This window comes from Hyphomicrobium sp. MC8b, assembly GCF_905067615.1.
Classification (GTDB): domain Bacteria; phylum Pseudomonadota; class Alphaproteobacteria; order Rhizobiales; family Hyphomicrobiaceae; genus Hyphomicrobium_B.
Genome location: NZ_LR898465.1, coordinates 3,792,933 through 3,849,300, shown reverse-complemented (window position 1 = coordinate 3,849,300; position 56,368 = coordinate 3,792,933). Strand labels below are relative to the sequence as shown.

At 59.7% G+C, this 56,368-nt stretch carries 50 protein-coding genes and 1 pseudogene (2 of these 51 only partly in view); 22 read left to right on the top strand and 29 right to left on the bottom strand.

Going from position 1 to position 56,368, the window contains the following annotated elements; all coding sequences use genetic code 11:
* Together hpt and ACLB1Z_RS18450 are read left to right on the top strand one after the other, a co-directional pair.
* Positions 1–335: the 3' portion of a hypoxanthine phosphoribosyltransferase gene (gene hpt, locus ACLB1Z_RS18455; protein ID WP_029671142.1), read on the top strand. It extends 208 nt beyond the left edge of the window; 335 of the gene's 543 nt are visible here — the last part of the coding sequence; the start codon falls outside the window, past its left edge; the stop codon is at positions 333–335.
* Positions 336–373: 38 nt separating this feature from the next.
* A complete protein-coding gene (locus ACLB1Z_RS18450; RefSeq protein WP_409561151.1) occupies positions 374–736 on the top strand; it encodes a response regulator in 363 nt (120 codons plus the stop codon).
* On the opposite strand, the gene ACLB1Z_RS18445 is transcribed toward ACLB1Z_RS18450, so the two are convergent.
* From ACLB1Z_RS18445 to mobA, 6 genes and pseudogenes are all read right to left on the bottom strand, one after another.
* Positions 705–2,267, bottom strand: coding sequence for a permease (locus ACLB1Z_RS18445; RefSeq protein WP_409561150.1), 1,563 nt, complete (start codon positions 2,265–2,267; stop codon positions 705–707). The genes ACLB1Z_RS18450 and ACLB1Z_RS18445 overlap by 32 nt on opposite strands.
* Entirely contained in the window at positions 2,264–2,593 is a 330-nt protein-coding gene (locus ACLB1Z_RS18440; RefSeq protein ID WP_409563310.1) for a hypothetical protein, read from the bottom strand. The genes ACLB1Z_RS18445 and ACLB1Z_RS18440 overlap by 4 nt, the downstream gene beginning before the upstream one ends.
* Positions 2,582–2,956 (bottom strand): annotated as a pseudogene (locus ACLB1Z_RS18435) (ATP-binding cassette domain-containing protein); the annotation flags it as partial. The gene ACLB1Z_RS18440 and the pseudogene ACLB1Z_RS18435, both read right to left, overlap by 12 nt.
* A gap of 171 nt (positions 2,957–3,127) precedes the next feature.
* On the bottom strand, positions 3,128–4,153 hold the full coding sequence (gene moaA, locus ACLB1Z_RS18430) for a GTP 3',8-cyclase MoaA (RefSeq protein ID WP_409561149.1): 1,026 nt from the start codon (positions 4,151–4,153) through the stop codon (positions 3,128–3,130).
* Positions 4,154–4,396: 243 nt separating this feature from the next.
* The gene (gene mobB / locus ACLB1Z_RS18425) at positions 4,397–4,957 is read right to left on the bottom strand and encodes a molybdopterin-guanine dinucleotide biosynthesis protein B (protein WP_013949657.1); all 561 of its coding nucleotides are present in this window, start codon (positions 4,955–4,957) and stop codon (positions 4,397–4,399) included.
* Positions 4,954–5,586 carry a molybdenum cofactor guanylyltransferase MobA gene (mobA, locus tag ACLB1Z_RS18420; RefSeq protein WP_409561148.1) on the bottom strand — a complete coding sequence of 211 codons (633 nt, stop codon included), beginning with the start codon at positions 5,584–5,586 and terminating at the stop codon, positions 4,954–4,956. The genes mobB and mobA overlap by 4 nt, the downstream gene beginning before the upstream one ends.
* Before the next feature lie 155 nt (positions 5,587–5,741).
* On the opposite strand from mobA, the gene ACLB1Z_RS18415 reads away from it, so the two are divergent.
* Positions 5,742–7,292, top strand: coding sequence for a P-loop NTPase (locus ACLB1Z_RS18415; RefSeq protein ID WP_409561147.1), 1,551 nt, complete (start codon positions 5,742–5,744; stop codon positions 7,290–7,292).
* A 54-nt stretch (positions 7,293–7,346) separates the two neighbouring features.
* On the opposite strand, the gene ACLB1Z_RS18410 is transcribed toward ACLB1Z_RS18415, so the two are convergent.
* A complete protein-coding gene (locus ACLB1Z_RS18410; RefSeq protein WP_409561146.1) occupies positions 7,347–8,363 on the bottom strand; it encodes a S1C family serine protease in 1,017 nt (338 codons plus the stop codon).
* 231 nt (positions 8,364–8,594) lie between these two features.
* Positions 8,595–10,538 (bottom strand): acyl CoA:acetate/3-ketoacid CoA transferase, encoded by a 1,944-nt coding sequence (locus ACLB1Z_RS18405; RefSeq protein ID WP_409561145.1) that lies wholly within the window; start codon positions 10,536–10,538, stop codon positions 8,595–8,597.
* Positions 10,539–10,824: 286 nt separating this feature from the next.
* Between ACLB1Z_RS18405 and ACLB1Z_RS18400 the strand changes: the two genes are divergently transcribed.
* Positions 10,825–12,276: a DHA2 family efflux MFS transporter permease subunit gene (locus ACLB1Z_RS18400; RefSeq protein ID WP_409561144.1), complete on the top strand. Its 1,452-nt coding sequence runs from the start codon at positions 10,825–10,827 to the stop codon at positions 12,274–12,276.
* Between the two features lie 20 nt (positions 12,277–12,296).
* On the opposite strand, the gene ACLB1Z_RS18395 is transcribed toward ACLB1Z_RS18400, so the two are convergent.
* The 3 genes from ACLB1Z_RS18395 to ACLB1Z_RS18385 form a co-directional block, all read right to left on the bottom strand.
* Entirely contained in the window at positions 12,297–13,046 is a 750-nt protein-coding gene (locus tag ACLB1Z_RS18395; RefSeq protein ID WP_409561143.1) for a class I SAM-dependent methyltransferase, read from the bottom strand.
* A gap of 330 nt (positions 13,047–13,376) precedes the next feature.
* Positions 13,377–13,886 (bottom strand): S-adenosylmethionine decarboxylase family protein, encoded by a 510-nt coding sequence (locus ACLB1Z_RS18390; protein WP_409563309.1) that lies wholly within the window; start codon positions 13,884–13,886, stop codon positions 13,377–13,379.
* Positions 13,887–14,179: 293 nt separating this feature from the next.
* Positions 14,180–16,516 (bottom strand): AsmA family protein, encoded by a 2,337-nt coding sequence (locus ACLB1Z_RS18385; protein WP_409561142.1) that lies wholly within the window; start codon positions 16,514–16,516, stop codon positions 14,180–14,182.
* 301 nt (positions 16,517–16,817) lie between these two features.
* On the opposite strand from ACLB1Z_RS18385, the gene ACLB1Z_RS18380 reads away from it, so the two are divergent.
* Positions 16,818–17,537 (top strand): thermonuclease family protein, encoded by a 720-nt coding sequence (locus tag ACLB1Z_RS18380; protein WP_409561141.1) that lies wholly within the window; start codon positions 16,818–16,820, stop codon positions 17,535–17,537.
* A gap of 65 nt (positions 17,538–17,602) precedes the next feature.
* Here the strand turns inward: ACLB1Z_RS18380 and ACLB1Z_RS18375 are convergent, their stop codons facing one another.
* On the bottom strand, positions 17,603–19,408 hold the full coding sequence (locus ACLB1Z_RS18375; RefSeq protein WP_409561140.1) for an OmpA family protein: 1,806 nt from the start codon (positions 19,406–19,408) through the stop codon (positions 17,603–17,605).
* 625 nt (positions 19,409–20,033) lie between these two features.
* Between ACLB1Z_RS18375 and ACLB1Z_RS18370 the strand changes: the two genes are divergently transcribed.
* The 4 genes from ACLB1Z_RS18370 to ACLB1Z_RS18355 all read left to right on the top strand — a co-directional run bounded on the left by ACLB1Z_RS18370 (position 20,034) and on the right by ACLB1Z_RS18355 (position 22,303).
* Positions 20,034–20,621, top strand: a complete 588-nt coding sequence (locus ACLB1Z_RS18370; protein WP_409561139.1) for an HdeD family acid-resistance protein — start codon at positions 20,034–20,036, stop codon at positions 20,619–20,621.
* Between the two features lie 163 nt (positions 20,622–20,784).
* The gene (locus ACLB1Z_RS18365) at positions 20,785–21,024 is read left to right on the top strand and encodes a lipoyl domain-containing protein (protein WP_013949644.1); all 240 of its coding nucleotides are present in this window, start codon (positions 20,785–20,787) and stop codon (positions 21,022–21,024) included.
* 13 nt (positions 21,025–21,037) lie between these two features.
* The gene (gene fabI, locus ACLB1Z_RS18360; protein WP_409561138.1) at positions 21,038–21,799 is read left to right on the top strand and encodes an enoyl-ACP reductase FabI; all 762 of its coding nucleotides are present in this window, start codon (positions 21,038–21,040) and stop codon (positions 21,797–21,799) included.
* Between the two features lie 15 nt (positions 21,800–21,814).
* Positions 21,815–22,303: a MaoC/PaaZ C-terminal domain-containing protein gene (locus ACLB1Z_RS18355; RefSeq protein WP_409561137.1), complete on the top strand. Its 489-nt coding sequence runs from the start codon at positions 21,815–21,817 to the stop codon at positions 22,301–22,303.
* Between the two features lie 3 nt (positions 22,304–22,306).
* Here the strand turns inward: ACLB1Z_RS18355 and ACLB1Z_RS18350 are convergent, their stop codons facing one another.
* The 4 genes from ACLB1Z_RS18350 to ACLB1Z_RS18335 all read right to left on the bottom strand — a co-directional run bounded on the left by ACLB1Z_RS18350 (position 22,307) and on the right by ACLB1Z_RS18335 (position 26,526).
* Positions 22,307–23,290: a zinc-dependent alcohol dehydrogenase family protein gene (locus tag ACLB1Z_RS18350; RefSeq protein WP_409561136.1), complete on the bottom strand. Its 984-nt coding sequence runs from the start codon at positions 23,288–23,290 to the stop codon at positions 22,307–22,309.
* A 94-nt stretch (positions 23,291–23,384) separates the two neighbouring features.
* The gene (locus ACLB1Z_RS18345; protein WP_409561135.1) at positions 23,385–24,113 is read right to left on the bottom strand and encodes a CBS domain-containing protein; all 729 of its coding nucleotides are present in this window, start codon (positions 24,111–24,113) and stop codon (positions 23,385–23,387) included.
* Positions 24,114–24,123: 10 nt separating this feature from the next.
* Positions 24,124–24,537 (bottom strand): phasin family protein, encoded by a 414-nt coding sequence (locus ACLB1Z_RS18340; protein WP_409561134.1) that lies wholly within the window; start codon positions 24,535–24,537, stop codon positions 24,124–24,126.
* Positions 24,538–24,633: 96 nt separating this feature from the next.
* Positions 24,634–26,526, bottom strand: a complete 1,893-nt coding sequence (locus ACLB1Z_RS18335; RefSeq protein WP_409561133.1) for a PHA/PHB synthase family protein — start codon at positions 26,524–26,526, stop codon at positions 24,634–24,636.
* Between the two features lie 125 nt (positions 26,527–26,651).
* Here ACLB1Z_RS18335 and ACLB1Z_RS18330 point away from each other — a divergent pair, with 125 nt between their 5' ends.
* A complete protein-coding gene (locus tag ACLB1Z_RS18330) occupies positions 26,652–29,387 on the top strand; it encodes a bifunctional acetate--CoA ligase family protein/GNAT family N-acetyltransferase (RefSeq protein ID WP_409561132.1) in 2,736 nt (911 codons plus the stop codon).
* Here ACLB1Z_RS18330 and ACLB1Z_RS18325 read toward each other — a convergent pair.
* The gene (locus tag ACLB1Z_RS18325) at positions 29,384–29,773 is read right to left on the bottom strand and encodes a host attachment protein (protein ID WP_409561131.1); all 390 of its coding nucleotides are present in this window, start codon (positions 29,771–29,773) and stop codon (positions 29,384–29,386) included. The two genes, ACLB1Z_RS18330 and ACLB1Z_RS18325, sit on opposite strands and share 4 nt — an antisense overlap.
* Before the next feature lie 63 nt (positions 29,774–29,836).
* Positions 29,837–30,403 carry a hypothetical protein gene (locus tag ACLB1Z_RS18320; RefSeq protein WP_409561130.1) on the bottom strand — a complete coding sequence of 189 codons (567 nt, stop codon included), beginning with the start codon at positions 30,401–30,403 and terminating at the stop codon, positions 29,837–29,839.
* Positions 30,404–30,585: 182 nt separating this feature from the next.
* Here ACLB1Z_RS18320 and ACLB1Z_RS18315 point away from each other — a divergent pair, with 182 nt between their 5' ends.
* Positions 30,586–32,478, top strand: coding sequence for a PAS domain S-box protein (locus ACLB1Z_RS18315; RefSeq protein WP_409561129.1), 1,893 nt, complete (start codon positions 30,586–30,588; stop codon positions 32,476–32,478).
* Positions 32,479–32,487: 9 nt separating this feature from the next.
* Here ACLB1Z_RS18315 and ACLB1Z_RS18310 read toward each other — a convergent pair whose 3' ends face one another.
* Entirely contained in the window at positions 32,488–33,207 is a 720-nt protein-coding gene (locus ACLB1Z_RS18310; protein ID WP_409561128.1) for a response regulator, read from the bottom strand.
* A gap of 205 nt (positions 33,208–33,412) precedes the next feature.
* Positions 33,413–36,007 carry a magnesium-translocating P-type ATPase gene (gene mgtA, locus ACLB1Z_RS18305; protein WP_409561127.1) on the bottom strand — a complete coding sequence of 865 codons (2,595 nt, stop codon included), beginning with the start codon at positions 36,005–36,007 and terminating at the stop codon, positions 33,413–33,415.
* A 349-nt stretch (positions 36,008–36,356) separates the two neighbouring features.
* Between mgtA and ACLB1Z_RS18300 the strand changes: the two genes are divergently transcribed.
* Complete coding sequence (locus tag ACLB1Z_RS18300; RefSeq protein ID WP_409561126.1) at positions 36,357–36,605, top strand: hypothetical protein; 249 nt, start codon at positions 36,357–36,359, stop codon at positions 36,603–36,605.
* A 122-nt stretch (positions 36,606–36,727) separates the two neighbouring features.
* Positions 36,728–37,507 (top strand): outer membrane protein, encoded by a 780-nt coding sequence (locus ACLB1Z_RS18295; protein WP_409561125.1) that lies wholly within the window; start codon positions 36,728–36,730, stop codon positions 37,505–37,507.
* Between the two features lie 229 nt (positions 37,508–37,736).
* Here the strand turns inward: ACLB1Z_RS18295 and ACLB1Z_RS18290 are convergent, their stop codons facing one another.
* A complete protein-coding gene (locus ACLB1Z_RS18290) occupies positions 37,737–37,952 on the bottom strand; it encodes a hypothetical protein (RefSeq protein WP_013949628.1) in 216 nt (71 codons plus the stop codon).
* A gap of 216 nt (positions 37,953–38,168) precedes the next feature.
* The gene (locus tag ACLB1Z_RS18285; protein ID WP_409561124.1) at positions 38,169–38,639 is read right to left on the bottom strand and encodes an NUDIX domain-containing protein; all 471 of its coding nucleotides are present in this window, start codon (positions 38,637–38,639) and stop codon (positions 38,169–38,171) included.
* 30 nt (positions 38,640–38,669) lie between these two features.
* Between ACLB1Z_RS18285 and ACLB1Z_RS18280 the strand changes: the two genes are divergently transcribed.
* The 4 genes from ACLB1Z_RS18280 to ACLB1Z_RS18265 are packed head-to-tail and all read left to right on the top strand — an operon-like array spanning position 38,670 to position 41,347.
* Complete coding sequence (locus ACLB1Z_RS18280) at positions 38,670–39,077, top strand: NUDIX domain-containing protein (protein ID WP_409561123.1); 408 nt, start codon at positions 38,670–38,672, stop codon at positions 39,075–39,077.
* 11 nt (positions 39,078–39,088) lie between these two features.
* Positions 39,089–40,036 (top strand): DnaJ C-terminal domain-containing protein, encoded by a 948-nt coding sequence (locus ACLB1Z_RS18275; RefSeq protein ID WP_409561122.1) that lies wholly within the window; start codon positions 39,089–39,091, stop codon positions 40,034–40,036.
* Between the two features lie 3 nt (positions 40,037–40,039).
* Positions 40,040–40,396 (top strand): chaperone modulator CbpM, encoded by a 357-nt coding sequence (locus tag ACLB1Z_RS18270; protein ID WP_409561121.1) that lies wholly within the window; start codon positions 40,040–40,042, stop codon positions 40,394–40,396.
* Positions 40,397–40,426: 30 nt separating this feature from the next.
* A complete protein-coding gene (locus ACLB1Z_RS18265; protein ID WP_409561120.1) occupies positions 40,427–41,347 on the top strand; it encodes a PfkB family carbohydrate kinase in 921 nt (306 codons plus the stop codon).
* 1,021 nt (positions 41,348–42,368) lie between these two features.
* Here the strand turns inward: ACLB1Z_RS18265 and ACLB1Z_RS18260 are convergent.
* Positions 42,369–43,115, bottom strand: coding sequence for a hypothetical protein (locus ACLB1Z_RS18260; protein WP_409561119.1), 747 nt, complete (start codon positions 43,113–43,115; stop codon positions 42,369–42,371).
* Positions 43,116–43,860: 745 nt separating this feature from the next.
* Between ACLB1Z_RS18260 and ACLB1Z_RS18255 the strand changes: the two genes are divergently transcribed.
* Together ACLB1Z_RS18255 and ACLB1Z_RS18250 are read left to right on the top strand one after the other, a co-directional pair.
* Entirely contained in the window at positions 43,861–44,067 is a 207-nt protein-coding gene (locus tag ACLB1Z_RS18255; protein ID WP_409561118.1) for a hypothetical protein, read from the top strand.
* Between the two features lie 281 nt (positions 44,068–44,348).
* Complete coding sequence (locus ACLB1Z_RS18250; protein WP_409561117.1) at positions 44,349–45,722, top strand: FAD-dependent oxidoreductase; 1,374 nt, start codon at positions 44,349–44,351, stop codon at positions 45,720–45,722.
* Between the two features lie 31 nt (positions 45,723–45,753).
* Here the strand turns inward: ACLB1Z_RS18250 and ACLB1Z_RS18245 are convergent, their stop codons facing one another.
* The 5 genes from ACLB1Z_RS18245 to ACLB1Z_RS18225 all read right to left on the bottom strand — a co-directional run bounded on the left by ACLB1Z_RS18245 (position 45,754) and on the right by ACLB1Z_RS18225 (position 51,373).
* Positions 45,754–47,718 carry a hypothetical protein gene (locus ACLB1Z_RS18245; RefSeq protein ID WP_409561116.1) on the bottom strand — a complete coding sequence of 655 codons (1,965 nt, stop codon included), beginning with the start codon at positions 47,716–47,718 and terminating at the stop codon, positions 45,754–45,756.
* A 130-nt stretch (positions 47,719–47,848) separates the two neighbouring features.
* Complete coding sequence (locus ACLB1Z_RS18240; RefSeq protein WP_409561115.1) at positions 47,849–48,517, bottom strand: sulfite oxidase-like oxidoreductase; 669 nt, start codon at positions 48,515–48,517, stop codon at positions 47,849–47,851.
* Positions 48,518–48,523: 6 nt separating this feature from the next.
* Positions 48,524–49,537: an LLM class flavin-dependent oxidoreductase gene (locus ACLB1Z_RS18235; RefSeq protein WP_409561114.1), complete on the bottom strand. Its 1,014-nt coding sequence runs from the start codon at positions 49,535–49,537 to the stop codon at positions 48,524–48,526.
* A gap of 65 nt (positions 49,538–49,602) precedes the next feature.
* Positions 49,603–50,970 carry an NAD(P)/FAD-dependent oxidoreductase gene (locus ACLB1Z_RS18230; RefSeq protein ID WP_409561113.1) on the bottom strand — a complete coding sequence of 456 codons (1,368 nt, stop codon included), beginning with the start codon at positions 50,968–50,970 and terminating at the stop codon, positions 49,603–49,605.
* A gap of 118 nt (positions 50,971–51,088) precedes the next feature.
* A complete protein-coding gene (locus tag ACLB1Z_RS18225; RefSeq protein WP_409561112.1) occupies positions 51,089–51,373 on the bottom strand; it encodes a hypothetical protein in 285 nt (94 codons plus the stop codon).
* Positions 51,374–51,942: 569 nt separating this feature from the next.
* On the opposite strand from ACLB1Z_RS18225, the gene ACLB1Z_RS18220 reads away from it, so the two are divergent.
* The 3 genes from ACLB1Z_RS18220 to ACLB1Z_RS18210 all read left to right on the top strand — a co-directional run bounded on the left by ACLB1Z_RS18220 (position 51,943) and on the right by ACLB1Z_RS18210 (position 55,982).
* Positions 51,943–53,577, top strand: a complete 1,635-nt coding sequence (locus ACLB1Z_RS18220) for an MASE1 domain-containing protein (protein ID WP_409561111.1) — start codon at positions 51,943–51,945, stop codon at positions 53,575–53,577.
* On the top strand, positions 53,574–54,188 hold the full coding sequence (locus ACLB1Z_RS18215) for a response regulator transcription factor (protein WP_409561110.1): 615 nt from the start codon (positions 53,574–53,576) through the stop codon (positions 54,186–54,188). The genes ACLB1Z_RS18220 and ACLB1Z_RS18215 overlap by 4 nt, the downstream gene beginning before the upstream one ends.
* A gap of 306 nt (positions 54,189–54,494) precedes the next feature.
* Positions 54,495–55,982: an amino acid permease gene (locus tag ACLB1Z_RS18210; protein ID WP_409561109.1), complete on the top strand. Its 1,488-nt coding sequence runs from the start codon at positions 54,495–54,497 to the stop codon at positions 55,980–55,982.
* Between the two features lie 75 nt (positions 55,983–56,057).
* Here ACLB1Z_RS18210 and ACLB1Z_RS18205 read toward each other — a convergent pair whose 3' ends face one another.
* Positions 56,058–56,368 carry the end of an FGGY-family carbohydrate kinase gene (locus tag ACLB1Z_RS18205; protein WP_409561108.1) on the bottom strand. The gene runs 1,114 nt beyond the window's last position, so 311 of the gene's 1,425 nt are visible here — the last part of the coding sequence; its start codon lies off the right edge, out of view; it ends in the stop codon at positions 56,058–56,060.

Sequence of the window (56,368 nt, the reverse complement as noted above, 5' to 3'; positions counted from 1 at the left end):
TGACGCTGTCCAGTTATCGCAAAAGCCGGGTTTCCTCCGGCCAGGTCTCCATTCTGCGCGACCTCGACCTCGACGTTGAGAACCGCCACGTCATCCTGATCGACGATGTGCTCGATTCCGGCCGCACACTCGCTTTTGCCAAGGATCTGATCGCCGCTCGAGGCGCCAATCTCATTCAAACCTGCGTTTTGCTCGACAAGAAGGCCCCTCGCGCCGTATCGATCGAGCCGGACTATTGCGCTTTCGAGTGTCCCGACGTGTTCGTGGTCGGGTACGGCATGGACGTCGCGCATCGCTATCGTGAGTTGCCTTTCGTCGGCCGCATTGTCGACTAGGGCTACGCGCACCTGGTTCGGGAGAGGGAAGGGGCGGCATGGCAACGATCCTGCTTGCTGACGACGATGCGGCTGTGCGGGACCTCGTTCGCCGCGCGCTGACGTCCGACGGTCATAAGGTGCAAGTCACGCAAGACGGTCTGGAGGCGCTCGATATTCTCGGAACCTCGGCGTCGGGCATCGATATCCTGATCTCCGACGTCGATATGCCTCAGCTCGATGGCATATCGCTGGCCGAACAGGCATTGGCGCTGAAACCGAGCCTCGCCATCGTCCTGATGTCTGGCTTTTCCGATCAGCTGGAACGCGCCGCACGCCTGCGCGCACGCAAGCTGCTGTCGATCACGAAGCCGTTCACGCTCGATCAGATCAAGCAGATCGTCCGGACAGTCCTGAGCTGAGAAGTCTATCGCCCTGCGGCTTGACCAGTCGCGTCAGCCAAAGTGTCGCCAGCGCGAGCATAACAAACGCCAGGGCGAACCACGACGAAGCCGCAGCAAGGCCCGCGGCTGCCGCCCAGAACACCGACGAAAACGCTTCCGAAAACGTCGCGATCTTGGTTGCCGTCTGACGGCGGCGGAACTGGGCGCGCCGAGCTGTGCTCTTGAACCAGAGCTGGATGACGATTGCCGAAACGCTGGCTGCCGTGATGGCTGCCGCCGTCGCAACGGCGCCGGATAGCGACAGATACGCCATGCCGAGAACGAACGGCACTGCGACGCAGCCGATGACGAGGAGCACCGCTTCGATTTTGGCGCGGATCGCCGTGGTCGAAACAACCGGCGCTGTTGCGATGAGGTCAGGCGCGTCTTCGCCCGAGATGGTCAGCCACGCGAGGCCACCCGAAAGCTGGCCGAACGCCATGACCAGGACCGGCGCAAGAATGACCGCGCCGTGCGTGTCTGTGCCCATGTCGCGCCAAAGAAGAAGCGCCGGGGGAATGAGATAGAGGACCTGCATCAGCGTCTGCGATAACAGCCAAGGATCCCGCGCCAGCAGAATGAGTTCCTTGCGCCGAAGGGCGCTGACGCTCGAAGCGGCGCGGAATGACTTTCGGCTTGATCGGCGTTCGCTCTGATCCGTGCTGACGCCTGAAGCCGCAATCGCGTTCGCGCTGAATTGCGGCGAGAAAACAATGATGACGAGCGCCAGGAATGCGGCCCCCGCCGCGATGATGGCAACCGCAGCGTTGACGTCTCCGAGCGCGGCCCTGGCCGGCATCCAGATGAGATTGTCGAGCGCGGGAGCGGCGCGGCTCACGGCCTCGGAGTTCAGCACTGAGAAGCGCGATAACCGGCCGTAGGCGAAAACAGCCGCAGCTTGCAAGCCGATCAAAAGCGTCGCGCCGACGACCGCTGCAATGATCTGCGCGATGAAGCGCGTCTTTTGCGCTCCTGCAACTCGAAAAAGGCCGAGTGTGACGAGCACGGCGAGGCCTGTTGCGAAGGCGCTCAATCCGGCGATCACGGCATAAGCCGAAAGCCACCGCGGGCCGCCGATCCAGGCGGCAACGTTGATCGCGGGCGCAATCATCGCTGCCGTCATAATCGCGCCGGTGATCGCGATCGAACATATGCGCACAGCAAACAGGTTTCGCGACGATGCGGGCGACGACAAAATGAGATCGAGATCGGAGCGCGCATAAAATGCTCGCGTCACCTGCTCGACCGCCTGAGACAGCATCATCGAAAACGTCAATAGGATCGACGCCGTAAGCGTAATGAGCGTGCTCTTGCTGGCGAGATCGGCACCCGTGAGCACATGCGACAGAACGATATAAGCAAGCACGTGCAAGGCCGCGATGATAACGACCACGCCGGCAAGCAGCGTGCGTTCGCGCCGGGTCCGGCCTCCTGCGAGCATCTGCGCGATGTCCCGCCACGCCAACCTGAATTCGTGGCGTGCGAACCATGAGACGCTTGCGACGGTCATGCGGCTGCGCTCTCGTCGGCGACGAGCGTCAGGAAAATATCTTCTAAATTGCTGTCTTGGCGCCCGGCGCGCGCCCGCAGCTCATCGAGCGTTCCTTCCGCGACGAGACGGCCGCGCGCGATCACGCCGATCCGTTCGGCCATACGCTCGGCGACTTCGAGGATGTGCGTCGTCATCACGACGGTCGCGCCGTTGGCGACATGCTCTCTGAGCACGGTCTTGACCCTGCGCGCCGAACCCGCATCGAGCCCGGTCAACGGCTCGTCAAGAATGATCAGGCTCGGCTCGTGAATGAGTGCGCCTGCAAGCGCCACCTTTTGGCGCATGCCTTTCGAAAGCCCCTGGCAGCGCGTGCGTGCCTGCGTTTCAAGATCCAAGAGGTCGATCAGATGCTCGGCGCGCTCGGCTGCCTTGGCTTCGTCCATACCCCAGAGCCCGGCGATGAATTCGAGATATTCGATCGGGTCGAGCTTGTCGTAGACCAGCGGCTCGTCCGGCACCCAGGCGGTAACGGCTTTCGCCGCGACCGGATCGTTGAGTGCGTCGATGCCGAGGATCTCGATCGACCCGCCATCCGGCCGCAGCAGTCCCGCCACCATGCGCAGCGTCGTCGTCTTGCCGGCGCCATTGGGGCCGAGAAGGGCGTAGAATTCGCCGCGCCTGATGGAAAGCGAAAGGTCGTCGACCGCCTTATGCGTGAATGACTTGGTCAAACCGCGGATTTCGAGTGCAGCAGCTTCGCTCATCGTCGATACGCACAACTTTAACGATCGGTAAAACCGGACCTACCGCTTTGGACGCTAAAGCAATGTGATTGAGTAAGAGTGAAGGCAGACCGGGGCGCGGCGACGCAGCCGGACTTAGCCGCCCGTGACGCTCATGTGCCGGCTGACGGCGGGCTGTTTGGTGCGCCGGTCGATGATGAAGTCGTGGCCACGCGGTTTGCGCGAGATCGCTTCGACAATCGCCGCATCAAGCAGAGTATCGTCAGAAGAAGCTCGTAGCGGTGCTCGGAGATCGGCGTCGTCTTCCTGACCGAGACACATGTAGAGTTGGCCGGTGCACGTCAGGCGCACGCGATTGCAGCTTTCGCAGAAATTGTGCGTCAGCGGCGTAATGAAGCCCAGACGGCCGCCGGTTTCCTTCACCGTCACGTAACGCGCCGGGCCGCCGGTGCGATACGGATTGTCTTCCAGTGTCAGCCGGTCCATGAGCCGCGCACGGACGAGCGACAACGGCAGATACTGATGCGTGCGGTCTTCGCCGATGTCGCCGAGCGGCATCGTCTCGATCAGCGTCAGGTCGGCGCCGCGGCCATGCGCGAAGCGAATGAGGTCTTCGATCTCATCTTCATTGATGCCCTTCAGCGCCACGGCATTGAACTTCACCTGGATGCCTGCGGCCTCCGCCGCATCGACACCGCGCAGCACGGTCGAAAGATCGCCCCAACGCGTGACCGTCCTGAACTTCTCAGGATCGAGCGTGTCGAGTGAGACGTTGATCCGGCGGACGCCAGCGGAATAAAGATCGGTGGCATGCTTTTCGAGTTGGCTGCCATTCGTCGTTAACGTCAGCTCATCGAGCGCACCGCTCTCGAGATGGCGGCCGAGCGACCGGAACAGCCACAAGATGTTGCGCCGCACAAGAGGTTCGCCGCCGGTAATCCGGAGCTTGCGCACGCCGCGCCGGACGAAGGCCGCGCAAACCCGGTCGAGTTCTTCGAGCGACAGCAGATCCTTCTTTGGAAGGAATGTCATATGCTCGGTCATGCAATAGACGCAGCGAAAATCGCAGCGGTCTGTCACCGAGACGCGCAAATACTCGATCGACCGCCCAAAGGGGTCGACGAGGGGCGTTTCGGCGTTCTGGGCGGTTGCGCCCTGCATGAACATTCTCCCGTAAAGGCCTTGAGTTCGTATATCGTGCCTTAGCCCGTCAAGGACAAGCGAAGCTCTCGCGTCACATTTTCCCGTATTGTAGAAAAAAATCGGCTGAGGGGAGGAAAAATCGATGAAAAGTCCGGCGGGTTATTTCGTATTGGGGGCGGTTGTGGCCTCGGTATTTTGGCTCATCGCCTTGACGGTGCTGGGAGACCAGCTCCTCAACGTCTTTTCCCACTTCAGCGGCCACTAGGCCAGCTGGCGGACAGGGTTGAACGGCCCCACGGTCCTGACGATCAGGGCCGCGATATTATCGATATCGTTAAGATCGAACACCGGCTTGCCGTGCGCATCGACCTCGTGATCCGCCGCGATGGCGACGACCAGTGGATCGGTCGTCGATAACAGCTTTTCGGCCGCGACCGCCGCCCTCCGAACCTCGATTTTAGGGATGTGCGCCGACTTGTAGCCCTCGACCAGGATAATGTCCGCCGGACGCAGCCGCGCGGCAATTTCTTCGAGCGTCGGCTCGCCCGCCCGGTCGATTTCCTCGATGAAAGCCACGCGAGAGCCCGAGACGATCGCGGTTTCAGCAGCGCCTGCCGAACGATGTCGTTCGGTGTCGCTCCCCGGTGCGTCGATATCGAATTTGTGGTGTGTGTGCTTGATCGTTGCCACCCGCAGCCCTTCGCCGGAAAAATGCGTGGCGAGCTTTTCGATCAGTGTTGTCTTGCCGGAATTCGACCAGCCGGCAATCCCGAACAGCGGCAGAGTGGCGTGCGAGAGAAAGGCTTTGCCCAAAACGGTCATCCTTTTTTTTGCGCGAGCACACGGGCAGCATCGAGATCGTCACGAGTATTGACGTTGAAGAACGGATCGATCTCATCGCCATCACTGTCGCGCATCGGAAAGATCACTGCAACAGCATCGAGATCGGCCGCCAGCCGGTTGACGCTCAATGCCCGCCGGGCAAGGGCATTGGCTACGTCAGACCGTCTTTTCAGGGGCCATAGCCCGATGGTCGGATGACGCCGCCCCGCCGTTTCAGCAATTGCAACGCTCTGGTCCTCATGACGGGCCGCGTCGAGGCGGGTGATGAGGTCGTCGGGCAGGAACGGAACATCCGATGACACAGTCGCGATTAGGGTAATGCCCGGCGCATGCACCTTGGCCCAATTCATGGCCGCAAGGATGCCGCTCAACGGCCCAAGCTCCGGGCTTTCATCATCGGTGATCGTTTCGACCCCGAAGTCGGCGAATCGCTGCGCATCGCCGTTGATGCTTAAGACCAGCCGCCCGACCTGCGGCCGAAACCGCGAAATCACGCGCGCAAGGATGGATTTCCCGTCAATCTCGGCAAGCATCTTGTCGCCGCCGCCGAAGCGCCGCGACCGTCCGCCCGCCAGGATGACGCCAAGAATGTGATCACTCGCCACCATGCGACACGATTAGGCTGGCTTCGCAGGCACCGCAACCCGCCGAATTCCGGGCTTTGCTAGCAATCAGACGCGCGAGGCGCTTCCCACCGGCCGCGGCGCGACTTATATCGCCCAGATAAAATGCGCCGTCGCTTCGGCGCCTCCGGGAGACGCTCATGCCAGTCGATAAGACACAGGTGCTCAATGCCCTGCGTCGGGTCAAAGGCCCAGACCTTGAAAGCAACATCGTGGACCTCGGCCTCGTGTCCGAGATCTTCATCAAGGACGATCATCCGTATTTTTCGATCACGATTCCGGCGAGCCGCGCGGAAGAGCTGGAGCAGCTACGCCTTGCTGCCGAGAAGGTCGTTTCCGAGATCGGCGGCGTCTCGGGCGTCACAGCCGTTCTGACTGCTGACGCCGCCGCTGGCCAATCAAGAGACACGCGCGTTGCTGGCGGCCCGGTGAAAGCCGTATCGGGTCCGCGGCCCGAGCACCCGCGCGTCCAGGCGGCGCGTGCGAAAGGCGCAACAGGGGATGGCGCCGGACCGCGCCAGGCCGCAGCCGCGGCTCAGCCCGCTGCCAAAGCACAAGCCATTCCGGGCGTGAAGCACGTCGTCGCGGTCGCCTCCGGCAAGGGTGGCGTCGGCAAATCGACGGTCGCCGTCAATCTCGCGCTCGGGCTGCAGGCGATTGGTTTGAAAGTCGGCATCGTCGACGCCGACATCTACGGCCCATCGCAACCGCGCCTGCTTGGCATCACTGGCAAGCCCAAGGTCGCAAACGGCAAGACCATCACGCCGCTCGAAGGCTGGGGCCTGAAAGTCATGTCGATGGGCTTCCTCGTTGACGAAGGCACCCCTGTCGTCTGGCGAGGACCTATGGTCGTCTCGGCGCTGAGCCAGATGCTGCGCGAAACCGACTGGGCCGGCACGACGGGCGATCTTGATGTGCTCATCATCGACATGCCGCCTGGCACCGGCGACGTGCAATTGACGATCTCGCAAAGCGTGCCGCTGTCTGGCGCCGTTGTCGTTTCCACGCCGCAGGACCTGGCATTGATCGACGCCCGCAAGGGCATCGCCATGTTCAAGCGCGTTGAGGTCCCGATCCTCGGCATCGTCGAGAATATGAGCTACTTCCTCTGTCCGAAGTGCGGCGAGCGGTCCGACGTCTTCGGCCACGGCGGCGCGCACGACGAGGCAAAGAAGCTCGGCGTCCCGTTCCTCGGTGAAGTACCCCTGCACATGGAAATCCGCGAGACGTCCGACAGCGGCAAGCCCGTCACGGTCGCCGCGCCGGAAAGCCAATACGCAGCGATTTTCCGTGACATCGCCGCACGCACATGGAGCGAGGTCGAGCGCGCCAAAGGTACGCTGACGCCGCCGCCCGTGCTCGAAATTATCGATGGCGGTAAGGTGTTGAAAGCCGCCTTCCCGGACGGCCGCACGTTCGAATTGCCCGCCGAATTCCTTCGCGTCGTCAGCCCGTCGGCGGAAGTGCAGGGCCATTCGCCGTCGCAGCGCATCACCGTCCCGCGCAAGAAGAACGTCAAGCTCACAGGCATGAATGCCGTCGGCAATTACGCCACGCGGCTCGCTTTCGATGACGGCCACAACACCGGCCTCTATACGTGGGGTTATCTCCACCTCATCGGCCGCGAGAAAGACCAGCGCTGGGGCCAATACCTCGAAGAACTCTCCGCCAAAGGCCTGACACGGGAATAAGTAAAGCGCAGGCGGCCGGCTCGACGAAGGAGAGTCGCCTGCGCCAACAAAAAACTAGCTCCGCTCCTCCGGCACGATCGCATACTCAAGCTTCTCGCCAGCGCGAAGCACGGTCGCAATGACCTTCTGCTTGATGCGCCCCGCATCGAGCACACGCGAAACTTCATCGACACCCGCAATCGCGACGCCGTCGAGCGCAATCATGATATCGCCCGCCTTCAGCCCCGCGGCGTCTGCGGGTCCATTCGCCTGAACGCTGCGAATGCCGATGGCGCCCGCTTGCGTCAGATGCAGCGCGTGCCGAATGCGCTGTGGCAGCACGACATGTTCTGCGACGATGCCCATCACACCCCGCCGCACGCGACCGTGACTGAGGATCTGCGTCAGCACATATTCGGCCGTGTTCGACGCAACGGCGAAGCAAAGCCCCTGCGCGCCCATGATCGTCGCGGTGTTGATGCCGATCACATGCCCCGACGAATTGACGAGCGGGCCTCCGGAGTTGCCAGGGTTCAGCGCCGCATCCGTCTGGATGACGTCGTCGATCAAGCGGCCGTTCTCGGCGCGCAGCGATCGTCCAACCGCACTGATGATGCCGGCCGTCACCGTCGATTGAAAACCGAGCGGATTGCCGATTGCAATCGCGAGCTGACCCGGACGCAGCTTCTTGGAATCCGCGAGCTTTGCGAACTTCAGTCGCTCCGTCGTCTCGGCCCGCAGCACGGCAATATCCGTATCGGGATCGCGCCCGACGAGGCGCGCACCGAAATGCTGACCATCGCCCTGCGCGAGCGTGATTGATTGTGCGCCGTCGATGACGTGATTGTTCGTGAGGATGAGCCCGTCGGGCGAAACGATGACGCCGCTGCCGGAGCCCTGTCCGCTACGTCCGCCGCGCGTGCTTTTCACTTGCACATGGACGACGGCAGGCGACACCGCATCGACGACGTCGACGACCGCGTTGCTGTAAGCGTCCATGAGCGCTGTGTCATCGCGGGCCACGCTTTCGGCCTGCGCGGTTTGGCGCTCGACGCCTGAGTCATCGAAGACTCGAAAAATGGTGTGTTCCATGGTGCACCTGATGAGGATGAAGTCGCGGATAGATGGCGACTGTCATTAATCACATCAAGTCCCACGCGGAACGGCGGCACCGCAGGCAGCCGTCATCCCGGCGTAGGCTGGGAGCCATGCAAGTATCACCATGAACGGTATGGAGAATCGTCGAATGGCTGCCTTCGCGGCCATAACGGAAGTTGAAGCAAGCCGGCTCGACGAAGGAGAGCCGCCCGCGCCACCCAAAAACTATTCCGCGGCTTGGCGCTCGAGTGACTCGAAGGCCGCGTCCGCATTCTCGAAAACGTGCGTGTTGAGCCCGCGTCGCCGCAACGCGTCTTGCAGCTTTTGCCGCGTGACCGCGCTCGTCGCATAGCGCGCGGAACGCGCGTAGTGGTTCTTGGTGACGTAGGCCACCATGTCAGCATAGTCGTCGTACAGGTCTTCGGCGATACGGCAACCATCCTGATTGATCATCGCATCGACGCGCTTGCCGGTCGCTTGGCAAGCCTCGACGATCGCCTTCTTGAGATCGGTGACGTCGGCTTTCTTGCGCACGCTCCACGCCCGCAGATCGATATTCAGGATGTTGCGGCCCGCATCATAGCTAATGCGATCTTTCAGATGCTGGTTCAAAAGGTCTGCCAGCAGATCCATCGGCTGATCGAGGAAGATCCGCGGGTTCATCGTCACCGGTTTGTGGATGTGCGGCTTGAACGCCATGTTGGGGAGAATGTCGCGCTCGATATCGATGCCGGGCGCCACTTCGATCAGTTCAAGCCCGTGCTCGGTGAGTTGGAACACGCACCGCTCGGTGACATAGATGACGGGCTGGCCTTTCTGCGCCGCGTATTTGCCCGAGAACGTCACCTGCTCGACCTGCTTTACGAATTTCTTCGCGCGGCCTTCCTGCAGGATGCGAACTTTGCCGTCTTCGATTGCAACTTTAAGACCGCCGGCTGTGAACGTGCCAGCAAACACCACAGCGCGCGCGTTCTGCGAAATGTCGATGAAGCCGCCGCAGCCGTTGAGCTTGCCGCCGAATTTGCTGGTGTTGACGTTGCCGATGCTGTCGCATTCCGCCATGCCGAGGCAGGTGAGGTCCAAGCCGCCGCCATGATAGAAGTCGAACATCTGGTTCTGGTCGAGGATCGAATGCGCATTCGCCGATGAGCCGAAGCTAGATCCGCCCGCCAGGACGCCGCCGACGGCACCCGCTTCCGTCGTCATGACGAGGTAGGGCGTCACCTTTTCTTCGTTGGCGACGTTCGCAACGCCGTCCGGCGCGCCGACACCGAGATTGATGACGCCGTTCGGCGGCAGTTCAAAGGATGCACGTCGCGCAATGATCTTGCGCTCGTCCAACTCCATCGTCGGCAGGCTATCGACGGTCACACGCACTTCGCCCGCAAGACCTGGATCATAGATCACGCCGTAGTTCATGCGGTGCATCTCCGGCGGGTCGGCGATGACGACGCAATCGACGAGAATGCCTGGAACCTTCACGTCCTTCGGCTTGATCGAACCTTCCGCGACGATACGTTCGACCTGCGCGATGACGATGCCGCCGTTGTTATGCGCGGCCATCGCCTGCGCCAGCACGTCGAGCGTCAGCGCCTCGCGCTCCATGCTCAAGTTTCCGAGCGGATCGGCGCTCGTCGCGCGAATGAGGGCGACGTTGATCGGCGTGGCTTTGTAGAACAGCCACTCCTTGCCATCGACTTCGACGAGCTTGACGAGATCTTCCTTCGTCTTGGTGTTGACCTTGCCGCCGCCGAGCCGTGGATCGACGTATGTGTGCAGACCAACGCGCGTGAAGAGGCCGGGGCTACCCGAGGCGCAGCTGCGATAGAGCTTCGAGATCACGCCTTGCGGCAGGTTGTAGCCCTGAATTTTGTCGTCCTGCGCCGCCTGTGCAACTTTCGGCATCCGTCCGAAGTTGGCGGCGATCACGCGTTTCAAAAGACCGTCGTGGTGCAGGCGTCCGGTGCCGAGGCCTTTGCTGTCGCCGGCGCCGGCGCACATAATCAACGTCAGGTCGCGCGGCGCGCCGGTTTCGACAAAGCGCTTCTCGAGCGCCGCGTGCAACGCTTCCGGAATGCAGCTCTGAACAAATCCCGTTGTCGTGACGACGGCGTTGTCGCCGATGCGGGCGATGGCTTCGTCAGCCGACATGACCTTGTTGGTAACCATGCGATGCGTTTCCCCAAGTCACAGCCTTGGATCAAGGAGGGCTTCGTCCGGCCCTCGCGAAACCCGCGCTGTTGTTTGTTTTATGTCGAACACCAGATTATGCGCCTGGCCGATGATCGCGCATAGCTTAGCTCTGTTAGGTCCGCACCACTCAACGGGGTAATGGCAGCCTATCCGAGGGTCAGCGGTGGTATATGCCGCACCCAATTTGCAATCGAGATCTGCATAAGTCGCGCGCCGGATTGCGACAGCGTTAATCGTTTGTACGCTTGCTAGACAACCCATCATGACTGAACTTTTTCGCCGCAATTTCATACCTCTGGTCGTTGCGACAGGTCTCTTCATGGAGAACCTGGACGCGACCGTGCTTGCCACGTCGTTGCCGGCGATCGCCAAAGATCTCAATTCCAACCCCATTCACCTCAAACTCGCCGTCACCACGTATTTGCTGGCGTTGGCGGTTTTCATTCCGGCATCGGGCTGGATGGCCGACCGCTTCGGAGCGAAAAACGTCTTCCGCGCGGCTATGGTCGTGTTCTCCGTCGGCTCTATTGCCTGTGGATTGTCGTCGGATCTGGGTTCGCTCGTTGTCGCGCGCGTTGTGCAAGGCATCGGCGGCGCGATGATGGCGCCGGTCGGCAGGCTTATTGTGCTCCGCACAATTCCAAAGACCGATATGATCAATGCGATTGCGTGGCTCACGGTTCCGGCGCTCGTTGGTCCGGTGCTCGGTCCACCGCTTGGCGGCTTCCTCACGACCTACTTTAGCTGGCGCTGGATCTTCTGGATCAACATCCCAGTCGCGCTAGTCGGTATCGTGTTGGTTACGCGCCTGATTCCAGACACGCGCGAAAGCACCCCCAGCACCTTCGATATGCGCGGCTTCTTCCTGATCGGCCCCGGTTTGTCGCTGTTCCTGACGGGCGTCACCCTGATGGGGCTTGGCCTTCTCGATCGCGATCTGGTGGTTTTGATCACGCTCTCAGGCGCCGTGCTGCTGGGGCTCTACGTCTGGCACGCATTCCGCGTTCCCCAGCCGATCATCGACCTTCGTTTGCTTGCGATCCCAACGTATCGCGCGGGCGTGGTCGGCGGCTTCTTGTTTCGCACGGGGCTTGGCGCTGGACCGTTCCTGCTGCCGCTGCTCTTTCAGACAGGCTTCGGTATGACCGCGTTTCAGTCTGGCCTGATGACCTTCGCGACCGGCATCGGCGCCATGTTCATGAAGACACAGGCGGCGGCTATCATCCGGCGTTACGGCTTCAAGCGCGTACTGCTCGCGAACGCAGTCATCTCGAGCCTGTTTGCCGCGCTGCCGTCGCTGTTTGTTTCAAGCACGCCCGCGCTGCTGATCGTCGGGCTGTTTCTCGTCGGGGGCCTATCGCGCTCCCTGCAGTTCACGAGCGTCAACACGCTGGCCTATGCCGACGTGCCGCCCGAGCGCCTGAGCCGCGCCACGAGTTTCGCCGCAGCCTTGCAAGAATTGTCGGGTTCGGTCGGCGTCACCATTGCTGCGATGGGACTTCAGGGCATGCAGTATCTGCGCGGCGGGAGTGCCATCGACGCGGCGCATTTTCCGCCCGTCTTCATCCTGATCGGCTTGGTGTCGCTGTCTTCGATTCTATTCTTCTCCCGGCTCTCACGCGGAGCGGGCGCATCGCTTCTGCCGACAGAAGCCATGAAAGCCGCCGAGCCCGCCAAGGAAGTCGCGCGCCAGCGCGAAGGACATATGACTTAGACCGAAAAAACCATTGTCCGCTAAGCCAATCGTACTTTCTTAAGGGCCGCATTTAGGAGCACGGGTACAGCTTGCTTTATGCTCTGTAAGGCTTGCCTGCCGCTTCCTGGTTGAGACGAACCGTCTTGAAAATACGCGAGAAGGCCGTGATCGACGCGATCTAACTGATAAGCCGATGTCACGGGCGATAGAGAAGATGGGACTTTAGCCGGCTCGCAGAAAATTAGTATATTTTGCCTATACCAGCTTGCAACACGGGGATCTTGGAAGATAGCGGGGCGAATGCAATCAATCGCAACGTATCCGTGCGTAGCAAACTTCGACGCCCAATAGCTCTGCCATTGCTCATTGATATGATTGAGTCCGCCTTGCAGCGGTATTGCAGCCGAGAACAAAACGACCGGCGCAGCATTTACGATTGATTCAACGAATTCGTCAGCACTGCTCTCAGGTAGGTGCTCAGCAACTTCCAGGGAAATCGCCAAATCATATTTGCGCGAAAGCGAAAAGGAGCGTGACAAATCGGTGGGCGTAAAATGCTCGGCCGGAATTTGTAGCATCTCGGCGCTCACATAATCGCCATCGAGCCCTTGGTAGTCGCTCACGCCGTGCTGTGACAACGTCTTTAGCCACCCCCCGACACCACATCCGATATCGACCGCCGAGTTCACCTTAAACAAACTAAGCACGATCGGAATGACGACCTCAGCCGAAGATAATGAACCTGCCTGCTGATTAGTATAAAACTTTGGCGAATATAGAGTTTCCATTTGAACAAATCCTCAGCGCAAACGGGTCTAAAACGCAAATTCACATTTAGTTGCCGACAGCTTGGAAAGTTTTCTGTCTCGCTAACGAAGCACAAAACAGCATTTCGAGCATACTTGATCTTAATTAGGATTATAGTGGACCATCCGCGTACGCCAAAAGCCGCGATCGAGACGTACCCGATCGCGGCAACCTATTGCTGGTAGAGTGTCAGTTTCAGCGAAGTCGGCAGCACCGACAGCCCGCTTCCGCGCTTGGCGGCCGGCTCCACGCAGGGGAGTCGCCAAGCGCAATCAACAAGCAGTCGCTCGGCGCAAAGACAAGAGTCCTTCTTAAGCCGCCTTCGCTTGGGCCTTCTGGCGCTGCGCGGGCCGTACGACTCGTACGGTCGGCATTTCAACGACCGAAGCCGCGCGCTTGCGCTGGATGACAGCCTCGCGCGCTCCGAAAGCGCCCGCGAGCGCGAGCAGCGCCTTTGACGGCGTCAGCCCATCGCATCCGCGCGCATCGACAGCGGCAAAGCCGGTCCGCGAGCAAGCCTGCAAGGACAGGTGCCCGGAGCTCAAGACCGCGACACCCGACACGTCGCCGCCAGCGGCGCGGTCAAGGTGGAGGCTCTTGAGCTTGAGGCCCAAGTTCTCGACGGCACGCTTCATCGCACGCTCGGCCGACTTGAGGTCGCCGAGGCGCATGGCGCCATGGAGATCGATAAAGATCGTAGTCCCTGCACTAGGTACGCTTAGCTCAGCAATCGGACTCACAATTGAGTCCTCGACTTCCGCGTTGAACTCAGCGCGCGCGTGATCTTCCTCTTGGGCGGTGCTTGAACGAGTCAAGTCCATCCCCAATTGGAAGAGGGTGTCATTAAAGGCCATGTGACCCTCCCCAACCAGCAGATAGGTTTGACCCGCCCGCTCCTTACCTCATTGGTTCTGGGAAACCTCGACCATGTTGGCAGGTGGACAGACGAGAGAGCGTGCATATGAGGCCAATGCCCCCCCTACGCAAGAGCTTTTTGTGCCCTGCGCCAATTTTTTTTAGCCGTGGAGCGCCAGCGGCTTAACAACCGGTTTTGTGACGCCTCGCTCGATGGCTTTTACTGTCATCGAAGCGAAACTCAGCCGTGAAATTTCTGCTAATTTTGATCGTCTGCCTTGCCGAATAATTGGTTCAGCAGCTTCTTGGCTTTCTTCTTCGTCTTTTCGGTCTGCGGATCCTCGTCGCCCTTCTTTCCAAAAAGAGAGTCGACGATCTCGTCTGAATTCTTCCCTTTGAGTTTTTTGCCGATGTTCTTGATGGCATCCATCGTCTTGTTCGGGTCGGCGAGCACCCCGTTGAGATCGGGATGATAGCTCGGATGATCCCAGGACCCGGTAATCCTTACCGGGACCTCAATGCCGGAGGCCTGTGCATTGCCGCCTTGGCCTTCGAGTGACGCGATGAGCTTCGGCTTCACGGTATAGTCGACGGTTCGTTGCGGCATGTGGATGACGCCGCTGCCGGTCGCTCGCAAAAGCGGACTGACAAGCTGCAGATCTTGGTTCTGCGCGACGCCATTCGTAACCGTAAACGTCGCGGCCAGCGCGCTGAAATCCGTTTTCTCCGTCGGCGACGTCCTAAGCGCCCCGAGGTTGCCCTGCGACAGTCCGCGCAGCGCGCCGGGCAGATTGAAGCCGACGATGGAGCCGTTCGAGAACTGGAACCCGGCGTTGCCATTCAGGCTCTCGATCAATTGCAGCTGGCTGGCACCGTTCGCCGCGAGCTGCAGCTTGACGTTGGCGTTGCCCGACACCCAGCCGAAGTTGGCGGCATCCTTCAGGAACGGCAGCGCCGACACGCTGTCGAGATTGAAATTGGCGCCGATGTTTGCCGTATCGGCCGAACCGTTGAGCGTCAGCACGCCGCGACCATGGCCTTCGTAGAGTGCAACGTCGTTGAATGACGCCTGCATCGCCCGATTGTTGACCGTGACATCGACCGATGACTGCCCGATCGAAATATTCTTGAAATGCAGCTTGCCCACAGAAAGCCGCGCTTTACCGTCTGCAATGCCTAAGAGCGTAAGGTTGAGGCGCTCGCTTGACCAGCCGGCGCGCTGTTCGACGCCGTAAACCTTGGTGCCTTGCTTCTGCAGAAGCTTCTGAATCTCGTCGGGGCCGGCGGTAGGCGCGGCCGCCGGTCCCGGATGGGCCGGAGCATTCGCACTTTCAGTCGCCAGCGTGCCGACGACGGCGTTCGTTAGATACTTATTGAGATCGAGCGCGGAAATCGCAAGGTTCGCTTCAACGAATGGCCTCGCACCGCCCGTCGTCACCTTGATCGTGCCTTTCGCCGTTTCGCCGTCGAGCGCGAACGTCGCGTTCGAAAACTCAGTGACGTTGTCGGCCGTCTGCAGCTTGCCTTCGATTGACAGCGGCCCGAAGCCGGTGACGGGGGGCAGTCTGGAACCGAACCATTCGGCAAGCTGGCGAGCGGAATCCGCCTTGGCCGAAACTTGGCCGTCGAGAATCGCGCCATCCTGAACGGTCAGGTCGCCGCTATAGGAGGCATGGATCAGCCCGTTCGAGGTCGAGAATGTGAGATGTGCGGGTGCGTTCATCAGCAAGCCACGCACGTTTTCGATTTTGCCATCGAAATCGAGACGCTGGTCGCGCCAGACGAGATTGCCGTTTGCAACAAGCGGACTTTCCAGCGACGGCAAGCCGAGCTTCACGTTGATGCCTGACACCTGGGATTTACGCCCAGTTCGGTCGTCGCTGAAGCGGATCGTTCCATCCTCGATGCGGACGTTATCGAGCTGCACATTCGAGACGGATGGAATGGCAACCGAATTGCCCTCGACCTCAGCGACGGCGACATCGAAAGCGCCTGCGTCGCGCAGAGTCCCCGCCCTCTGCAACTCGGCGACCTGCGTCGGCGCGCGATTGGTTGCGAATTTCCAGTTGTTCCGTCCGTTTTTGTCGACGTGAAAGTCGAACACCGGTTGGCGAAGCGTCACGGCATTGATTTTCGGCCGCTGCTGCAGAAGCGACATTGGCTCAACGCTCACCTGAAGCGCTTCGGCATGAAGCAGCGTGCCGTCCATTCCTGCAGGCGCCGACAACGACACTTCATGCAGCGACACGCCGAGTTCGGGGAAGAACGCAAATGTCGCCGGTCCAGCAATCACGAGGTCGCGGCCGGTTCGCGCTTTTACCTGCTCGGTGATTTTCTGTCGGATGAAGTCGCTCGGCGGATTGAGCACGAGATAGCCGACGCCAGCTCCGCCGACGAACAGGACGACGAGAAGGAAATAGACGATGCCCATGAGCAAGCCGCTGCGCCGGCGTGGCGGCGGCTTGCGCGGGCTCCCCGGCGGCGGTGGTCCGCGGCGCGGTCCTGAACCGAGGGGCGCGCGCTCGAACGCCGGCCGCTGGGCTGCAAACGGCGGCAGCGGCGGCGGAGCGGGCGGCTGCGGATATTGGGAAGTCATTCAAGTCCTCGTTGTCGTCGGCCTCGGGCGCCGCGCGCAAAGCACGCGAAATATCGCGGCGAATTATGTCACTTGCGGGCCGCTGGCTGCGGCGCAGGGTCTGTCGTCATTGTGCGCGATTCCCCACCGCGATGTCGAAGTCGTGCCCTTCATTCCATCGACACGCTGCGAAGTCCAACGGCCGAGGCGGAACGCTCCCGTCTCATGAGCATCCTCGCGCGGTTGTATCGACTCGTGAAACAGCAAGAAATCACCATAACGACGCCCATGTTGCGACACCGCCGAGCGCGATGTTCGCCAAATGTTCATTAAATCGCCTGTCCGGCACCCCTCGCGTACGAGCGTTGGCGTTGCGACGCTCGTTATCGCGCTGTTTCCGCTCGTCGTGCATGCGTTGCCCGGCGACGACGGCCAACCCGCGATCGTCTCGGGTATCGGCCATGTCGTCGATGGTGACACGCTCGATGTTGGCGCGACCCGCATCCGTCTCGAAGGCATCGACGCGCCTGAAATAGCGCAGACGTGCCAAACAGCATCGGGTGAGACGTGGAACTGCGGCGTTGCCGCCGCCGCGATGCTGCGCAAGCTCGCCGAACATCGGGACTTGATGTGCGAACGCAAAGGCACCGATCGTTATCGGCGCGTGCTCGCGACCTGCTTTGCGGATGGCGTCGATATAGATGAGGCCATGGTCCGCGTCGGACTTGCCTGGGCGTTCGTCCGTTACTCGAAAAGATACGTCGCCGTCGAAACGGAGGCGCGGAGCGCCAGGGTCGGCGTTTGGCAAGGTGCCGCGGAAGCACCTTGGGATTTCCGCCACAACGAATGGCAGGTCGCCGAAACGAGCGCGCCCAAAGGCTGCGCGATCAAGGGCAACGTCTCATCCCGCGGCCGCATCTTTCATATGCCGTGGGATCCTTGGTACGACCGGGTCAAGATGGAACCCGGCAAAGGCAAGCGTTGGTTCTGTTCTGAGCAGGAAGCCATCGAAGCGGGATGGCGGCCAGCCTCGGCGAATTAGCAACGGCGCGTCCAAAAGAAATCCCGCCGCTTTGCAGCGGCGGGAGCAGTGATCGTCGAGAACCTTTAGTTACGTCCGGGCGGTGGGCCATCGTAACCCTGGTCATCGGGACCGCCATCGTCCGGTCCGCCATCACCAGGACCGCCAGGGCCGTCGTCATATTGGCCAGAGCCCTGCGGCGGCGGAGGAGGCGCGCCAGCGTTTCCGCGAGCCAGAAGCGGCGTGATCCGGCGAACGGCGACACGACGATTGAGCCGCTCGGGAGCCTGGGTCGGCACCTTCAGATATTCTTCGCCATAGCCTTGCGTCGTCAGGTTCTCAAAGGGGATCTGGAACTGCTGCGTCAGCACTTCCGCAACGGATTCCGCGCGCCGGTCGGAGAGCGAAAGGTTGTCCTCCGGCGAGCCGACAGCATCCGTATAGCCTTCGATCATGAACACCTCATCGGGATGCCGATGGATGATCCGGAGCATGGCGCGCGCGATCCGGTCGAGCTTACCGTACTCGCTCGGATTGACCTCCCACGAGCCGAAATCGAACGTGATGTCGTCGAGGTCCACGCGGCGCATGCGGTCGCGAAGCGCAGCCGTCGCCCGGATTTCATCGAGGGTATATCCCCCACGGAAATCTTCGACCGGCGGTGCGCTCAGTGCCTCGTAAACGTCTTCGTCGCTCGCGCGTTCGTAATCGACGATGTACTCGTCGCGCGGAATGGTGACACGCGGCGGCGGCACGTCGAGCACCGAATTCAGGATGGCGGCCCCAGCAACGACGCCGACACCGATGCCGATTCCGGCCGCGAGATTTCTGCCGAAGTTGTCATGACGGCGGCGACGATTGTCGATGATGATGAAGTCGCGCCCGTCGGGTCCACGGCGATACCGGCGAATGAGCTGGCCGTTGGCATCCGTCTCCGAATAGATCTTATAACCGCCTGGGCGGTCGATCACGGCGACGTTCGTACCGCCTTTTCCGCGTTCGAAGCGGGCGTTCGGCGCGACACGCCGCAGCCGCTCCGTATCGTCGTGTTGAATGAAGACGCGATTGTTCTCGCGGTAGATCCGGCGCTTACCCGGCTCTTCGATAACGACGCCTTTGCCGCCATCGAATTTCACCTCTTTGCGTTGGCCGCGCATCGCCTCGAAACGCCGCTTGGCTTCGGCTGCCGTTTGCGGTCGCTTGTTCGGCGCAGCGAAATTGGGCGTTACCGGCCTGTTCGGTTGTCCCGGATTGACCACCGGCGCGGGCTGCGTGCCCGGAGTGACGCGCTTCCAGCCCTGCTGGTTCTGCGGCTTGTTCGGCTGGCCTGGATTGACGACGGGTGCAGGCTGCGTGCCCGGCGTGACGCGCTTCCAGCCTTGCTGGTTCTGCGGCTTCTGCGGCGGCGCATTGTTCGGTGCTTTGTTTGGGCCACCGAACTGGTTGTTGAAGTTCTGCTGGCCCGCGTTCTGATGCTTGGGGCGCTGTTGTGGCTGCTGCTGCGGTACCACCGCCTTATTCACGACCGGTGGCTGTGGCGGCTTCGGCTTGACGAACGCATTCGGATTTCCTCCAGCGCCGCCATTTCCGAAGTTCTTCTGCTGCGCGTTTGGCTGTTTCTGCTGCTGGCCGAATGCCGGGTTGCCGTGCTTCTCCGGACGCCCACCTTGCTGGCCGAAATTCTTCGGTTGCCCCTGAGGCTTTCCGGGTTGCCCCTGCGGCTTGCCCTGCTGCCATTGATTCTGGCCGCCGTTGCCTTCCTTTTCGTGCCTCTTGATTTTATCTTCTTTGTTAGGCGGCCGCTGATCGTCCGCCATGACGACTGCGGGCGTGACCGTCAGTGCCGTTAGAAGCGACGCAGCGGCGAGAGCAGCGTGTCGGCTGGAGTTCATGGCATTTCCTCGAATTTTGTCGCGTCCTGGTCGAACGCTGCGAATCGATTTCCGTTTAGTCGTTAGTACGTCGGCGTCGCGCTTTCACGGCAATTGTGCCGTCGGCAATCTATTCTCGAAGCCCAGGCGGATAAGGGCAGCCGTATGAAGCGAACGTGAATAGGTTGCGGCCAAATCATGGCGAATAAAAATCGGCAGCGGTTGGCGGCTTTAGCCGTCGCTAAAATCAGAGTGCGGATTAATGCACGGCGCGTAACTCGCTCACGGCTTCGACAAAAGCGGGCGATGGCCACGCCGACCACGGCTCGCTCGGTCCGGATTGGAGGGGGCTTGAGAAGGCATGAGAACGAACGCGACTCGCTGCTCGCGGGCATGCTTTGAAGCAGCAAAGCTGCGTCCGGCCTCTACAACTTTTCTTTCGCACCGTTTAACGATCATTAACGCCGTTCTCTGCGCATCTGTGCGGTGCAGTGCGTTGCGGCGGATCAACGCCAAGTGCGGATTTTAATGTGCTCGGTCGTAAGACATTCACGACTTTGCACGCTTGGTACGGCACCAAGTCGCGAACTATCGTAAGATTAGTGCCCGTGCTTGCTGCGTTACCCGCCCAGACAGGAGCTTGAAAATGTCATTCGATCCATCAGACGTCCGCCGTATGAGGCAGGCGCTCGTAACGTCGCTTCACGAGAATTGGAAAATGTTCCTTATCGAAGGGATTGTTCTCGTCGTTCTCGGCACGGCAGCGATCATAGTGCCGCCGATCGCGACCCTCACAGTCACGTTCTTTATCGGCTGGCTCCTTCTCTTCAGCGGAATCGCCGGCCTCTTTACGACATTTTCCATGCGCCCGATGCCAGGCTTCTGGTGGTCGTTGCTCTCGGCCATCATTGGCATCGGTGCCGGTCTCATTTTGCTCTTTTCGCCCGCCACAGGCGCCGTTTCGCTGACGATTGTGCTCGTCGCCTTCTTTATCCTTGAAGGCATCGCGTCAGTTATGTTCGCGCTCGAACATCGCAACGAGCTTCCCGGTGCCTGGGTCATGATGTTGTTGAGCGGCATCGTCGATCTGGTGCTCGGCGCCATGATCTTCTTCGGCCTGCCGTCATCGGCGGCATGGGCGATCGGTCTGCTCGTCGGCATCAACATGATCTTCGGCGGCTTCGCCCTGATCGCGATGGCGCTGCAGGCTCGCAAGATCGAGCCGGTCGCGTAACGCGGACAAATTCAGAAAAATATATTGTGCTTTTTCGCTGCATCGTCTTTTGCGATGCAGCGAATTTTTTTGACCAAGATCATTATAATTGTACGCAGGTGCAGCAAGAGTGCGCCCGCCCGGCGAAAAACAACATCATCGCCAAGGGGCAATCGGAGCTGACATGTCTGACATCAAAATTGACGAAGCCCTGTGGGCCTCAAGCATCTTCCCGGAAGGCACGCTCGTGCGCTGGCTTGTCCCCGACGGCGCTAGCGTCGCCGCCGGACACGGCATTGCGGTCGTCCGCATCGAGGATGCGCTGCACGAGATCACCGCACCCTCCGATGGTCGTATCACCATCGTAGCCGGCGAAAATAGTGTCGTCGATCCAGGCGCGTTGATCGCAACTCTTTCCGAGTGAGGTGAGACGCCGCATGTCGCTTGCTGGAAAAAAGGGCCTTGTCGTCGGCATCGCCAACGAACACAGCATCGCCTACGGGTGCGCGAAAGCTTTTCGTAACGCCGGTGCCGATCTCGCAATCACGTATCTCAATGCCAAAGCCGAGCCTTACGTTCGCCCGCTCGCCGAAGAGCTCAAGAGCCCGATTATCGTCCCCTGTGACGTGCGCGAGCCCGGCCAGCTCGAAGCGGTGTTCGCGCGTATCCAAAAAGAGTGGGGCAAGCTCGACTTCCTGCTGCACTCCATCGCCTTTGCGCCGAAGGATGATCTCCATAGCCGCGTCGTCGACTGCTCGCAGGCCGGGTTCTCACTCGCGATGGACGTTTCCTGCCACTCCTTCATTCGCATGGCGCATCTCGCCGAGCCTCTGATGAAGGACGGCGGCTGTCTGCTGACCGTCACCTTCTACGGCTCGGAAAAGGTCGTCGAAGAATACAATCTGATGGGGCCGGTGAAGGCCGCGCTCGAATCCTCGGTGCGTTATATGGCGGCCGAGCTTGGCAAAAAGAACGTTCGCGTTCACGCCCTGTCGCCGGGACCCCTGAAAACCCGCGCCGCATCCGGCATTGATCGCTTCGATGAGCTCCTGGACCGCACGCGCGAGCGCATGCCCGATCATCAACTCGTCTCGATCGACGATGTCGGCAATGTCGCTGCGTTCCTGGCGGACGATAACGCCAAAGCGCTCACCGGTAATCTCGAATACATCGACGGCGGCTATCACATTCTCGGATAGCGCCAAGGAGACTTCATGGAGACGTTGACCAATCGCACTTTCGACGAACTCAAAGTCGGCGATAGCGCGAGCCTCGTGCGGACGTTGACCCACCGCGATATCGAGTTGTTCGCTGCGGTGTCCGGAGACGTCAACCCCGCGCACGTCGACCCCGAATTCGCGAAGAGCGATATTTTTCATGGCGTCGTGGTGCACGGTATGCTCGGTGCGGCATTGATCTCGACGGTGTTGGGTACGAAGCTGCCTGGCCCTGGCACGATCTATCTCGACCAGACGCTGCAGTTTCGGCATCCGGTGCGCGTCGGCGATACCCTGACGGTCACACTGACGGTCTCCGAGAAAATGCCGAAGAACAACCGCGTCATTCTTGATTGTAAGGTGGTCAATCAGATGGGCGACGAGGTTATCACCGGTGTCGCGACCGTCATGGCGCCGACTGAAAAGATCTCGCGCCCACGCGTCGCGCTCCCCCAGGTCGAGGTTCTCGACGGCCCGGCGCAATAAGCATCAGGGAACAAGAACGGCGGCGCCGGAGAAACGTCCGGCCCGCAAGTCGGCAAGCGCTTCATTGGCGTGAGCGAGCGGATAGACGGTCGTCGTCGTATGGACTCCAGCCTTCGGCGCGATGTCGAGAAACTCGTGCGCATCTTGGCGCGTGAGATTGGCGACCGACCGGATCTCGCGCTCTTCCCATAGAATATCGTAGGGAAACTGCGGAATGTCGCTCATGTGAATGCCGCCGCAGACGACGCGGCCGCCTTTGCGGACCGCCTTGAGTGCCGCTGGAACGATGCTGCCGACAGGCGCAAAAATAATTGCGGCGTCCAGTTCGTCAGGCGGCATGTCGTCTGAGCTGCCGGCCCATACCGCACCGAGCGCGCGCGCGAAGTCCTGCGCTTGGTTGTCGCCCGCTCGCGTGAATGCGTAAACCTCGCGTCCCTGCCAGATGATGACCTGCGCGATGATGTGCGCCGCCGCGCCGAAGCCATAGAGTCCGATACGCTTGCCGTCGCCTGCCATGCGTAACGACCGCCAGCCGATCAGGCCCGCGCACATCAGCGGCGCTGCGGCAACGGGATCGCTAAAACCCGGCATCGCAAAGGCGAAGTCCGCATCGGAGATCACATGCGTGGCAAATCCGCCGTCACGCGTGTAACCGGTGAAAAGCGGAAAGTCGCACAGGTTCTCGCGCTCTGCGAGGCAATAGGGACAGTGCCCGCACGTGTGGCCGAGCCACGGCACGCCGACACGCTCGCCGATTTTGTGGTCGTGAACGTCTGCGCCAAGTGCATCGACGATGCCGACGATCTCGTGCCCTGGAATAACGGGATGCTTGGGATCGGGAAGATCGCCATCGATGACGTGCAGGTCCGTCCGGCAAACCGCACATGCTTCGACTCGAACGCGGATCTCGCCTTTTCCGGGTTGCGGGTCAGGTCTTTCTTCGAGGGTCAGAGGCTCTCCGACGGCTCGGAAGACCATGGCTTTCATTAGCGAACTATCTTTCGGAAACGAATGAGCGATGATCGCAATTCTACGCGACCATCGCATGGGCATCAATCGCGCGGCACGCGGTCAACTCGATTTACGCGCGAGCCAGAGATGCCTTTTCGTCCGGCGAGTAGACGACTGTGCCGGACATCGGATCGACCCAGGACAGGTGATTGCGCACCTGTTTGACGCCGGGAACGTTCTCAGTGGCGACAACGGCCGCTTCGTCCTGTCGATAGGCTGTATAACAGCCCCAGAGATCGACGACGCCATCCTTGACAGTGACGTTCAGAAATTCGTTTGCAGCCCAGGGCAGGGTTCCGAGCGCCGTGATGACATTTTTGCGGATGTCTGTATCGCTGTCGTCGACGCTCGTATTGCGCACGAGGCCCGACAACGTCTGCAGCAAGTTCGCCCGACTCAGAATGCCGACAACCGCGCCGTCTTTCACGACCGGCACGCGCTTGATCCGGTTCTTCTCCATGATATGGATGACTTCGCTGAGCTCCATATCGGGCGAAACACTGATCGGATCGCCAGTCATCACCTCTGAGACCTTGCGACCGTGCGTGCGAATGTATTCGTTGGCAAGCGTCTCCGAGCCCGTCAGCATATCGCGCCAGAACGAGCGCTTCACTTCCGTGCCGGTCTCGGCCCGGCGAAGACAATCGCCTTCGGTGACGACGCCGACGAGTTTGCCATCCTCGGAAACGACCGGCAGGCCGCTGATCCTGTGATCGAGCATCAGCTTGATCATCTCGCTGAGCGTTGCATCGGGGCCAATGGAGATGACCTTCGTCGTCATTACGTCGCTGGCTTTCATGACGCTTCTCCTACGCAGTGCCGGCCGGGTGAGACGCACATTTACCGGAACAACTGCAATCTTTCGAGGTAAATGTACCCGCGCCGTCGAACGCCGTCCGCGTGGCAGTCCACGTCAAATCGGCAAGCTGATTGAACTCAGACGAATAATCTTTCGACGCCTGTTGCCAGAACTCGGCAGCGGCGGCCACCACATCGTCTGCTGTCTTGCAGCCCGCGACTTGCTGCGGAAATCTCATGTCCTTCATCCAGCGGGAACCGAGAAAATGCAGCCAGCTTTGCGCCACTTGGCCACCGAGCTGAAGCGCGGGCCCTCCCCAGAAGGCCATATAGGCCGTCATCGGATTGAAGGCGTTGAGCATCGGCGCGATGCCGGGTGCCGGAACCTGTGTGTTCATGTCGTTTCTGGCAGGTCGATCAAGCATGCTCTTCACTCCTATGCTTGCGCCGTGAAATGATGGATTTTCGTCCTCGGCCATTCCAGCGCTTTGACGAAGGTCAAGACAGGAAACGCCTGGACATCACCTTTGCAGTACGTATGTGCCGGGGGCCGGGCACAGAGGCTTCAACCCATTCTCCGGCGAGCCCATCGACGGCGGATCGACTATTCCGGTCGACATGCGGGCGAGCCATTCGGCCCAGGCGGTCCACCACGATCCCTCTGTCTTCGGCGTCGTTGCATACCATGTGTCGGGATCGACGAACTTGTCGTTTGCGAGCTTGGTCGCCATCCGGTAGCTGCGGTGCGGTGTGCCGGGCGGCGAGACGATGCCGGCATTGTGGCCCCCGCTTGTCAGCAGGAACGTCACGCTGGTATCGCTCAAGATGTTGAATTTATAAACCGACCGCCACGGTGCGACGTGGTCGGTCTCGGTGCCGATCGCGAAAATCGGCACACGGAGATCGGTCAGCGCAATGGTGCGGCCGTCGACCTTGAAACGTCCCTCGGCAAAATCGTTGTTGAGGAACAGCGATCGCAGATATTCCGAATGCATCCGGTACGGCATTCGCGTCGCGTCAGAATTCCACGCGAGCAGATCGAAAACCGGCTGCCGCTCGCCGAGCAGATAATCGTTGACGACGTGCGACCAGATCAGATCGTTCGATCGCAGCAACTGAAAAGCGCCAGCCATTTGCGCGCTATCGAGAAAGCCCTGCTCGGCCATCATGTCTTCGAGCAGCGTGATCTGGCTCTCGTCGATAAAGAGCGTCAATTCGCCGGCCTCGCGAAAATCGGCTTGCGCGGCGAGCAGCGTCAGGGTCGCGAGGCGATCGTCATTCTCGTTGGCCATGGCGGAAGCTGCAATGGAAAGCAGCGTGCCGCCGAGGCAATAACCCGTCGCATGGATTTTGCGATCGCCGACGATCCGTGTGATCGCATCGATTGCAGCCATCACGCCAAGGCGCCGATAATCAGCGAAGCCCAGATTGCGATCACCCGCGTCCGGATTGCGCCATGAAATAATAAAGACCGAGAAGCCTTGCGCGGTGAGATATTTGACCAGCGAGTTCTCAGGCCTGAGATCGAGAATATAATACTTCATGATCCACGCCGGTACGATCAGAACCGGCTCGGCATGTACGGTCTCCGTGGTCGGCTCATATTGGATCAGCTCAATGAGGTGGTTGCGATAGACGACCTTTCCGGGAGTCACGGCAACCGTTTCGCCGACCTTGAATTTCTCTGCTCCCGGGGGAGCCTCCCGCGAGCGCAGGCGCTTCACATCATCGAGATAGTTCGAATAGCCGCGAAGCAGATTGAGCCCGGCTTCCGACTGCGTGCGGGAAAGCACGTCCGGGTTGGTCGCGACGAAGTTTGCCGGAGCAAAAACGTCGAGCATCTGGCGTGTGATGAAATCGACGCGATTGAGGCTCTGCTTTTCAGCGCCGCGAACGCGTGTGGTTGCCGAATGCCACCATTCTTCACCAAGCAAAAAGGCTTCCGCGAAAACATTGAAGGGATACTGCTTCCAACCGTCAGAGACGAAGCGATGATCGTGCGGTTGCGGTTCGACACTCGGCGGCAAGGCCGCATTGCTGCCCATAGCTTGCTGCGTGAATGCTAGCAGCCGCATCCACTGGCGGATGCCTTCACCCATCAATTCGAGCTGCAGCCCTGGCGACACCGCCATGTGCGAGCCCCAGTCGACGAAAGCTTCGGCGCAAGCGGCGGGAGAGAGCCCGCCGGTCATTCGTGCGATCAGGTAATGGACGTAGCGATCAAGTTCTGGCTGCTCGGGGGTGGGCAGCGACGTGGGCTTAAATTTTGCCGCTTCGGATCGCGTTCCCGACTGATCGGTTAGAAGTGCGGTTGCGTTCGAATGCGGCGGCGGAAGAGCATTTTGCACGTTGGTTGGCATATGCACGAAAATGCCCTCTTTGCTCGATTTGTCCCGCGGCTTGGATACGCTCATCGCATTAAATCTCATTGACGCAGCGCAAGTGAGCAATTGCGAGAGATTATTGATTCAGATCAGAACAGTAGGTCGCGCGGTCACTTATTGGACATGGGCATGACCTTGATTAAGGATTGGGGCTGATGACTGTTCGCAATTTGAACTACCTGTGCGCGCCGCGCTCGGTTGCATTAATTGGAGCCAGCAAGCGTCCAGGGTCAGTGGGCGCGACCGTTTTGAAGAACCTGCTTGAGGGTGGCTTCAAAGGTCCGATCAGCCTCGTAAACCCCAAATACCGCGATATCGACGGCCGCCGTTGCTACTCAACTGTTGCCGACCTGACGGAAGCGCCCGATCTCGCTGTGCTGGCGACACCGCCCGGTACTATCACTGGCCTTATCGAGGAGCTGAGCGCCAAGGGAACGCGAGCTGCAATCGTACTTGCGGCCGGTATGGGTGAGCAGAAAAAGGCGATGATTGCGGCTGCACAGCCGAATTGCCTGCGTATCCTCGGTCCGAACTGCATCGGACTGATGGTCCCGAACATTGGCCTGAATGCCAGTTTCGCTCATCGCGCGCCACTCGCCGGAGACTTGGCGTTCGTTTCGCAATCGGGTGCCTTGGTGACGGCCGTTATCGACTGGGCTGCCGGCCGCGGAATCGGCTTTTCGCACGTCGTCTCGCTCGGTGAGATGGCCGACATCGACCTGGGCGATATGCTGGACTATCTTGCAACCGCCGCCAACACCCGCGCCATTCTTCTCTACGTCGAAGCCGTTACCCACGCGCCGAAGTTCATTTCAGCCGCACGCCGGGCAGCGCGCATGAAGCCCGTCGTTGTCATCAAGACCGGCCGTCACGCTGGCGGCGCCCACGCTGCGCTATCGCACACCGGCGCCTTGGCCGGTTCCGACGCCGCTTACAATGCTGCTTTCCGCCGTTCAGGCATCCTGCGCGTCCTAACGCTCGACGATCTCTTCGCGGCAGCCGAGACTTTGTCGCATGTGCCGCGGCTCGGCGGCGACCGGTTGGCGATTCTGACGAACGGCGGCGGTGCAGGTGTCTTGGCCGCTGACGAACTGCAGGACTGGAAAGGCACGCTGGCGGCGCTCGGACCCGATACGATCGAAGCGCTCAACCGCGTACTCCCGCCGACGTGGTCGCGCGGGAACCCCGTAGATATCATCGGCGACGCCGGAACGAAGCGCTACGCAGACGCGCTTGAGGCACTGCTGCACGATCGCGATTCCGATGCGGTTCTCGTTCTTCACTGTCCGACGGCGACGGTATCTGCGACCGACGCGGCTAAGGCTGTCGTCGACACGGTTGGTGCACATTCGGAGCTGGTCGCGGATAAGCCAGTCATGGCGTGCTGGCTCGGCGACGGTGCCGTCCGCGAAGCACGTGCGCTTTTCAAAGCAAACAAGATCCCGACATTCGAATCGACATCCGCCGCCATCACCGGGTTCATGCAACTCGTCGATCACGCACGCTCGCAGACTGAGCTAATGCGGACGCCACAAATCGCGGCTGGCGACCACAAGTATCACTCGCGATCTGCCGGTCGGGAAATCCGAAAGATTCTCGAAAGCGGCAGAACTGTCGCGTCGGCGCTCGAAACCAAGACGATCCTGGCAGCGTATGGCATTCCGACGGACAAGGCAGTTCTGGCGTCCGATCCAGAGGCCGTTCGCTCTGTCGCGGCCGGCATTCTGAAAAACAACGACGCGTGCGTCATCAAGATCGCCTCGCCCGACATCTCGCATAAATCGGACGTCGGTGGCGTACACCTGAACCTTGAAAGCGAGGCAGCCGCCGAACAAGCGGCGGTCGATATGCTGGCGAAGATCAAGGCCAAATTGCCGAAAGCCCGGATCGACGGCTTCACGGTTGAGCCGATGGTCAAGCGGCCGGATGCGCTTGAGACGATTGTCGGTATGAGCGTCGACCAGACTTTCGGTCCGATGCTTCTCTTCGGTGCAGGCGGTGTTGCGGTCGAAGTGCTGCGCGATAGCGCAATGGCGTTGCCGCCGCTCGATATGCATCTCGCGCACCAGATGATCTGCGAAACGCGGATTTCTCGGCTGCTGAAGGGCTATCGCGATCACGCTCCTGCCGACATGGACGCCATCGCGGATACGCTCGTTCGCATTAGCGACCTCATCGTCGACCACCCGGAGATTCGCGAACTCGATATCAATCCGCTGCTCGTCGACAAAGACGGCGTGATCGCGATCGACGCGCGCATGAAGCTTGCAAACGAAGACGCGAACCCGCGTCTGCCGCTCGCCATAAGGCCTTATCCCGCTCACCTTGAACGAGAGATTTCAATCAATCCGGTGGGCAAAGTTCTCATTCGGCCCGTGCGCCCCGAAGATGAGCCGGCTTTTGCTAAGTTCTTTTCGCAGATCTCCGAGGAAGATGTCCGGCTACGGTTCTTTACCGGCCGTAAGACATTCCCGCACCCGTTCCTCGCGTCGTTGACGCAAATCGACTACGCCCGCGAAATGGCATTCGTCGCAATCGACGCGAAAACGAATGAAATGATCGGCGGTTCGCGCCTTGTCCTCGAACCGGATCAGACGCGTGGCGAATTCGGTATTCTGGTCCGGTCCGATCTCCACGGCCACGGCCTCGGCTGGCAATTGATGTCAGCCTTGTTGAGCTACGCCCAGCACGAAGGCGTCGAGCAGATCTACGGCCTCGTCAACGTGGCCAATACCCATATGCTCGACATGGCAAGGGACCTCGGTTTCGAAACGCGACCCTACGATGGCGACTCGTCGATCCGCGAGGTCGTTTGGCATCCGGCGGCATCGGCGCTCAAAGTGCCAGCTGTCCAAGCTGCTCAAAAGACGCCTGAAAAGACGTCGTCCTAAAACAGGGAGACGTCGGCTAGGTGTTGTGCGATCTCGCTTGTCGGGACGTTGGTCAAATCCATCTCGATCTCGGCGATGACGGTCTCGCGAACGGCGGGGCTGATCATTTTGCGAAGCTTGCCCAGCATCACCGTCGGAGCGACGAGAACCAGCCTGTCGAACGAGCGGCTTTTGAGTCGGTTTGCCAACATGGTGCTGAGCTGGCTAGCAAACAGCCCATCGAGCGCCTTGGTTACTCTCGGTCGCTCTTCCTGAGGCGCGGGGTCCGACCGGTATGGATAGCGTCCGTCCCCGACGGCGTGCTCGAAAAATGCACGACTGTTCCCGAGCGCTTCGAGAATCCGCGCGCCGCTGCTGTCCGCAATTAAGATCCAGGTACGTTTCACTATTGCTGCCCTTCCCCAGTCCCAATGATCAGGCGTCGGGGCGGCAGTCCGAATTGACCTCGATCAATTGAGGTTGCTCATAGTAAGGACTTTGAAACCTTCGTAGGGCCACGGATTGGCGGCCGCCCAGCCCCAATAAACTTGGCGCTCCGCGGGAGTTAAGGTCTTGGGCAGAAGAGGCCCGAGCAGGGTTTTTTCCCATTCGACATGCTCATGCCGCCGCTCTGCTGCGTTGCGGATTAAAAATCCCAGCATGCTGCTCTCGACCGGCTCGCCCTTAGCGATCATGTCGAAACATTCAGCCAGTTCGTCATTAATGCCCGAGATCTCGATATGCTGTCGGGTCAGCGGTGTGAAACATCTGCACACATCGGAAACAGCTTCATGGCGCCGGGCGATGAGCGGCACGATAACTTCGTCCTGCAGCTTCAGATGCGCTGCCCATGTCGATTGCAACAATTTCGACAGGATGTCGATTGTTGTTGTATTCAGCGATCCAGGTAGGCTATCGGCCACAGCCAGCAGGGACTTGCAGATGTCGAGCTGCAGAGCGCAATCTGCTTTAAAGCGCGCCGCCGGGTGCTCACTGTCTGTCGTTCCTGCCATGTGGGGGCGGTTGTTGGTAGCCATAACGTCTCCAATCGGACGTCTCGAATTTCGTGGAATTGTCACGAAACTGCTTTGACCGAGATCAGTCGATGGCTGGGACGCACGGGGACACGTCATCCCGATCCGCGGATCGCAACATCTGGATTGCAAGGTATTGAGGCATTAGAGTGGATCAGGAAGAACCAGTCATATCAAGGTCTGCCATGCTAAAGGCGATCCTGGAGTCGGCGGTCGCTGCGATCCTGGCAATCGACAGTTCAGGCCGCATCCAAAGCGTCAATCCGGCCGCCGAACAAATGTTTGGCTATTCCGCCGACGAGATGCTCAACAAGCCGATCAATATGCTGATGCCGGAGCCGTATCAGTCCCAACACGACAGTTATCTTCAGCGCCATTTGACGACCGGCGAAAAAAGGATCATCGGCGTCGGCCGCGAGGTGCAGGGTCTGCACAAGGACGGCACCGTTTTTCCGATCCATCTTTCGGTGGGCATGTTCGAGGTCGGTGGCCGGAAATTCTTCTCAGGTATCATCAACGATCTGAGTGCGCGTGCGCGATTGCAGGCCGAGATCGACCGTCAGTCTCTGCTATTTCAGGCTGTCTTCGATCACGTTCCGGAAGCGCTCGTCATTTCGTCCCCGGATGGAGAGATCATTCTCGTCAATCCGGCGGCGACACGCATGTTCGGGTACACGTCCGATGAAGCCATGATATCCGATCTGTCGAACCTTTTTGCCGATCCGCATGATTTTCACAAACTCGAGGATGATCAGGCCGACAGCACGGGCAGCCGGACCATCCTGACGTCGCTCCGGCGGCGCGACGGGACGAGGTTTCCAGGCCAAGGTCACGTGGCCGATATCGTTGGCGCCGATGGTTCGCGCGTCGCGGTCGTCGGTCTCTTTCGCGACATGACTTCGGACATCAAACAGAAAGAAGCCGCGCTGAAATCGCAGCGGCTGGAAGCCATCGGCCAGCTCAGCGGCGGCATCGCTCACGACTTCAACAATCTGCTGACCATCATCTCCGGAAATTTGGAGCTGCTTGAAGAGACAATCACCAATCCGCAGGATCACGAGCTTCTGACGCGCGCGGCGCGTGCCGCTGACTCTGGCGCGCGATTGACCAATCGTCTCTTGACGTTTGCGCGCCGCCGTCAGCTTGCCGCCGAGGTGATCAATCTCAACGAACAGGTTCGCGGCATGACCGAATTGCTGCGGCGAACGCTCGGCGACACGATCGAATTGCGAACCCATCTGGCGCCCGATCTGTGGCTGGCGCGCGTCGATGCCGGCGAGGTGGAAGCCGCTGTCATCAATCTCGCGATCAACGCTCGCGATGCGATGCCCGACGGCGGCAAGCTCACGATCCGGACTGACAACGCGACGCTCGAAGAGGGAGAAATCGGCTTTGAAGGCCCGCTGACCGCTGGCGAATACGTTCGCATTTCCGTCTCTGACAACGGCATCGGCATGACGAAAGAAACCTTGCACCGTGTGTTCGAGCCGTTCTTCACCACCAAGCCGCCAGGTCGTGGCACCGGCCTCGGTCTCAGCACCATCTACGGCTTTGTGAAGCAGTCGCAAGGCAACATCACGATCTACAGCGAGCCGGGCACCGGCACGACCATCAATCTCTATTTGCCGCGCAGCGTCGATGCCAAAAATGCCCAGCAGTCGTCGCCTGCTTCGGAGGCGCACGAAGCCACCGGCGAGACGGTGCTCGTCGTCGAGGACAATCGCGACGTCCGCGCCCTGACGGTGAAGCGGTTCGAACGCCTCGGCTACCGCGTCGTCGAATGCGTCACTGGCGCGGAGGCGAAGGAAGCGTTGAAGGGAGGCCTGGCCGTCGATCTGGTCTTCACCGACATCATGATGCCGGGCGGCATGACAGGGATCGACCTCGGCAAATGGATCGCAGCAAATCGTCCAGGACTGCCGGTTATCCTGACGACCGGGTTCGCCGAAGAGATCGCAGGGACCACAGCATCGGGCGATGAGACATGGGCGATTTTGCGCAAGCCATATGCTCAGAAGGATTTGGCAAACATCCTTCGCGCGGTCCTCGACAAGAAAGCTGCTGCGCCGTCGTCCTGAGCGTGATCCTCAGCCGCGCCGGACGTCTATCGCCAGCATATACCCGATGCCACGCACCGATTTGATCTGGGCGGACTTGGATCCGTCATCGTCGATTTTTTTGCGCAAGCGGCTGACCAGCGCGTCGATGGAGCGATCGAGCGGCGAATAGTCGTGCCCTTTGAGCAAGTCCATGATCTCGTCCCGCGACAAGACCCGATGCGGCCGCCGGATGAATATTTCGAGTAGATTGAACTCGCCTGTCGTGAGCTCGCGCACGCCGCCGGTTGAATCCTTCAATTCGCGGCTGGTTATATCCAAGGCCCAGCAGCCGAAGTGATAGACCTCATGCTTCGCCTGCGGCGCCGGAGCGCCGGACGGGCTCGCATCATGGCGCCTCAGTACCGCGCGTACCCTGGCAAGGACCTCTCGTAAGTTGAACGGCTTCGATATGTAATCGTCGGCTCCGAGTTCTAGCCCAACGATACGATCGACGGCATCGCCTTTTCCAGAGACCATGACGATCGGAATGTCGCCGTTGGCGCGAATTTCACGCGCAAGACTAAGGCCGTCGTCCCGGCCGAGCGTCAGATCAAGTGTAACGAGGCTGACGCCGCCCTTTGCCAAGGCCGCCCGAGCGTCGGTAGCATCTCCGGCCTCGGAGACCAGATAACCTTCGCGCTCAAAGCACGTCCGCAACAGCAGCCTGATCTCCGGGTCATCATCGATAACGAGAATTTCAGTCGTCACGCCCGATCCCCGGATTTCTGTCGATCTTCCAAGCAGCGCCCGATCAGGGTTCAGGCGCCCCATCGCTATGACTGCGACGAGTAGATGTTGGATATACGCAAAAATTCCTCGAGCAGGAAGTGTCGCTTCGCCGCTTGGAGAGCCCTCGGGGCGCCCGTATCGGTCGCCGCCACCAGTCAATATGATCACCGCTAATGGCGGGTAACTATTTGAAATTCAGATGCGAGCGAACGCCACCCACCTTTTTGCTTATTGACATTGCCCAGAAATTTTTAGGCGCCCACCCGAGCGCATAGGGCTTCAGGGTTTCGGCGGCTGCCAAATAGGCAACGGTAATTCCCGCGATGGCCGCAAGGACCCCGCCAGGAAGCGGAACGAACCCTGCAAAATGTCCGAGCGGCGAGAGGGCGACGGCCATCGCCACGGCGAGCGCCCCGATCGAACTCGCCGCAAGAACGCTGTTTGGCCGGCTTGTCCAGAATGGCTTGGCCGTCCGGATGATGAAAATGACCAGGATCTGCGTCGTGATTGATTCGACGAACCACGCCGTCCGGAAGACATCGGCGTCGACTTTGAATACCAGCGACAGCATCAGAAAGGTCCCCAGATCGAACAGCGACGACAGTGGCCCCATGATCAGCGTGAAGCCGAGCACAGAGCCGACATCCCAGGTCTGCGGCCGCGACAGCGTCGTGTCGTCGGCGCTGTCGAATGGGATACCGATCTCGGAGAGGTCGTAGAGCAGGTTGTTGATGAGAATCTGCAGCGGCATCAGTGGCAGAAATGGCAGGATCAACGACGCGAGCGCCATCGACAGCATGTTGCCGAAGTTCGAACTCGTCCCCATGCGAACATATTTCATGATGTTGGCATAGGTCCTGCGGCCCTCGGCGACGCCATCAGCCAGAACGCCGAGATCGGGTTGAAGCAGGATGATATCGGCAGCATCGCGCGCGACGTCGGTTCCACCTTCAACCGATAGTCCGACGTCTGCGGCATGTATAGCGGTCGCATCATTGATGCCGTCGCCGAGGAAGCCGACCGTAAAACCCCGCATGCGCAGCGCTCTAACGATCCGCCCCTTCTGCTCGGGGGAAACACGTACGAAAAGATCATTGCTCGACACCTTCTCGATCAGTGCGACTTCGGAGGTGCCGTCGAGGTCTTCGCCGGACATGATGCCCTGTGCCGGCAGATCGAGCTGCTTGACGAGATTGAGCACGACCGGCGCGGCATCTCCTGAGATGATTTTTACCGCGACGCCCGCGCCTCGGAGCTTTGCGACGGCCGCCGTCGCCGAGCTTTTGGGGGGATCCAGGAAGGACGCGCAGCCGACAAAGGTCAGGTCCGTTTCATTCTCAGGCCGGGTCGTCGTGCACTCTGGACCAACGTCGCGCCGGGCGACACCGAGCAATCGCAACCCTTGGTGAGACTTGGCTTCGAATAATCGATCAAGCTCGGACCGGCGCGCTGCGTCGAGCGGATGCACCGTGCCGTCCGCAAGCTCAACTTGCGAGCACCGCGCCAATAACATCTCGGGCGCGCCCTTGGCGATGATTTGAGGTTTGCCATCGTGCGCGACAAGCACCGATGAACGGCGGCGCTCGAAGTCGAATGGTGCATCATCCAGAAATGTCCAGCTTGCGTCGGCAGGCGGCAGAGCGGCTATCACCGCGTCGTCGAGATTGCTCCGAACGCCGCTGGCAAATTGGCTGTTGAGTCTGATGAGCTTCGCAGCAGCCTCGCTGTGGCTGCCATCGATTCCGATGCTCTCGACCAACGCGATCTTGGCTTCTGTCAGCGTTCCGGTCTTGTCCGTGCAAAGCACGTTCATGGCGCCGAGATCGTGGATGGCTGAAAGTCGCTTGACCACGACCTTTTGCTTCGCCATGCGCAAGGCACCGCGCGCGAGCGTTACCGTCATGATCATCGGCAGCAGTTCCGGCGTCAGCCCGACGGCGAGCGCTACCGCGAACATGAAGCTTTCGAGTGACAGCCCGTGCAGCACCAGCTGCGTCAGGAGCACGAAGAGCACCAGAAATGCCGTCAGTCGGAGAATGAGAGTGCCAAGCCGATGCACGCCGCGTTCGAACGCCGTCATCGGTTCGCGTGCCTCGACCGAAGCTGCGATGGCGCCGAACATTGTCGCCCCGCCGGTCGCCATCACGAGCATTGTCGCCTCACCCGAGACAACGCTGGTTCCGGCAAATAGCGCGTTACGCGCTTCCGCGATCAGCACACTCGTACATGTGGCAGCGCACTTTTCACACGGATAGGGTTCTCCCGTCAGACTGGCTTCGTTCGTCAGCGCGTTGCGGCTGGCGATAACGATGCCGTCGGCCGGCACAAGGTCTCCAGCGCGCAGCTTCACGACATCTCCGCGAACGATATCCTTGACCGGCATTTCAATCGGCCGCCCGTCGCGCAACACGGTCGCCGTGACGGCAACAGACTTTTTCAACGCGTCAATGGCCATCTCGGCTTCGCGCTCTTGATAAAGGTCCAATGCAATCGACAGCGCGACAATCAGAACGATGATGAAAAAGCTTTGCCAATCGCCTGCCGTTCCGGAGACCGCTGCAGACAGCAAAAGAATGGCCGTCATCGGTTCGCCGACGCGTCGGAGTGCTTTCGCCAGGAGGCTTGGGTGGCCACTGACGCCGATGAGATTTGGACCGTCCTTCGCCAAACGCTCAGCAGCTTCGCCAGTATGAAGACCTGTCGGCCTGCTCGCCAACGATTGGATTGCCGTTTCGACCGGCTCTGTCCAGAAAGGATGAGGGCGAGTTGGAACGCTCATATTGGCGAAATTCTCACTGTGGCGCATCGCAGATCGCAAGCGGGCATGATGCAGAGCTTGCGGGTCTTACGCAGCACCGCCCATTCGCGCCGGACCGAGATCTACATCGTCAAACTTCGCGTTCGCCAACTTTGCGCCAGGTCAATGTCGCCTCATGCAACTAACGGCGATTGTGATTGTGCACCAAGCCGACCAGGGTCGAGTGCCTGCCGCTTTTAATAGTAGATAGCGGCAACTAACTTGAGAGTTTCACCCACAGCGACGCCGCCTCCGCGTCGGCTGACACTGAGCGGGCGCCTCGAAGCCCATCCCCCGGCCGAGGCGCCTGCATTTTTGCGAGGAGCAGGCAGTGACGCTCGACGAGTTGCAGAGAAATGAGCGTTTGCTGATGCGATTGGCCTTCGAGAGGGCCTGTGCGATCGCTGGCCTGTCTCTGAATGTGGACGAACTACTCGATGACGGCGCCTACGCCCGCGTGGCTGCGGCCGTCCAAATTCAAGTCGAGCGCGGCGTTTCCGATCTCGACGTCATCGCGGGCAATGCGGCTGTCGCTATGGCGGAAAATGATTCAGGAAGCGCCGCCCGGGCGGGGGGTTGACGCCAGCGAGTTTCGACCCTGCTCGACGCAGCCTCGCGAATCACGTTTTGTGGCATGTGAACGGGACTCGGCGCAAAGCAGGGATTTTTGCGCGTTTCCGGACGGGGGAAGGGCGACGAATTATGAAGATATTTCAAATACTTATGGCGGGAATTTTTTGTCTTCTCGGCGCCTCTTCCGCCTATGCCGGCGGTGATCTGACGGACTATGCCTATACGCCGCCCCCGGCCGCAAACTCCTGTGGCGGGCCATTCTCTGGCTTCTATGCCGGCGGCCTGATTGGCTTTGGCGGTGCAAGCACGAAGACCAACGTGGGCATCGAGCTCAAGGACAACGATAGAGGTTTCACCGGCGGCGGCGTCGCCGGCTATAACTGGCAGTGCAACGGCTGGCTGCTCGGCGCTGAAACCGACATCAACTATTTCAACGCCGATATGACGACGGGCATTACGTGCCCGACGTGCGGCGGGTCACTGACGTTCGGGTCGGAAATCAATTGGTACGGCACGGTGCGCGGACGCGTCGGCTTGGTCGGTAACGAGAACTTTCTCATCTTCGCGATGGGTGGCTTGGCCTACGGTGGAGTCGATCATTCCATCAACAGCAATGCCTTCAATGGCGTGACGTTTTCCGGAACCCAAAGCGACACCGCGGTTGGCTGGACCGCGGGCGGCGGCATCGAATACCTCCTCAACGACAACTGGGCCTTCCGCGCCGATGCATCGTACATTGATTTTGGCTCTACGGATGACACGTTTACGGCTAATGGCGGCGGTTGCGCAGGGACCTGTACGGCGCGTGTCGGTTACGACGACAGCTTCTGGGTTGCGCGCGTCGGTCTGACATATCTCTTCGGCGCTCCCGCAGCTGCTCCTGCGCCTGCTTACGAGCCGATGAAATAGGAATTCGCCGATCTTTCTTTTAGACGATCCCAGCCGGAGCCTCACACCCTGAGGCTCCGGTTTTGTTTTGCGAGCCGTCCGGTTCCGCCAATTGCGCCGGCGCAAGATGGCAGCAGGAAAACGCTCCGCTGCGGCTCAACTCTGAAACTGATGTACCGCAAATACAAAACGAGCGGGCCACTCGTTGACCCGCTCATGTTCTTTTCGCGAACTTCCGGATATTGGGCGATTAAGCCGCCGTCGCCGGCGCTTCCGGAACTTCTTCTTCGCATTTGGCGACCGCGAAGGCGGCAGCTGAAAGGCTGCTCAGATACGTCGTCGACGCGTGCCCTGACTGGAACAGAGCGTCGACCGCAGCGGCCTCTGCCATCATCTCGGCAATGTCGTCCGCCGAAAGATCTGCATAGATCTCGGCAGGTTTGATGTTCGAAAACTCGTTACTCATGACGCACTCAACCCCGATTGAGAAATGTGTTCGCCGTCCCTGCGTTTTCGCTTTTTGGGTGGCGGCGCGTATCCAAGGGTATGAGCCTGAATTCCTAAAAATTGCGGAGTTTCAAAGCGCTGGCTGTTGTTCTGCTTAATATGCCGTTAGCGTCGGCTCGTATTGGAGCATTAACGCTGTTTCAACGTCCGATTCCGCGCGCGGGCCTGACCGGCGTCAGGCCGCTCCGGCATCGAGTGCGGCTTCCAATCGGTTAAGGAAATCCATTTGGCTCTTGAGAATTTTTCGGCGCGCGGTCGCGAGATCGAACCAATTCGCGCGATCAATCTCTGGAAACGTTGCGGTCCGCCCCGAGCGCGGCGGCCATTCGATGCTGAATTGATTGCTAACAAGGCATGCCGGGTCCCAGTCACTTTCCATAGCCCAGACGTGAACCAGCTTGCCGCCGCTCTGCCGCAGCGAGCCGAGCGAAAGTGTCTTGCCGTGGGGACGCAATCCGGTCTCTTCTTCGAATTCCCGGAGCGCCGTCGCGTATGGATCTTCTTCGCCGTGAATTTCACCTTTTGGAACGGTCCAGGCGCCGTCGTCCTTGTTCCGCCAGTAGGGACCGCCTGGATGTGCAAGAAGGACTTCGAGGTCTTGCTGGCGGCGATATAAAAGCAGCCCTGCGCTCTCCGGCGTTTTCACGTCGGCTCTTTCGACGTAAATGGAATTGTCATGTCGCCTCCGAAAACTCCTCTGCTCACCGTCGATTGCGTCGTTGTCGATCCCGCCCGCGGTGTGCTTATGGTTCGCCGGAAAAATCCACCCTTCAAGGGGGAATACGCTTTGCCGGGAGGTTTCGTCGAAATCGGAGAGACTGTGGAGGACGCAGCCAAGCGCGAGTTGATGGAAGAAACGAGCATCAACGCCAAGACGCTGAGTTTGGTCGGCGTCTATTCCAAACCGGACCGCGACCCCCGCGGCCACACCTGTTCCATCGCCTTTCTCGTTCGTGCAGAAAACCAAGAAGCCAAAGCCGGAGACGACGCCGAGGTCGTGGCCTGGATAAAGAATTTCGACGGCATTGAAATCGCCTTCGACCATCGAAAGATTATCACTGACGCGCTGAACCTTATCCGATGATGTGAGAGCCAATGGAATTCAAGGACTACTACAAGATTCTCGGCGTCGAGCGCGGCGCAACACAGGACGACATCAAGAAGGCTTATCGTCAACTCGCGCGCAAGTTCCATCCCGACATCAACAAGGAAGCGGGCGCTGAGGCGAAGTTCAAGGAAATCGGCGAAGCCTATGAAGCGCTCGGCGATCCTGAAAAGCGCGCCGCATACGATCAGCTTGGTAAGGACTGGAAGGCGGGGCAGGAATTCAGACCGCCGCCGAATTGGGATGCCGGTTTCGAATATTCCGGCGCACCCGAAGGCGCGGACTTCAGCGATTTCTTCAGCAGCATCTTCGGCGCAGCGGCGCGCGGCGACAGAGCATCGCGAGGCGGCCGCACGCGCACCACTTTCAATATGCGCGGCGAGGATCACCACGCGTCGATCGTCATTGATTTGCGTGATGCGCTGGAAGGCGCCACGCGGACGATCACGTTGCGCATGCCAGAGATGGATGACAGCGGACACGTCCTCGTTCGCGATAAAAACCTCACCGTGCAGATCCCGAAGGGCGTCACCGAAGGCCAGAGCATTCGCCTCAAGGGGCAAGGTTCTCCGGGCATGGGCGAAGCGCCGGCGGGAGACCTTTATCTCGAAGTCCGCTTCAAGGCTGACGCGCTTTATCGTGTCGTCGGCAAAGACTTATATCTTGAGCTTCCCGTGGCACCTTGGGAAGCTGCGCTCGGCGCGAGCGTCAAGATGCCGACGCCGTCCGGCGCCATTATGCTGAAGGTGCCCGCGGGTTCGGCCAACGGCCGCGAGCTTCGCATCCGCGGACGCGGCATTCCCGCCAAGGAACCGGGCGATTTGTACGCGGTACTCAAGATCGTCTGGCCTCCGGCGACGGATGAAAAGGCCCGCAAGATCTATGAAGAAATGGCGAAGGAATTGGCGTTCGATCCGCGTGCAGGTCTTGGAGTTTAAGCGATGATAGAGAAAAGCACCGGCGCGGTATCGGCAGAAGAAATCGGCACCGAACCCATCTATTCGCTCGAAGAGCTGACCGGCATCTGCAAAGTCGAAGCCGCCTGGGTCGTCGAGCTCGTTGAGCATGGCATCATCGAGGCACGCGGCGCCAGCGTCTCCGAATGGCGCTTTTCGAGCGTCAGCGTCGTGCAGTTGGCGAAAGCCAAACGCTTCGACCGTGATCTCGGCGTCAACCCGGCTGGCATCGCCGTAGTCTTCGACCTCTTGAATGAGATTGATCGGCTCAAAGCCCATCTCCATGTCTTGACGAGCGCGCACTCCTCGCTCGTCGACCGTTCGAGCGACGATACCCGGTAGACCTGCTTCCATACACAGTGAGTGATGCACATGGCCGGCAAACACATCATTGCCGTCGGACACGCGGCGCTCGACTACGTCTACCGAATAGACGCATTTCCGAAGACGGCAACGAAACTGCGGGCGACCGATCATGTCGCGAGCGGGGGCGGCATGGCTGCGAATGCTGCCGCCACGATCGCGCGTCTCGGTGGAGAGGTATCGCTGTGGGCGCGGATCGGCGATGACGCGGCCGGGGGAATTATCCGGCATCAGCTTAGAACTGCCGGCGTCGGGATAAGCCACGTTCGTGCCTTCGAAGGCGTTTCGTCGGCGACGGCCGCGGTGATCGTCGACAAGCGTGGCGAGCGCCTCGTCATCAGCGAGGACGATCATGAATTTCCGCTCGCCGCCGATTGGTTGCCGGTCTCGCATGTCGAGACGGCACATGTGGTCCTCAGCGATTTGACGTGGCTTGAAGGCACGCTGGCGCTGTTCCAGGCCGCGCGTGATCGCGGCGTGCCGACCGTGCTCGATATCGACTTGAACGGCGGTCCACTGCTCGACAAGGTCATCGGCTTGGCCGATTACGCGATCTTCTCGGCCCCCGCATTTAAGCAGTTCACCCATGGCGGCAGCGACGAGGACCGCTTGGCACGGCTGATCCGATCGGGCATTCGCCACGCTGGCGTAACGAGCGGCGACCGCGGGTATCTCTGGGCATCGCAGAGCGGAGAGCATGGCCGGCAACCCGCCTATGCGGTCGACGTAGTCGATACGACGGGCGCGGGCGATGCCTTCCACGGAGCGTTTGCCTGGTGCGTCGCGCGGAACGAGACGGACGCCGACTGCGCCCGGATCGCTTCGGCCGTAGCCGCATTGAGCTGTACGGGTCTCGGGGCCCGCGCCGCTCTTCCGACGTATGATGAAGTGGAAAGCTTTCTTTCGCAGCGACCACAGCAGAGAAATTGAACGTCGCGAGCAATCGAGAGATTTCTTCCTTCAAACTGGGCTGTTTTGAGAAAATCCGCGTTTTCTGCTGCACCGCCGTAGGTGCAGCGCAAAGAAATCCTGATCGGCTGTCGATCAATCCTTGAGACAGCACGCTCCCTTAATGCCGTGTACGGACTGGTCGAATTGGCATCCACCCGCATGGCGGGCCAGCTGCTCCATTTTGTGCGGCGCGAACCCAGATGCAGATCAGACGTGTATTTGCTGCAGGCGGTACTGGCATTCCGGCGAATATCGGGGTCTCATTGAACAATAACAAATAAGAGGATGTGCAATGCCCGATTCTGCTTACACCATGATCTTCGCCCTTGAAGGGCTCCTCATTTTGGGAGCCGTTGGAACGGGGCTGCTGCTTTTCTATTCCAGCCGCCACCATCGCAATAACAGCAAGCTTACAAGTCGCAGCGAATAGCCTTCGCCGGAAGCAGAACCACACGAAGAAATGTGCGCCGATAGCTCTATCCGGCGCACCTCCTCACGCGCATCCCGTCATCTCTGGCGGGAAATTTTTGCGTGTGCCTAAACTTAGGTTTAGTCGGTTAACCGAACGCAGAGGCCCATAAATGGGCGCTGTTCGAAGTTCGCATCGCGGCTCTTTCCCGATTTCATCGGTTTGATCATACCCACAGATAATGGGGCCGGCCACGACAGGCGCCTATCTTTGTGGTGCGGCTTTCAACAAGCGCCGCCCACACAAACGGGGGCTGCCGGCGCAAAGAGATGAATGGAGAATGACAATGAAGATCGCTGTCCTTGCTACGATGTTGCTGGTTTCTGGCGTCTCTGGCGCATTCGCTGCTCCTGCCTGCACGGGCAACTTCAAGACTGCTGGCGCTGCTTGCGACGTCACGAAGTAATAAATCAATCGTAAAAAAGTTCGAAGAATGGGGCGCCTCGCCGCGCCCTTTTTTTGTGCCGAAAAACGAGCAGCGGATTTTGTGGGCAAGGCATCGAAATGACGTCACCCAGAACTGCGTTTCAATCACGACACATTTTCAAAACGCTCGAAACGCCAGGAAATACGGGCATTTTTCGATGTAACGAATGTCTTGCCCACAAACGGATTGGCCATCTCCTCATACCTAGAGATGAAATGTTTTGTGGGTCGAAGAGCGTATGTAGTGCAGGCGGCTTTCATTAAGCGCCGCCCTGAAAACCAGGGCTGCCGCCGGTGCAAACGAGATGAATGGAGAATGACAATGAAGATCGCTGTCCTTGCTACGATGCTGCTGGTCTCTGGCGTTTCGGGCGCGTTCGCTGCCCCGGCCTGCACCGGTAACTTCAAGACCGCTGGCGCCGCTTGCGACGTCACGAAGTAAAATAAATCAATCGTAAAAAAGTTCGAAGAATGGGGTGCCTTGCGGCACCCTTTTTTTTTAGAAAACGCAAGCTGAAGAATTTTGCGAGATATCGAAATGATGTGTGACAGCTCTGCGTTTAAATCACGACATGTTTTCATGCGCGAAACACCAGAAAATGCGCGTGTTTTTGATGGTTCGAGCGCCAAAGACGTAAACCGATAGGCCACGAAAACATACTTAGAGATGAAATGTTTTTCGGGTGAGAGAGCGTATCTACCTTGTGCGGCTTTCAATAAGCGCCGCCCTGAAAACCAGGGCTGCCGCCGGTGCAAACGAGATGAATGGAGAATGACAATGAAGATCGCTGTCCTTGCTACGATGTTGCTGGTTTCTGGCGTCTCTGGCGCGTTCGCTGCCCCGGCCTGCACGGGTAACTTCAAGACCGCTGGCGCTGCTTGCGACGTCACGAAGTAATAAGTCGAGCGTTAAACACGCGAAGAATGGGCGCCCCGCGGCGCCCTTTTTTCGCAGCTATCGAAATAGTGACGTTCTGCTCTGCGTGCCGATCAAGGTACGATGCGCGGTTGATCAGAAAGCGCTTGGTTTCCGGCGCACTTCAACAACGGAAGCGCCAAAACGTCCTGCCGGCAAACGGCAGATCATACTTTCAGATAATGGTTTCGCTCCGCGTTCTTCATATCTAACCGCTGCTATCCCTCGATGGAGAGCCTGCTTTCGCACATTTCGCCAAGTGGGCGCATGGAGATAAGTGATGAAACTCGTAGCTCTCAGCGCGCTGATTTTGGTGTCGGCCACTGCTTCGGCATTTGCCGCGCCTCACTGCAGCGGTGACTTCAAGTCTACCGGCGCCGCATCCAGCGTGGCGTGCGCGATAACGAAATAACGCCGACCACAATCGGCAAATTGAAAGAAGGGCGTCCGCAAGGGGCGTCCTTTTTCATTTGTTCTTCCCGCAGGCACGCCCACTCAGCAGAGTGTCGGTACTGAGATTTTTTGTATCGTTCGGCCGCACATCCATAGATCGATTGAAGCGATAGGAACCAATCAAACATCGCGTTGGAATGATAATTTGGCGGCGCCCATTCTCTTATCAGCTCTTCAAGACAAGCCGCTCACGGGAGCGGAGGTGAAGACAAGATAAGGAGAAGAAAAATGAGAAAGTCTGTAATGGCCCTCTCGGCGATCCTGCTCGCAACCGGCGCAACGGGCGCCTTGGCGGCTCGCTTAAGCACTCCCACACACAGTCGAGCGATGGAACGTGCTCAAACCGAGATGCAGACGGAAACACCGGCTGAATTCTGCCGCTGGCACGGTGCGGATACGAATTACGATATGTACTGTGCACCGTATAATGATTAATCGGCGGTTGATACACGCACCACGGAAAAGCGCGCCGGAAACGGCGCGTTTTTGGTTTGTGGCGAGAGCGTCCGTCAGGACAAAACAGTATGCGACTTATCTTCCCTACAAATCGTGCTTTGTACGTGTCTGCAGACCGGACATCTAAAGCGGCGTGACAAACGTCGTATTTTTTATGCGGCGAATTGAACTCGCAAAGCGGTTCGATGCAAATCTTCGATTGCGCTTGCATAAAATCTGGCTAAACACGCGCCCCAACGTGCACGCGGGAGGAAGAACCGATGTCTTCGAATTCATATGATGTCCTTATCATCGGAAGCGGCGAAGGCGGAAAATTTCTCTCCTGGCATCTGGGCCGATCTGGCAAGAAAGTCGCCGTCATCGAGCGCAAACTTATTGGCGGCTCTTGCCCCAACACGAATTGCCTCCCGAGCAAGAACGAGATCTGGAGCGCCAAGGTCGCCGATCTCACGCATCACGCTGAAGCATTCGGATCAATCACCGGCGCAGTCGCGACCGACATGAGAAAAGTCGTGGCGCGCAAGAGAGAAATGGTCGACGGCCTCATCAAGATGCATCTCGATTTTTATAAGGACAGCGGCGCGGAACTCATCATGGGAGAAGCTCGCTTCGTCGCGCCAAGAACGGTCGAGGTTAAGCTCAACGACGGCGGCAACGCCACGTTCAGCGGCGATAAGTTGGTCATCAACATTGGCACGCACGCTTCTATTCCGAACATTCCGGGTCTCGTTGCGGCAAAGCCGATGACGAACATCGAACTGCTCGAGCTTGAATATTTGCCGAGGCATCTGATCGTACTTGGTGGCGGCTATGTCGGTCTGGAACTCGCGCAGAGTTTTCGTCGCTTCGGCTCGCAGGTCACCGTTCTCGAAGCGAGCCCGCAGATTGCAGCTCAGGAAGACCCTGACGTCGCTGCCGAGATCGCCGATGCACTTCGCGCCGAAGGTATCGCCATCGAGACGGGTGTCACGATTACAAACGTCGAGGGCCGCTCCGGCACAAACGTTATCGTGACGACATCCGGCGGCCGCTTCGAAGGTGCCGATCTGCTGGTGGCCGCCGGGCGCACGCCGAATACGAATGCCATCGGTCTCGATAGCGCGGGCGTAGAACTCGACGCACGCGGTTACATTGTCGTCAACGATCGGCTCGAAACGACCGCGCCGGATACGTGGGCGATCGGCGAATGCGCGGGCAGCCAGCAATTCACGCACGTGTCGTTCGACGATTTCCGCATCATTCGCGATAATTTGGCTGGCGGATCGCGCAGCAAAAAGGATCGCCTCGTTCCCTATTGCATGTTTACCGACCCTCAGCTTGGCCGCGTAGGGCTCAGCGAGAAACAGGCAAAAGCCAAGGGGATCAACTTGCGCATCGCAAAGCTGCCAATGGCTGGCGTTTTGAGGTCTCGCACAATTTCCGAGACGCGCGGATTCATGAAAGCTCTAGTGGGTGATGACGATCGCATCGTCGGTTTTGCGATGGTTGGCCCAGAGGCAGGAGAGGTTATGGCTGTCGTGCAGACGGCTATGCTTTCTGACCTGCCCTATACAGCTTTGCGCGACGCCATCATCGCGCATCCGACAATGGCGGAAGGTCTAGGCCCGCTTTTTACACGTGTACCCGCGCGCTAAACGGTTCGGCAGTTACCGCCTACGATTGCGCTTACTGGCGCACAGGTCGGCGCCGGTCGTGGAACCACGAGCGATAGTCCTCCATTTTGGCTTGCTGAGCGGACGAAGCGCGCCGCTTGCACGTGGAGGCTTCATCGCTCTTGGGGTCAGCGCCCCAGCGAATCTCGACGCAGTCGTTGACGTTGTAGGCCATTTCCAGTCCTTTCGAACGGTCCAGGACGTCTTTGAGCGTCAGCGTCCATTGCGAGCCATCACTCCGAGTGTAAGAGAATTTCCGCGACGCGATTTCTGTCGTGAGAGTTTGGTTGAGCGCGGATTTCACGTCGGCGATGCTTTCGCCCTTCGGCATCGCATAACGATCGGCACGCCGAGCGACGCGATCCGGAAAACCGCGAACAACGTCGATTGCGATCAACAATCGCAAGTCGCGCGATGGCGTCGCAAAGTCTTCCCACGCGCCTGTCGTTTCGAATATCGAGGGTCCCGACGGAATAGCGACGTCGGCGCCGCCGCTGTTCTGATATTTTCGTCCGTTTTCGACAGACGTAACGCGCGTCTTCACCTGTTCTTCGAGGGCGGTGATCGTTTCTTTCATGGCGCGCTCCGGATCGAGCGGCTCGGGTGACATCACGTCGTCCATGCGATCATAGAAATCTTCGACGCCGAGCTTCGATTGCTCGAGGGAGAAATCGCCGTAATCGGGACTTTTCGTGATTTCGGCGTTCGTCAATCGCCTCAGCGTACCATTATTGTCGGCGACGATCGGCCGAAAGCGCTTGAAGCCCGGACTGCCGAGCGAAGGATCTTGGGCGAACAGGAAATTACCGCGCCAGAAGCGCTTCCGGGCCACCGTTCCGTCCGGCTGACCGTCGACGGCAAGGAAGACACCCGCCGAATCGTTCGTCTGCGCAACGCGTTTAACGAGCACGAGAACGTGGCCATAAGGGTCGGCATAAATCGTCCCCGGTCGCAGCGTCTCGGCCGTCAAAGGTACGGGATAATAATCAGTGTTGTTGTCTGCTGCAGCGGTTCGCCCAGAACCGGAATGGACGGCGTTGGCGACGACAGTGCGGACGTAATATCCAAAGCCCGGCAGAAGCGCCTGAGGCCGGGATGAACTTCGCTGTGCCGACTCAGAAACGGACGCGGAGTCAAACACGCCGAAAAGTGAATTGCTCGCGCTCTGGATAGGCTTTTGCTTCGCCTCCGCTTGCGGACTGTCTTCTTTCTGAATGTTGAACCACTGCGGGCAGCGTGGCGCTTTCCCGCCACCGCCGCGCGTACATTTGGAATAGCCGAACGGCAACCCGGTCTTGAAGGCGAAGTACGCGCGCAGAAAATACGGAAGGTCCGCGCAGTCCGGCTTCATGATGAGTTTCTTGCTGTCTTCGCCGAGCCCCATGGCGTTGAAGAGCATGTTGCGCGTCGGATCGCGCAAGACTTGGTGCAACGCAGGCCACGATGGCTGGGCATCGATCGGATCGTCGAAGAGCTTTTCGATCCAGGCGGAATAGAGGTTTTCGGTCTCGCGGGTCCACGCGCCGCGGATCGGCCATACGCTCTTTGATGTCGCGCGTGGCGGAGCGCTGGCCGTCTTCGCCACGGCGAACTCTCGTTTTACGGTTGCACATTCTGCGCTCGCGCCATCGCGCGTCAGAGAAGCGGTCCAGGTGCCCGCCGACGGCGATTGCACATCCGCATACCAGAAGTAGGGCGGGCCGCCGTGCCGCTCCTTGGACGTGACTGCAACCTTGCCGTCGGGAGAGGTGAGGGAAAGCACTCCATCAAGCGGCTTCTCGGCCGTGAAGATGATCCGCAGCGGCATGCCCTTCCAGGGGGAGATCGGCGACGCGAGAACCGCGAGCCCCGCCTCCGCGTCACAGGCAGAAAAGGCATCCTTGGCGTGGGCGACAGACGGCGAGGAGGTAGCGGAGATCGCCACTGCCGCGAGGATTATCGCAGGCGCAATGCGGCGCAATCGGAATTGGGGAAACAAGCGACTAACCCCCGTTTTGTGCTCCCTAGATTTGGAACACTATCGCGAGAGCCTTGCCCAAACGATGGCAGAGCCGGAATTCTTTGCCGCCGACTGATAATAAAAATGCGGAGTTTGCCGAATGAACCGGTTAGTCGTTCGAGTAGCGCTGCTCTTTCCACGGATCGGCTCGATTGTGATAGCCGTTCACTTCCCAAAATCCCCGCGCATCGCTCGCAACAAATTCAATGCGTTTCAGCCACTTCGCGCTTTTCCAGAAATAGAGATGCGGGACCACGAGGCGAACCGGCCCGCCATGCTCGCGCGTCAGCGGCTTGCCCTCCCAGCTATGCGCGACGATGGCATCCTCGGACGCGAAATCCGCGAGCGTAATGTTTGTCGTGTACCTGTCATAGCTATGCAGGATGACGAATTGCGCCTCAGGCGTCGGCATCACGAGATCCAGCAGGTCATGTGTCGAAACACCGGTCCAGCGGTTGTCGTAGCGCGACCATGTCGTGACGCAATGGATGTCTGACGTCTTGACGCTGCTGGGCTCGCGTTGAAACTGTGCCCAGTCGAGGGTCGTCGGATGTTCAACGGCGCCTTCGATGACCAACCGCCACTGATCGAGCGCGATCTCCGGCTGCTGCCCGAGGTCGAGCACCGGCCAGTCGCGGACCAGATGCTGGCCCGGAGGCAACCGCTCAGAGTTTGGACGCGACGTCTTTCCAGTCAGAAAGCGGCCCTCGCGCGCCCACTTCCGTTTTGTTCGCGTCAGCTTGCTGGCTTCCGGCAGGTCGTTGCTGTCATCGCTCATCGAGGCTCAGGTCTCCGGGCACAATTGGCGCCGCGCGTCGGCATTCTGCGTATCGGCGATGATCTCGAACGAACGTAGCCGCAACGCGTGATCGTAGATGTCGGAGACAATCATAAGCTCGTCGGCCGCCGTTTCGTCAATGAGCGCCTTAAGGCCAGCACGAACGGTCTCGGGTGAGCCGACGACAGAGCGTGCGAGCATAGACGTCGCTTGCGCCTTTTCGCGTGGTGACCAGTAGGTCTCGATGTCGTCGATGGGGGGCTGGCTAAGCTGCCGCGCACCGCGGGCCAGATTGGCGAATGACATTTGCTGTGTCGTCGCGAGACGCTTAGCTTCGCGGTCGGTCTCCGCTGCAACGACATTGACGCCGACCATCGCATACGGGCGGTCGAGCTGCTGAGACGGCTTGAAGTGCGAGCGATAAATTTCAAGCGCGGACAGCAATTGTTCCGGCGCGAAGTGCGAGGCGAACGCGTAGGGCAGGCCAAGCTCGGCCGCAAGATAGGCGCCATACGTGCTGGAACCCAAGATCCACAGCGGCACGTTCGTTCCTGCCGCTGGCACCGCTTGGATTCGCTGTCCCGCCTGCGCCGGCGCGAAGTAGGATTGCAGTTCTACAACGTCTTGTGGGAACGTATCGGCGGCCGCAGGCTGTCGCCTCAAGGCTCGGACGGTGAGCGGGTCGGTGCCGGGAGCTCGGCCCAGCCCAAGATCGATTCGGCCCGGAAACAGCCGCGCCAGCGTTCCAAACTGTTCGGCGATAATCAGCGGCGCGTGGTTCGGAAGCATGATGCCGCCCGCGCCAACGCGAATGGTCTTCGAGCCAGCCGCGATGTGACCGATCACCACCGACGTTGCTGCACTCGCAATGCCCGGCATATTGTGGTGTTCCGCCACCCAGAACCGGCGATAACCCCATTTTTCAGCATGAGCGGCAAGATCGCGGGCGTTATCAAGCGCAACGCGCGCATCCGTGTTTTCCGTAACGCGAACGAGATCGAGAATGGAAATGGCCGTCATGACGTCCTCCGGGCTGACGCATGATGTAGGTTCGCGCCTGCAAGAATGCCAATCCGGGGCGATTGCTAGAAATTAATAGTGTCGCGGATGCGATACCATGCCTCAACGAACGGCACCGCTCGCCGGGCAATCGGATGCGCCGGAAACGGCGGAAAAGCCAAATCGTCGAAGGCCGTGCGCCCCTCCGGCTTTTCGAGCATCTGCAACGCAATCCTATTGCCGAAATAGGTCGCGCGCGAAACGCCCGTACCGCAGTACCCGAGCGCATAATGGATGCCCTTCGGAGTCCGGCCGATGTGGGGGATTTCGTCGTAGGTGTAGCCGATCTTGCCATCCCAGGCATGCGTGATCGGCACGTCTTTGAGGTCCGGAAAGACACGCAGCATGTCGCGCGTAAGATGCCCGAACGCTGACGGCGAGGTATTCGACGCGAACCGCCCTACGCGTCCACCCCAGATAATGCGCCGCGCGTCCGGCGCTCCGCGAAAGTAATAGAAGACGCGATTGCTGTTGCCGTAGACCCGGTTCTTCGGCAGCAGGCGGTCGTAAAGCTGCTGCGGAATCTCACCGGTTGCGATAATGCCAGAGCCGACGGGAACGATCCGTCGCCCAAGTTCTGGCACGAGACCCTCGGTATAGCCGTTGCTCGCAACAACAACGTTTCGGGCAATCGTCTTGCCGCGAGGCGTTCGCACGCGAAAACCGCCCGATACCGGCTCGATATGGGCGACCGCCGTCTGATCTAAAATCCTGCCGCCAGCCTCGGCCGTCCGCGCCGCCAAACCGGCATGGTAGAGCCCGGGATGCAGCGACGCGTCGTTCGGCAAGACCGCACCGCCATAAAAAATATCGGAGCCGATTTCCGACGCTTGCTCTGATCGTGGCACCATGAAACTTTCGACGCTCGCGATCGCCTTGAGATCCTGCATGTCGGCAGCCATCGCATCATAGTGCTCAGGTCGGATGGCCGCGCGAAAGCGGCCGCAGCGGCGAAAATAACAGTCGATTTTCTCACTCTCGATCAGCGACGCGATATGGTCGAGCATACGCGTGCCCTCGCGCAGCATGTCCTCGGCCTTTCGCCGTCCCCGCAATGCGATGAGCGTCTTGACGCGGAATTTCTGGTTGCCGCTGCCGATTTGACCACCGTTGCGGGTGCTGGCGCCAAATCCGGTTCGTCCCCGCTCGAAAATCACGACGTCCCGCCCGGCGCGCGCCAAAGTCAGCGCCGCCGACAATCCTGTGAAGCCGGACCCGACGATTGCCACATCGCATTTTTCCGGAACAGGCTTTTCGCCGCCGTTATCTTCCGCCGGCAGCGCATCCCACCAATACGGTCGGAAGATCAGCGTTTGTGATGAGCGAACTTTTCCTTTCGCCAGCGCCTCGGCTGAAGGAAAGGCCGACGAAAAAGCATCGATAGACCGTGTCACGAGCGTCCTCATTTGAGAGCGAGGCGCCGTCTTTATCCTGCTTCCTGGCTTTTTGCACGAGCGCCATAGCGCCCATCCCCCCCGGCTGCGGTTCCGTCGTCAAGCGTAGGCGCTTAGGCTATTTGAAAATCGCCTCGAACCACGATTGCGGCAAATGCTCCATCCGATAGACGAGCCCCGGCTTCAGAATGAATTCTCCGGCTCCAAGAGCATCGAGATCAAAATCTCCGTTCGTCCGTCTCGGTGCCACGCCCGCAAAAGTATAGCGCCGGCCGAAATCGTCGGCGACGGAGGCAGGAATATCGCTGTTGGCGTAAATGCCGACGGATGGCCCTGTCGGTTTGGCATCATGCAATAAAAAATACTCGAGGTGCCGGATGCGTTTCGATCCCGCCGATGACATTATGTCCTCCCCATAAAGGATTTAATGCCGATAGCCCGGCTAACCACCGGCGCCCGGCTGTGCGTTTCACGTCTCCCTTGTGTGTGGTCCTCGGCGTCGTGCGGAATCGGCCTCGTTGCCGTTCGACGTCGCTGAATCAGACGACGTCTCTCCGGCGCGCTGGCCATCTCGGTGAATCGTGTCTGGCTGGTGGTCGGAGGCCGTAAGCCGTTGAAACTCGGCGGCGCTATCGCCGTTATCGGCGTCGAGATAATCCGAGAGGCTCACGGGACGCCGCCGAAGCGGCGATTTTTGTCCATCGCTTTTGACGCTTGAACGCATCGCGGCCTCGCGAGGAAAAGATAAACCGGATCACGAACCTTTGTGGCGACCCACGAAAAATACGTGATCCGGGCATGGCTTGCCGCACATCCGTGGCTCGTCGGTGCACGGCTCCATGGGCCATAACGACACCGTAGTCGGCAGGATGATGCAATTCTGGGCAAGTGCGCGAGTAGTGAATCGCTGGCGATCGAACTAGAGTAACTCTACGGGAGCCGGCATGGGGTCGCTCCCAAAGGGTGCGCGAAATGCTTCAGGCGTTGACGCGAGATACGGTCATCGGCATGCCGCCGCCGCGGTATGTCGCGCTGGGCGCCGCATATCTTGCAGCCTACGTCGCACTGGACTGGTTGAGCTTCGTCGATCCCCTGAGCGCGTTCGGGATAACGCCCTGGAATCCGACGACAGGCGTCAGTATCGCATTGGTGCTGGCATTCGGCCGTTCGTTCATCCCCTGGCTGTTCCTCGCGCCTCTGGTGGCTGACGGTCTCTTGCGCCAATTTCCTCTGCCGCTCGGCGCCGAAGTCTCAGTGGTCCTCATCATTGGAGGCACCTATTCGGCCGCCGCTTGGTTTCTGACACGCGAGAACGGCCCATTTTCAGGTGCGCTTCAATTAAGGCAGGATCTGATTTGGCTGCTGGGGACGGCTGCGGTTGCGGCGGCGGTGGCCGCTACAGTCTGCGTGACACTCCTCGCGATGATGTCGATCATCAGCGTCGATCAGATCGGACGAGGAATTCTCGGCTGGTGGGTCGGCGACATGATCGGCATCACCGTGATGACGCCATTTCTGCTGTTTCTCTTTGCAGGCCGCACGATCCTCCCGCATTCGGCTGAGCTTTTACTGCCGTTTGCAGTCATGGTCGGTGCGCTCTTCCTGATTTTCGGAACTGCGACGAGCAATCCGTCTCAGCTTTTCTATCTCTTGTTTCTCCCTGTCATTTGGATTGCCGTGCGTTTTGGATTGGAGGCGGTGACGGGCGCACTGGTCGTGACGCAAGTGCTGCTGATTACCGCGATCCAGCTTACCGGACACAGCGGCGTGAGCATCACAGCGCTGCAGACAATGATGCTCGCATTGGCTTTGACGGGACTAATCGTCGGCGCGCTCGTCACCGAGCAGCGCAACACCCAGCGTGAGCTGTGGCTGCATCGCGAAGCCCTTGGCCGTGCGTCTCGCGTCGGAGCACTGGGTGCGCTGGCGGCGGCAATCGCACATGAAATCAATCAACCCTTGGCCGCCATCGGCAATTACGCGCGCGTGGGTCGTCAGAACCTGAAACGTGATGTCGTCGATCAGGCCGCCGCCGTCCGCACGACCGAACAAATTATTGAGCAGGTCGATCGCGCAGCTGCTGTCATCCGCTGGCTTCGCGATTTCATTGGTGCGGGCAGTTCGCGCTTCGAAGTTGTCTCGGTGCTCGATCTCGTCCGACGAGCGGAATCGGTTTGTCGCGCGGACCTGGAAGAGCACGGTATCACGTTAGCTACGATCATCCCGCGCGATTTGCCGAACGTTTGTGTGGATCGCCTACAGATCGAACAGGTCGTCACGAATCTCGTCAAGAACGCATCCGAGGCAATCATGGTCTCGTGCATTGCAGATGGTAAAATCCAGATAGAAGTCGCCGACGACGGACAGGTCTTCATCGTCATTTCCGTCATCGACAATGGCCCAGGTTTCGAGCCAGTTTTATTGGAACGCCCCATCTCACCCTTCACCACGACCAAGCCCGACGGCATGGGGCTTGGATTGTCGCTGAGCCGTTCGATCATTCAGTCGCACGGCGGACGGTTGACGCTCGGCGGGAACACAGCAGGCGCACGCGTATCTTTCACGCTGCCGAAAGTCGGCAAGGAGGCAAAGAGCACGACGACATGAAGATCGCTATTATCGACGATGATTTTGCCGTTCTGGATTCGTTGGGTCAGCTCCTTCAAGGCGCGGGGCTTGACGTTTGTTCCTACCAGTCCGCCGAGGCCTTCATGTCGGAGGCTGATGAGGGCGACATCGGCTGCGTCGTCTCCGACGTGCGCTTGCCCAACATGACGGGGATCGAACTGCATCACGAGATCGCGCAGCGCTATCCGAGTCTGCCCGTCATTCTCATCACCGGTCACGGCGATATTTCTATGGCCGTGACGGCGGTCAAGAACGGGGCGCTCGATTTCATCGAAAAGCCGTTCTCGGACGAACGGATCGTCGCCAGCATCCGCCATGCCGTCGATGTTGGCGCGCGCAAAAAGGTTGACGCCGACATGCGCGCCGAATTTCAAAATCGCGTTGCCGAGCTTTCACCGCGACAGAAGCAAGTCATGGACCATCTTGTTCTCGGGCTCTCCAACAAGGAGATTGCGTTGAAGCTCGGCTTGAGCACCCGCACCGTCGAAAACTACCGTGCGTGGGTGATGGAAAGAATGCGCACGCGCAACCTCGCCGAACTCGTCAGACTTGCAACTTGGCTCGACGGCACCCATTTACAGGATCATTGAAATCGCTGACTTATGCGAACGGCCAGCCCCTTTTTCTGTGCCGATAGAGTAATTGTACTCTGGTATCCTCTCCCTGCTATCGCTCTCGGAACTCTGGTGCAAAGCTGCAATTGCTTCGGTGTTCAGTTTCGAACGCTGATCTGGCGCAGGGGGTGGCATGCAGAGGACGCGCATGCGTTTGAGCATTGACGGCGCAAGCCGGCAAGTTCCGCATCCTCGTGGCGCTCCATCACCCTCGCGGGGAGTTTCATCCAAAATTCGGCTCTCTTCCGCGCCTGGTCGGCAGCTTCATGTGGGGAGACAATCATGGACGATCAGAGTGCGTCAGGCGTCAGCTACGAACGCGTAGGTGACGAATACTTCAAGGCCCGCGGCCTTCAGCGATATGCGGGCATCTGGTCACTGTGGGCGCTCGGCGTCGGCGCGGTGATCTCGGGACACTTCTCCGGCTGGAACTTCGGCTTCGGCACCGGTGGCTGGGGCGGCATGCTGGTCGCTGGCGGCATCATCGCCGTCATGTACCTCGGCCTCGTGTTTTCCATCGCCGAAATGAGCCCGGCGCTGCCGCACACGGGCGCCGCCTACTCCTTCGCCCGCTCGTCGATGGGTCCATGGGGCGGCTTCATCACCGGCCTTTGCGAAAACGTCGAATACGTGGTCACGCCGACGGTCGTCTGCTACTTCATCGGCTCCTATCTGAATGGAATCCTTGAAACCGCGGGAATAGGTGCTCAGCCAGAGCCACTTTTATGGATAGCGACGTTTGTCGTCTTCCTCGCACTCAACATCTTCGGCGTCGCGCTGTCGTTCCGCGTGACCCTGATCGTCACGCTGCTCTCGCTCGCGATCCTGGTCGTGTTCTGGATCAGCGCCATTCCGAACATGGACTTCAACCGCTGGGCGCTTAACATCGCGCCTGACGGCACGGAGCTTCCGAACGGCAACGGCCCGATGTTCCCCTATGGTTGGGAAGGCGTTCTGAAAACTTTGCCGTTTGCGGTCTGGTTGTTCCTCGCCATCGAACAGCTTCCGCTCGCGGCTGAGGAATCGGTCGATCCGAAGCGCGACATGCCGAAGGGCATCATCCTTGGCATGTGTACGCTGATCGTCTCGGCCTTCATGATCGTGCTGCTGAACCCGTCGGTCATCGGCGTCGGCGCTTTCAAGCTGTCGACGTCGGGCGAACCTTTGCTCGATGGCTTCCGTGCGATCTACGGCAGCGGCGCCGTCGTGCTGCTCGGCATCATCGCATTGACCGGTCTGATCGCGAGCTTCCACACCATTCTCTACGCCATGGGCCGGCAGGTCTATTCGTTGAGCCGCGCGGGCTACTTCCCGACGGCCCTTTCGATCACGGGGCACAAGCTCAAGACGCCCTATGTCGCGATGCTTACGGGTTCGGCCGTCGGCCTGATCTTGATGACGATCATCTACTTCATCAACAAGGATCAGATCGGCACGACGCTGCTCAACATGGCGGTGTTCGGCGCCATGTGCTCCTACATGCTGCAGGCGATTTCGTTCATACTGCTGCGCATCAAGATGCCCGACATCGAGCGTCCCTATCGCAGTCCGCTCGGTATTCCCGGTGCCGTTCTGACGATTATCATCGCCGCCGTTACGCTGTGGTACCAGCTTGGCGACAGCACCTATCAGCAGGGCATCTACGGCGTCATCGCCTGGTTCGCGGTCGGTATTCTCTACTTCGCTGTAATCGGCCGCCACAAACTCATCCTCTCACCTGAGGAAGAGTTCGCGCTTTCCAAAGGTACGGCCGAATATAAGACGCACTAATCGGCATCAACGGCAGAAACGCGTCGCGCCGCTCGGGATCGAGCGGCGCGATTTTCTATTGGAACCGGCAGAAAATTATTCGCCGAGATCACGCCAACCCTTGCAGCGCGCAACTGCGTCATGAAAACGCCGCCGCGTCGCCGAGCTATCGGCAACTCGGGGATGGAAGCTTTGAGCGGTGCTCTTGGCATTCGGCAGCGATATGCCGGCGCCGAGCGCCGCGAGCTTAGCCGTTCCGAACGCCGTGCGCTCATCGAAATCCGCGACGATAACCTCGCGCCCAATCATGTCGGCCAGGAATTGTGCGAAGTACCGGCTGCGCGCAAGGCCGCCGTCGATTGCAATAGACCCGCCGATCGGGACGTGCGCGTGCATGGCTGCGATGA

What these genes read in the sequence shown, in the direction of transcription:
- ACLB1Z_RS18375 (WP_409561140.1), bottom strand. Translation starts at nt 19,408, where the DNA reads ATGAACTCCAGCCGACACGCTGCTCTCGCCGCTGCGTCGCTTCTAACG.
- fabI (WP_409561138.1), top strand. Translation starts at nt 21,038, where the DNA reads ATGTCGCTTGCTGGAAAAAAGGGCCTTGTCGTCGGCATCGCCAACGAA.
- ACLB1Z_RS18385 (WP_409561142.1), bottom strand. Translation starts at nt 16,516, where the DNA reads ATGACTTCCCAATATCCGCAGCCGCCCGCTCCGCCGCCGCTGCCGCCG.
- ACLB1Z_RS18445 (WP_409561150.1), bottom strand. Translation starts at nt 2,267, where the DNA reads ATGACCGTCGCAAGCGTCTCATGGTTCGCACGCCACGAATTCAGGTTG.
- mobB (WP_013949657.1), bottom strand. Translation starts at nt 4,957, where the DNA reads ATGACCGTTTTGGGCAAAGCCTTTCTCTCGCACGCCACTCTGCCGCTG.
- ACLB1Z_RS18330 (WP_409561132.1), top strand. Translation starts at nt 26,652, where the DNA reads ATGACTGTTCGCAATTTGAACTACCTGTGCGCGCCGCGCTCGGTTGCA.
- ACLB1Z_RS18450 (WP_409561151.1), top strand. Translation starts at nt 374, where the DNA reads ATGGCAACGATCCTGCTTGCTGACGACGATGCGGCTGTGCGGGACCTC.
- ACLB1Z_RS18295 (WP_409561125.1), top strand. Translation starts at nt 36,728, where the DNA reads ATGAAGATATTTCAAATACTTATGGCGGGAATTTTTTGTCTTCTCGGC.
- ACLB1Z_RS18270 (WP_409561121.1), top strand. Translation starts at nt 40,040, where the DNA reads ATGATAGAGAAAAGCACCGGCGCGGTATCGGCAGAAGAAATCGGCACC.
- ACLB1Z_RS18345 (WP_409561135.1), bottom strand. Translation starts at nt 24,113, where the DNA reads ATGAAAGCCAGCGACGTAATGACGACGAAGGTCATCTCCATTGGCCCC.
- moaA (WP_409561149.1), bottom strand. Translation starts at nt 4,153, where the DNA reads ATGCAGGGCGCAACCGCCCAGAACGCCGAAACGCCCCTCGTCGACCCC.
- ACLB1Z_RS18340 (WP_409561134.1), bottom strand. Translation starts at nt 24,537, where the DNA reads ATGCTTGATCGACCTGCCAGAAACGACATGAACACACAGGTTCCGGCA.
- ACLB1Z_RS18265 (WP_409561120.1), top strand. Translation starts at nt 40,427, where the DNA reads ATGGCCGGCAAACACATCATTGCCGTCGGACACGCGGCGCTCGACTAC.
- ACLB1Z_RS18390 (WP_409563309.1), bottom strand. Translation starts at nt 13,886, where the DNA reads ATGGACTTGACTCGTTCAAGCACCGCCCAAGAGGAAGATCACGCGCGC.
- ACLB1Z_RS18395 (WP_409561143.1), bottom strand. Translation starts at nt 13,046, where the DNA reads ATGGAAACTCTATATTCGCCAAAGTTTTATACTAATCAGCAGGCAGGT.
- ACLB1Z_RS18320 (WP_409561130.1), bottom strand. Translation starts at nt 30,403, where the DNA reads ATGGCTACCAACAACCGCCCCCACATGGCAGGAACGACAGACAGTGAG.
- ACLB1Z_RS18220 (WP_409561111.1), top strand. Translation starts at nt 51,943, where the DNA reads ATGCTTCAGGCGTTGACGCGAGATACGGTCATCGGCATGCCGCCGCCG.
- ACLB1Z_RS18415 (WP_409561147.1), top strand. Translation starts at nt 5,742, where the DNA reads ATGCCAGTCGATAAGACACAGGTGCTCAATGCCCTGCGTCGGGTCAAA.
- mobA (WP_409561148.1), bottom strand. Translation starts at nt 5,586, where the DNA reads ATGGTGGCGAGTGATCACATTCTTGGCGTCATCCTGGCGGGCGGACGG.
- ACLB1Z_RS18335 (WP_409561133.1), bottom strand. Translation starts at nt 26,526, where the DNA reads ATGAGCGTATCCAAGCCGCGGGACAAATCGAGCAAAGAGGGCATTTTC.
- mgtA (WP_409561127.1), bottom strand. Translation starts at nt 36,007, where the DNA reads ATGAGCGTTCCAACTCGCCCTCATCCTTTCTGGACAGAGCCGGTCGAA.
- ACLB1Z_RS18250 (WP_409561117.1), top strand. Translation starts at nt 44,349, where the DNA reads ATGTCTTCGAATTCATATGATGTCCTTATCATCGGAAGCGGCGAAGGC.
- ACLB1Z_RS18370 (WP_409561139.1), top strand. Translation starts at nt 20,034, where the DNA reads ATGTCATTCGATCCATCAGACGTCCGCCGTATGAGGCAGGCGCTCGTA.
- ACLB1Z_RS18235 (WP_409561114.1), bottom strand. Translation starts at nt 49,537, where the DNA reads ATGACGGCCATTTCCATTCTCGATCTCGTTCGCGTTACGGAAAACACG.
- ACLB1Z_RS18365 (WP_013949644.1), top strand. Translation starts at nt 20,785, where the DNA reads ATGTCTGACATCAAAATTGACGAAGCCCTGTGGGCCTCAAGCATCTTC.
- ACLB1Z_RS18215 (WP_409561110.1), top strand. Translation starts at nt 53,574, where the DNA reads ATGAAGATCGCTATTATCGACGATGATTTTGCCGTTCTGGATTCGTTG.
- ACLB1Z_RS18400 (WP_409561144.1), top strand. Translation starts at nt 10,825, where the DNA reads ATGACTGAACTTTTTCGCCGCAATTTCATACCTCTGGTCGTTGCGACA.
- ACLB1Z_RS18275 (WP_409561122.1), top strand. Translation starts at nt 39,089, where the DNA reads ATGGAATTCAAGGACTACTACAAGATTCTCGGCGTCGAGCGCGGCGCA.
- ACLB1Z_RS18240 (WP_409561115.1), bottom strand. Translation starts at nt 48,517, where the DNA reads ATGAGCGATGACAGCAACGACCTGCCGGAAGCCAGCAAGCTGACGCGA.
- ACLB1Z_RS18405 (WP_409561145.1), bottom strand. Translation starts at nt 10,538, where the DNA reads ATGGTTACCAACAAGGTCATGTCGGCTGACGAAGCCATCGCCCGCATC.
- ACLB1Z_RS18210 (WP_409561109.1), top strand. Translation starts at nt 54,495, where the DNA reads ATGGACGATCAGAGTGCGTCAGGCGTCAGCTACGAACGCGTAGGTGAC.
- ACLB1Z_RS18255 (WP_409561118.1), top strand. Translation starts at nt 43,861, where the DNA reads ATGAGAAAGTCTGTAATGGCCCTCTCGGCGATCCTGCTCGCAACCGGC.
- ACLB1Z_RS18355 (WP_409561137.1), top strand. Translation starts at nt 21,815, where the DNA reads ATGGAGACGTTGACCAATCGCACTTTCGACGAACTCAAAGTCGGCGAT.
- ACLB1Z_RS18290 (WP_013949628.1), bottom strand. Translation starts at nt 37,952, where the DNA reads ATGAGTAACGAGTTTTCGAACATCAAACCTGCCGAGATCTATGCAGAT.
- ACLB1Z_RS18350 (WP_409561136.1), bottom strand. Translation starts at nt 23,290, where the DNA reads ATGAAAGCCATGGTCTTCCGAGCCGTCGGAGAGCCTCTGACCCTCGAA.
- ACLB1Z_RS18410 (WP_409561146.1), bottom strand. Translation starts at nt 8,363, where the DNA reads ATGGAACACACCATTTTTCGAGTCTTCGATGACTCAGGCGTCGAGCGC.
- ACLB1Z_RS18380 (WP_409561141.1), top strand. Translation starts at nt 16,818, where the DNA reads ATGTTCATTAAATCGCCTGTCCGGCACCCCTCGCGTACGAGCGTTGGC.
- ACLB1Z_RS18280 (WP_409561123.1), top strand. Translation starts at nt 38,670, where the DNA reads ATGTCGCCTCCGAAAACTCCTCTGCTCACCGTCGATTGCGTCGTTGTC.
- ACLB1Z_RS18225 (WP_409561112.1), bottom strand. Translation starts at nt 51,373, where the DNA reads ATGTCATCGGCGGGATCGAAACGCATCCGGCACCTCGAGTATTTTTTA.
- ACLB1Z_RS18440 (WP_409563310.1), bottom strand. Translation starts at nt 2,593, where the DNA reads ATGCGCCAAAAGGTGGCGCTTGCAGGCGCACTCATTCACGAGCCGAGC.
- ACLB1Z_RS18315 (WP_409561129.1), top strand. Translation starts at nt 30,586, where the DNA reads ATGCTAAAGGCGATCCTGGAGTCGGCGGTCGCTGCGATCCTGGCAATC.